The following is a 56355-nucleotide window of genomic DNA, read 5'->3' as shown; positions in this document are numbered from 1 at the left end:
GAGTTCGCGGGAGGTCCGCGCCGAGTTCCAGCTGAGGGCGCAGGCGGTGGTCGTCACCTCGGGCGGCATCGGCGGCAACCACGACCTGGTGCGCAAGGCCTGGCCGCAGCGGCTGGGAACGCCGCCGCGCACCCTGCTGTCGGGGGTGCCCGCGCATGTGGACGGCCTGATGCTGGGGGTCGCCGAGGCGGCTGGGGCGCACCTGATCAACGGTGACCGGATGTGGCACTACACCGAGGGCGTCGAGAACTGGGACCCGGTGTGGGCCGGACACGGCATCCGCATCCTGCCGGGCCCGTCGTCCCTGTGGCTGGACGCGACGGGCGAGCGGCTGCCGGTGCCGCTCTTCCCGGGCTTCGACACGCTGGGGACGCTGGAGCACATCATGCGCTCCGGCCACGAGTACACGTGGTTCGTCCTCACCCAGAAGATCATCGAGAAGGAGTTCGCGCTCTCGGGCTCCGAGCAGAACCCCGACCTGACCGGGAAGAGCGTGCGCGACGTGCTCAAGCGCGCGCTGCCGGGGGCCCCCGGCCCGGTCGAGGCGTTCAAGCGGCACGGCGCGGACTTCGTGGTGGCGGACGATCTGCCGGCCCTGGTGCGCGGCATGAACGCGCTCACCGGGGACGACCTGATCGACGGGACCGCGCTGCGCCGCGAGATCGAGGCGCGCGACCGCGAGATCACCAACACCTTCACCAAGGACCTGCAGGTGACCGCGATCCGCGGGGCCCGCAACTACATCGGCGACAAGCTGATCCGCACCGCCGCTCCGCACCGGTTGCTGGACCCGAAGGCGGGCCCGCTGATCGCCGTGCGGCTGAACATCCTGACCCGCAAGTCGCTCGGCGGGTTGGAGACCGACCTGGACGCACGGGTGCTGCGGGCCGACGGCGAACCGCTGCCGGGGCTGTACGCGGCGGGCGAGGCCGCCGGCTTCGGCGGCGGCGGGATGCACGGCTACCGCTCGCTGGAGGGAACCTTCCTCGGCGGCTGCGTCTTCTCCGGCCGTACGGCGGGCCGCGCCGCGGCGCGCGCCACCGCCTGACCGCTCCCCAGTTACCGGCGCTCCCCGCGTCCCGCCGCGCGACCCCGGTCCTGACCGGTCCCCGGCGCGAGGCACCATGGGGGGAGCAACGACGGAGGCGCATGGTGGGAGCACGGGCTGTGGTGGACGTCCAGGGAGCGGTGGCGGAAGGCTTCGAGCCGGTCAGGGACGCCTTCGTCCGGAACTTCGAGGAGCGGGGAGAGCGCGGCGCCGCCGTGGCCGTGTACCGGGACGGCCGCAAGGTCGTGGACCTGTGGGCGGGCTCCGCCGACGGGGACGCGGGCGAGGACGGCGCGCCCTGGGCCGAGGACACGGCTCAGGTGGTGCGCTCGGCGACGAAGGGTGTGGCGGCGGCCTGCCTGCTCCTGCTGCACCAGCGGGGCCAGCTCGACCTGGACGCGCCGATCGGCACGTACTGGCCCGATTTCAAGGCCGCCGGCAAGGAACGCGTCACGGTCCGCGACGCCCTGGCGCACCGCGCCGGTGTGCCGGCGCTGGACACCCCGCTCGCCCCGGCACAGGCGCTGGACGGCGGGAGCGGACCGGTCGCGCTCGCCGCGCAGGCCCCTTTCTGGACGCCGGGGGCGGATCACGGCTACCACGCGCAGACGTACAGCTGGCTGATCGGCGAGCTGGTGCGGCGCGCGAGCGGCGGCCGCACCATAGGCCGCTATGTGGCCGAGGAGATCGCCCGCCCGCTCGGCCTCGACCTGTGGATCGGGCTGCCTGCGGGTGAGGGGCACCGCGTCGGGCGGATCGCCGCGGCCGAGGCCCCGCCGGCGCCGGCCGCGGCCGGACTGCGGGCGCGCCCCAAGCGCAACGTGACCGAGGCGTACGCGGACCCGTCGTCGCTGACCCGGCGGGCGTTCGGGGCGATCGACCCGCTACCGGACGAGAACGACCCCGGGTACCACGCGGCGCAGCTGGCGGCCTCCGGCGGCATCGCCACGGCGCGCTCGCTGGCCCGCTTCTACGCCGCCCTGATCGGGGAGGTCGAGGGCCCCGGCAACCGGCTCTTCGCCCCGGCGACGCTCACCTCGGCGCGCACCCCGGAGTCGGAGGGCCCGGACCGCGTGCTCGTGGTCAACACCCGGTTCGGCCTCGGCTTCATGCTGCACGGCCCCGCCGCCCCGCTGCTGACCCCTGGTTCCTTCGGCCACCCCGGCCGCGGCGGCTCCCTCGGCTTCGCCGACCCCGGCGAAGCCGTCGCCTTCGGCTACGTCACCAACGGCATGCAGCAGAACGTCACCGCCGACCCCCGCGCCCAGGCCCTCGTCCGAGCCGTCCGCGACAGCCTCCGCTGACGGCTGCCCGAAAAGTTGCCCGGGCTCGGGGAGCCGCGAACGATGGATGGGTGAGCGACGCCGCATACCTCCGGTTTCCGCATGTTCACGGCGAGCGGCTCTGCTTCGTCGCCGAGGACGACATCTGGGTCGCGCCCCTGGACGAAGGGCGCGCGTGGCGGGTGACGGCCGACCGGATCCGGGTCGGGCACCCCCGCTTCTCGCCGGACGGCTCGGTGATCGCCTTCAACAGCTGGCGCTCCCTCGACCCCGAGGTGTACGTCACGCCGGTCGAGGGCGGCCCGGCCCGCCGCCTGACGTACTGGGGAAGCCCGGACGCCCGCGTGCGCTCCTGGACGCCGGACGGCCGGATCCTCGCGGTGTCGTCCCACGGCGAGCCGTTCTCGCACTACACCTGGGCCTACTCCGTTCCCGTCGAGGGCGGCCCGGGCAGCCGTCTGCCCTGGGGCCCGGTGTCGGACATCGCCATGGACGACGGCGAGGACGGCGAGCACCGCACACTGCTGCTGACGGCGACCGCGCCGCACGAGCCCGCCTCGTGGAAGCGGTACCGGGGCGGGGCCACCGGGCGGCTGTGGCTTCAGTGCCGGCGGCTGGTGCCGGACGTCGGCGGCCACCTGGAGTCGCCGATGTTCGTCGCGGGCCGCATCGCCTTCCTCTCCGACCACGAGGGCGTCGGCAACCTGTACTCCTGCCTGCCGGACGGCACGAACCTGCGGCGGCACACCGACCACGCCGACTTCTACGCCCGCAGCGCCGCCACCGACGGCACGCGCGTGGTCTACCAGTGCGGGGGCGAGGTCTGGCTGGTCGACGACCTCGGCCCGCAGTCGGTACCGCGCCGCCTCTCGATCGACCTCGGCGGCCCACGCGCCGGCCGCCGCCCCTACCAGGTGCCGGCAGGCGCGTACCTGGACGGGCTGGCCGTGGACCGCACCGGCCGCGCCAGCGCGGTGTGCGTACGCGGCAGCCTGTACTGGCTCACCCACCGCGACGGGCCCGCGCGCACCATCTCCGACGTACCGGGGTCGCGGGTGCGGCTGCCGGTCATGCTGGGCGACACCGGGCGGATCGCCTTCGTCACCGACGCCGACGGCGAGGACGCCATCGAGATCGCCGTGCTGCCGGGCCGCCCCGCCGCACTGGCCGCCGCCGACATCGCCGACGCCGACGACGCGGTCGGGCAGGCGCTGCGGGCCGGGGAGGAGTCCTCCGCGGGAGCGGAGGGTGAGGCCCAGGACATCGCGCAGGCCGAGGGGCAGACCGAGCCACGGCCCCCGTGCAGCAGCGGCGGGACCCGGCTGGGGTGCGGGATGCTGGGCCGCGTCCACGAACTGGTGCCCTCGCCCGACGGCCAGATCCTCGCCGTGGCCTCCCACGACGGGCGGCTGCTCATGGTCGACGCGGAGTCGGGTGTGGTCGCCGAGCTGATCCGCTCCTCCAACGGGCCGGTCCGCGACCTGTCCTTCTCGCCGGACTCCGACTGGATCGCCTGGTCCCACCCCGTCATCGGCCGTTCGCTGCGCAAGATCCGGATCGCCCGGCTCAGCCCGGACCCGGAGACCGGCAAGCACACCCTGATCGACGTCACCAACGGCCGCTTCGAGGACGAGCAGCCGGTCTTCACCCGCGACGGCCGCTATCTGGCCTTCCTGTCCTGGCGCGGCTTCGACCCGGTGTACGACGTGCACACCGGCGACCTGTCCTTCCCACTGGGCTGCCGCCCGCATCTCGTGCCGCTGCACTCGGCGACGCCCTCGCCCTTCGCGCTGCCCGTGGAGGGCCGGCCGCCCGGGGGCGGGCTGGATCCGGCCGGTTTCACCGAGGGGCCGCTCGCGGTGGAGGCGGCCGGGCTGCCGATGCGGGTGACGCCCTTCCCGGTGCCGGCCTCCAAGTACAGCTCGCTGGAGGCGGTGCGGGGCGGCCTGACCTGGCTGCGCTGGCCGATCTCCGGCGCGCTCGGCGAGACCTTCGCCAACCCCACCGACCCCTCGGCCCGTCCCACGCTGGAGTACTTCGGCCTGGCCAAGTCCAAGCGGGTCGAGCTGGTGCGGCACATGGACTGGTACCGGGTCAGCGGCGACGGCACGCACCTGGTGGTCTTCGACGAGGGCGACCTGACGGTGGTCCCGGCGTACGAGCCGGGCGACCTGGACTCCACCGTCTACATCGACATGCGGCGGGTCCTGCACGAGGCGAACCCGCCCACCGAGTGGCGGCAGGCGTTCGACGAGGCCGGGCGCATCATCCGCGACTACTTCTGGGCTCCGGACATGTGCGGCATCGACTGGCCGGCGATCCTCGACCAGTACCGTCCGCTGGTCGAACGGGTCGCCACGCCGGACGAGTTCGCCGACCTGCAGCGCGAGGTCCTCGGCGAACTGGGCACCTCGCATGCGTACGTCGCGCCGGCCCGCCGCAGCGAGGGGCCGCCGCACTACCAGCGGCCGATCGGGCTGCTCGGCGCGAACTTCGTCCGCACCCCGGACGGCCGGTGGGTGGTCAGGCGCATCCTTCCCGGCGAGTCCTCGGACCCCAAGGCGCGTTCGCCACTGGCAGGCACCGGCATCTCGGAGGGCGCCGAGCTGACCCACGTCGACGGCCGTGCCATCGACCCGGACGCCGGGCCCGGCCCGCTGCTGTCGGCCGCGGGCGGCACCACGGTGGAGCTGACCTTCGCCCCGCCCGACGGCGGGCCCGCGCGGCGGGTCGCGGTGGTCCCGCTGGTGGACGAGCGCCCGTTGCGCTACCAGGACTGGGTGGCCAAACGGCGGGCTGTCGTGAGGGCGTTGAGCGAGGGGAAGTGCGGCTATCTGCACATCCCCGACCTGGGGGGTTCGGGCTGGGCGCAGTTCAACCGCGACCTGCGCATCGAGGTCGTCCGTCCGGCCCTCATCGTCGACGTGCGCGGCAACGCGGGCGGGAACATCAGCGACCTGGTGGTGGAGAGCCTGACCCGCAAGATCCTCGGCTGGGACCACACACGCCACGCGCAGCCCGTGAGTTACGCCGGCAACGCCCCGCGCGGCCCGATCGTGGCGCTGGCGGACGAGGCGACGGCCTCCGACGGCGACATGATCACCGCCACGTTCCGGCTGCTGGGCATCGGCCCGGTGGTGGGCCACCGCACCTGGGGCGGTGTGGTCGGCATGACCGGCCGGCACCGGTTGGGCGACGGAACGGTGATCACGGTGCCGATGAACGCCGCCTGGTTCGAGGCCTACGGCTGGGGGGTGGAGAACTACGGCGTGGAGCCGGACATCCCGGTCATCCGCACCCCGTTGGAATGGGCGGAGGGCCGCCGCACCGACCTCGAGGTCGCCGTGCAGACGGCGCTGGACCTGCTGGAGAAGCACCCGGCCTCCACACCGCCCGACCTGTCCGACCGCCCCGTCCGGCGTCGGCCCCCGCTCCCACCGCGCCCGTGAGCTTCCACGAGGCCCACGGGAAGGGGCGCGCCCGCAAGCGCGCGCCCCTCCTCGTTCACGCCTGAACCACGCGGGTCAGGACCGGCCGTGCCGCTCGTCGGTCTCCGGCGACCGCTGGCGGTCGCCGCCCTTCGGCATCGACTGCGGGGCCTGCTTGGCCGGCTGGCCGTGGCCGGGCTCGCGGCCGGGCTCGCGGCCGGGCTCGCGCTGCGGCTGCTTGCCCTGCTGACGCATCGGCTCACCTGCCATGCCCTGGGCGCGCTCGCGGGTCTGGCCGATGCGCTCCTGGGCCTGGGGCTGAGCCTGCGGGCGGTGCTGCTGCCCGGCCTTGCTTCGCGTGGGGTCGTTCTTGCCCATGATCACTCCTTCGTGATGTATGGAATGGGCCTCGACCAGGCTGACACGGCTGAACACACTACGCATTTCGGACGAACGCGTACCGTGAACGGCCCTGGTCAGACAGGCCTTTCCGACCGGGCGCGTTCGTCGGCGGCACCCCCGCGGCCCACGAGACCGCGCCGGACCCCGCCCGCGGCGGCGAGCCGCGGCTGCAGGCGGCGCATCTCCCGCCGCCCCAGCGCGCCGCCGATCAGAGCGGGAAGACATCCGCGCAGGGGCTGCGTTCCGCGCAGCCATCGCTGGGCGTAGACATGCGGCGAGCGGCGCGCTATCCCGTCCGCGAGGCGCCTGACGGCCGGTTCCGGCGGATAGGTGCGGCCCGCCGGCCAGGGCAGCCGGGAACGCGCCTCGCGCAGCACCTCGTCCTCGTCGGCGCCCCGCACCATGTCGGTGTCGGTCCAGCTCAGGTAGCCCACACCGACCTTGACGCCCTTGATGCCGACCTCCGCGCGCAGGCAGTGCGCGAAGGCCTCGACGCCCGCCTTGCTCGCGCAGTACGCGGTCATCAGCGGCGCCGGTGCGATCGCGGCCAGCGAGGCGATCTGCAGCAGGTAGCCGCGCGAGGCGACGAGCGCCGGGAGGAAGGCACGCGCGGTGACCACACTGCCCAGCAGGTTCACCTCCACGACCCGGGCGAAGCGGCGGGTTCCACGTCGAGGAACGGACCGCCGGTCGCCACACCGGCGTTGGCGACGACGACGTCGACGCGGCCGTAGCGCTCCACGACCTCCCCTGCCGCCCGGTGCACCGCCTCACCGTCGGTGACGTCCACCGTCCAGCACCCGGTGTCCGGGCCGATCTGCCGGGCGACGCCCCCCAGTTCGTCCGCTTCCAGCCCCAGCAGCGCCAACCGGGAGCCCCGTGCGGCGAGTTCCTTGGCGAGCAGCGCCCCCAGGCCCCGGGCGGCCCCGGTCACCACCGCGACCTGCCCGTGCAGCGACCGGCTCATACCGGCTCCCCCTCACCCTGGGCCTCCCGCGCGACCTCCGTGCCGGGCCGCAGATGCTCCTCGACGAGGGTGCGTATGACGCCCGCCACCGCCACCGGGTCCTCCAGCGGCGTCATGTGTCCCAGGCCCGGCAGTTCGGTGAGGCCGGCGCACCGCGGGAGCCGGGCGGCCAGGCCCCGGGCGTGCACCGGCGGGGTGAGCTTGTCGGCGGCGCCCACCAGCACGGCGGTGGGCGCACGCAGCGCGGCGACGCCCGCGTCCAGGTCGAGCCCGGCCAGCACCCGGCCCCAGGCGGCGCGTTGGCGCCGACCGCAGGCATGCACGATGCGGGCGGTGGCGGCCACCAGCTCCTTGCCCGACGCCGCGCCCAGGACCCCGTACTTGAGCGCCGCCCGGGTCACCGCGGACTGCGGGCCGAGCGGCGCCGAACTGACCAGCAGGAAGCGGTGGAAGGCGTCCCGCACCCGCCTGCTGCGCACTCTCGGCGGCAGCACCATCGCCTCGGTGAGCAGCCGTCCGCTGCCGGTGCTGGCCAGCAGCACCGCGGCCGTCCGGGTCCGCACGACGGCCCGGCCGCCGGCCGCCATCGCCGTCATCCCGCCCATGGAGTGCCCGACCAGCACCACTTTCTCGTCGCCCCGGACGACGGCCTCCAGGACCGCGCAGAGGTCGTCGGCGAGCGCGCCGGTGCCGTATCCGCCGGGCCCCGGAGTCCCGCTGCCTCCGTGGCCGCGCTGGTCGTAGGCCACGACCCGGTACTCCCCGGCGAGTTCGCGGACGAGCGGGGCCCAGAAGAGGGTGCTGCAGGTCCAGCCGTGGATCAGCACCACGGCCGGCGCGGCCCCGGCCTCGGGGCCGTACTCCTCGACGTGGATCCACGTACCGTCCGCGGACCGCACACGGCGGGTGCGCCGGGCGGCCGGGAGGTCGAAGACGGACGCGGTCACGAGGCCGCCCCCGCGCGCTGCGGACGGTCCGCGGCGACGGGTACGAGCTCGTACTCCCGCAGGTCCAGCCGGCGCGTGGCACGCCGGAACTCCGCGGTCGTGCCGGGCCAGATGGTGGTGTTGCGGCCCTGGTCGTCCAGGTACCAGCTCACACAGCCCCCGGTGTTCCACACCGTGCGCGCCATCCGGCGCTGCAGCAGTTCGTTCCAGGACCGCACGGCCTGCGGACGGGCGTCGAGCGCGGCGGCCCCGGTGGCCTCCAGGGCGCGCAGATACGCGACGAGGTAGTTCAGCGAGGACTCGATCATCAAAACCATCGAGCTGTTCCCGAGGCCGGTGTTGGGCCCGATGACGAACAGCAGGTTGGGGAAGCCGTCGACGGTGCAGCCGCGCAGCGCTGCCATGCCGCCCTTCCAGTGCTCGGCCAGCGAACGGCCGTCGGCGCCGAACACCCGCTGCGCCACGGGCATGTCGGTGACGTGGAAGCCGGTGCCGAAGACGATGGCGTCGGCCTCCCTCTCGGTGCCGTCGGCCATGACGAGGGTCGAGCCGCGCACCTCCTTCAAGGCGGAGGCGACGACCTCGGTGTTGGGCCGTGTGAGCGCCGGATAGTAGTCGTTGGACAGCAGGATGCGCTTGCAGCCGATCCGGTAGTCCGGGGTCAGCCTGGCCCGCAACGCCGGGTCCTCGACGGACCGGCGCAGATGCGAGGCGGCGAGGGCCTGCGCGCCGCGCAGCAGCGCCGGATGCCTGGTGAACGCCCCGACCTGGAACTCGCGGACCAGCCAGAGCAGTCCGCGCCGCGCCCTGGCGGTGGCCGGCACCGTGTCGTGCAACCACTGCTCGGCCCGGCTGATCCCGCGGTCCGCGCGCGGCATCACCCATGGGGGCGTCCGCTGCACCACGGTCAGGCGCGCCACCTGGGGCTGGATGGCGGGGACGATCTGGATCGCGGAGGCGCCGGTGCCGACCACGGCGACCCGCTTGCCTCCGAGGTCGGCGTCATGGTCCCACCGGGAGGAGTGGAAGACCCGTCCGGGGAAGGTGTCGAGGCCCGGGACATCCGGCAGCCTGGGGTCGGACAGCGGCCCGGTGGCGCAGACCACGAGATCGGCGGTGAGGTCGCCGCGCGAGGTGGTGATGCGCCAGTGCCGCGCGCCGGCGTCCCATCGGGCCGCTTCGACCTCCGTGCCGAGGCGCAGGTGCGGGCGGAGGCCGAAGGTGTCCGCTACCTGTTCCAGGTAGGCGCGGATGTGCGGCTGGCCGGAGAAGGTGCGCGGCCACCGCGGGTTGGGCGCGAAGGAGAACGAGTAGAGGTGGGAGGGCACGTCGCAGGCGCAACCCGGGTAGCTGTTGTCCCGCCACGTCCCGCCGACGGAGCCCGCGCGCTCCAGGACGACGAAGTCGGTGATCCCCTCGCGGCGCAGCCGCACGGCGGCGCCCAGCCCGCCGAACCCCGATCCGACCACCGCCACCCGCACGTGTTCGCCCTGTCCGGCCATACCGCCGCCTCTCGGTGCCGCGCCCGTGCCGCATCGCGCCAGTGCCCACCGGCGCGTTTCGGAGCGTAGACCGTGGGGCGTTACCTGGGGTAGAGGGCGGTCGCGCGCGGCGCCGTCCCCACCGCACAGGCTGACCGGCGTGGCGACGCACCCGCCCGAGCACCGGATGGCAGAGCTCGTGGAGGCGGCCGGCGTCCCGGTCCGTGCCGTGCGCGGGTCCGCCCCGCGACCGTCCCCAGGGCGGTGCCGCGCATCCGTACCGTGGTCGTATGACGCTGGATCTCGACGCCTACCTCGCCCGCATCGGATGGACCGGGGAGCGCCGCCCGACGGCGGACGTGCTGCGGTCCGTGCACCGCGCCCACCTGCTGGGCATCCCGTTCGAGAACCTCGACCCCGTCCTGGGCTGCGCGCCCTCCCTCGCGCTGCCCGACCTGGAGGCCAAGCTCGTCCGCGGGGCGCGCGGCGGCTACTGCTACGAGCACAACACCTTGTTCGCCGCAGCACTCAGCGCCCTCGGGTTCCGGGTCACGCTGCTCACCGCGCGCGTCCTGGTCGGCGCCAGGCCCGGCGAGGTCCGTCCCCGCACCCACATGCTCATGCTCGCCGAGGCGCCCGGAGATCCGGTGCCGTGGGTGTGCGACGTCGGCTTCGGCAGCATCGGCGGCCTGCTGGAGCCGTTGCCCCTGGCGGCGGACGTAGAACTGCACGACGCGCCGCGCCGTCACCGGCTCGTCCGCGCCCCGCACGACGGCCCGCTGCCCCTGTGGCGTCTCCAGGCGCACCTGCCCGGCGCCGCGGCCGACGGCGCGAGCGGGGGCGGATGGGAGGACCAGTACGCCTTCACCGTCGAGCCCTTCCTGGCCCCCGACTACGAGGTCGTCAACTGGCACGTGGCGACCAACCCGCGCTCCCCCTTCTCCCGTGGCGTCTACGCGCAGCGCACCACCGGCGACGCCCACCTCTCCCTCACCGGACTCCGTGTGACCGAGACGGCCGCCGACGGCACGCGCAGGGAACGCGAGCTGGCGGACGCGGACGAGGTGCTGCGGGTCCTGGCGGACGACTTCGGTGTCCGGCTCCCCGAGGGGACGCGGCTGCCGCGCTGAGCGGCGCTGCGGGGCCGTACGAGGTCCCTCACCGGACTCCGTGTGACCGAGACGGCCGCCGACGGCACGCGCAGGGAACGCGAGCTGGCGGACGCGGACGAGGTGCTGCGGGTCCTGGCGGACGACTTCGGTGTCCGGCTCCCCGAGGGGACGCGGCTGCCGCGCTGAGCGGTGCTGCGGGGCCGTACGAGGCGCTTGGCCACGAGGCGCTACGAGACGTGCTGCGCTTCCGCGAGGGTGTGCGCCACCAGCGCGTTGGCGTGACCGTGCCCGAGGCCGTGCTCGGCCTTCAGCCAGCCGACGAGCTCCATGTGCCGGGTCAGCGGACTGGAGCGGATGAGCTCCTTCCACTCCGCGACCGGGCGGCCGTACTTCTTCTCGTAGCCGGAAAGTAGCTCGCGGGGCCCTTCGCGTTCTGAGTCATGCCTGGTTGACCGCGTGAGCGGTGGGTACTCGTCGGCGACCCTGGCGTGACCTGCGTCACGCCTTGTGGTTGCGGTGGCGAATGTGCCGGGTTATCACGGAATCAGGCGGAAAACCTAAGGGGGCCACCACCATGGCCGCTGATATTTCCCCTCTCATCAAGGGTTCTCGACTCAAGAGCCGCGGCGGGCTCCTCGGTGAATGCCTCGCCGAGTTCCTGGGGACCTTCGTCCTCATCGCCTTCGGCTGCGGTGTCGTCGCGACCGCCGTCGCCGCCCTTCCCGGCTCCGGACGCGCGGAGACCCCGACGACCATCTTCCTGGCCGCCGGCGACTGGCTGCTGATCACCTGGGGCTGGGGCTTCGCGGTGATGCTGGGCATCTACGTGGCCGGGGGCGTCAGCGGAGCGCACATCAACCCGGCGATCACCCTGGCCTTCGCGCTGCGCCGCAAGTTCGCCTGGAGCAAGGTGCTGCCGTACTGGTTCGCACAGCTGACGGGCGCGTTCGCCGGTGCAGCCCTGGTCTACCTCGTCTACCACGACGCGATCACGGCGTTCGACGCGGCCAGCAAGGGGCCCAAGACCAACGGGCACACCGTCGCCTCGTTCTCGATCTTCGCCACGTTCCCGGCGCCCTACTTCCACGGAGGGATCTGGGGACCGCTGATCGACCAGATCGTCGGAACGGCCTTCCTGGGGATGCTGGTCGTCGCCGTGATCGACCTGCGCAACACCGCGGTGAAGGCGAATCTCGCGCCGCTGGTGATCGGCTTCGTCGTGGCCGCCATCGGCATGTCCTACGGGGCGAACGCCGGCTACGCGATCAACCCGGCCCGCGACTTCGGCCCGCGCCTGTTCACCTGGGTCGCCGGCTGGGGAGAACTGGCGCTGCCCGGCACCTCACCGGGCGCCTTCAGCAACTTCTTCTGGATACCGATCGTGGGGCCGCTCATCGGGGCCGCGATCGGCGTGCTCGTGTACGACCTGTTCATCGGCGACGTGCTGCACGCCCGGGCGCGAAAGGGCGAGACGGCAGAGCCCGGACGGGCGCGGCCCGAGAACCCGGACGACGAGGTCTAGTCCGTCTCACTGTGGCGCAGCCGCACAAAGGCGCGGCCGTCGCAAGCCCGTCAGACGGGCGCAGACGTCACAGAGGAGCGGCCGGACTTCATGACGCAGAGGAACTCCCGGGGAGTGATCGTTCCCCGGGCGTTCATCGTGCTCTCATGTACGGGCTCCATACCCGCTCCACCTGCGCCTTAACGTCACGAGGTCCCAATTCGCCCGTGATGTAGACGAGGTGTACATGTCCCTCCGGCACGCTCTCGCAGCCCTGGCCGTCGTACCCGCACTCGTGGTGCCCACCGCCGCCCAGGCGGCCACCGCCCAGGACCACGACCCCGGTCTCGGCCACTCCCGGCAGGTCGACTTCGACCTGCAGGCCCACCGCGGCGGCATCGGCATGACCACCGAGGAGTCCCTGGAGGGCTTCGGCAAGGCCCTCCGCCTCGGGGTGAGCACCTTGGAGATGGACACCCAGATCACCAAGGACGAGAAGGTCGTCGTCAACCACGACCGCCAGATCAGTGCCCAGAAGTGCAAGGACACCGGCCCCGTGACGCCGGGCGACCCGATGTACCCGTACGTCGGCAAGTACATCAAGGACCTGACCCTGGCCCAGATCAAGACGATGGACTGCGGCTACCAGCAGCTGCCCGGCTTCCCTGAGCAGGAGCAGATCAAGGGCCACCGCATGGTGGAGCTCAAGGACGTCCTGGGTCTGGTCAAGAGCTACAAGGCCAACAAGGTCAAGCTCAACATCGAGACCAAGGTGGAGGCCGGGGCGCCCGAGCAGACGGCGCCGCGCGAGCTCTTCGTGCGCCGTGTCTTCGAGGAGATCCACCGCTCGGGCATCGAGAAGCAGGTCACCATCGAGTCCTTCGACTGGGGCGCCCTGAAGGAGATGCACAAGCTCGCGCCGAAGTACCCCCTGGTGGCGCTGACCAACTACGACTTCCTCCAGGTCGGCAAGCCCGGCGCCTCCCCGTGGCTCGGCGGCATCGACGCCGACGACTACGACGGCGACTTCGTCAAGGCCGCCTCCGCCATCCCCGGCGTCACGGCGCTCTCCCCCGTCTACGGCATGCCGCAGAACGGCACCGTCGCGGACCCGAACTTCACGTTCTACGTGAGCGAGAAGATGGTGGCCGACGCCCACGAGCGCGGCCTGAAGGTCATCCCGTGGACCTGCGACGACAACCCCACCATCGAGGCGCTGATGGACATGGGCATCGACGGCATCATCACCGACTACCCCAACCACGTCCGGCAGATCATGGCCGACCGCGGCATGCGCCTGCCCAAGGCCTACCCCGCCCCGCGCCACTGACCTCCGGCGAACCCCGCGCGGACGCCCCCGGGACCTGCCGGTCCCGGGGGCGTCCGCGTCCGCGGGCGTTCAGGTGGCGGAGGGGGCCGGTTCCCCGGCGGGACCGGTCAGGTGCTCCTCAGGATGGACGCACTTGTACAGGCACTGGGTGCGGGACATCGCGAAGACGCCGTAGCTCAGCACCGTGAACCCGATCAGAGCGGGCAGCAGCCACATGCCGGCACGCGGCTGCTCACCGTAGAGCGTGACCCCGAGGCAGAAACCGACGACCGCGTCGCCGAGCGTCAGGGCGGGCTGGGAGGCGATCAGCGGTCCGCCCTGCATCGCCGTCCCCAGCAGGAGCAGGGAGAAGGCGCCGGCCGCGGCGAACGCGTAGGTCTGCCAGGACAGCAACCAGACCGCGACCCCCTGGTGCTCCAGGATGTCCATGGACGACTTGATCAGCGCGGCCGTGAGGGCGTTGCCGACCGCGGCGCCGGCGCCCAGGCACGCGGCGCGCATCAGACCGTTCGGCCGCCGCAGCCCGGCGAGCACCAGCACCGCGCCGAGCCCGCCGACGATGAGCAGTGTCGGCACCCACCAGATGCCGGGAACCTGCTCACGCCCTCCGCTGGGAGCCATGGAGAAGAGGAACAGCGCGAGGCCGCCGGCGATGCACACCACGCATACCCACGCCTTGCGGGACAGCTCGACGTGGAAGACCATGCCTCCGATCACCAGCGCCAGCGGCAGTTCCAGGATGAAGACCGGCTGGACCGCCGCGAGCGAACCGGTGCCCAGGGCCAGCGCCTGGAAGATCGCGGCGAGGATGACGCCGAGGATGCCGGCGAGCCAGACGGGGGTGCGCAGCAGGTCCTTCATCAGACCGAGGCGCAGGGACTTCGCCGCGGGGACGGCGAGCACCGCGCGACGCTGCAGGACCGTTCCGAAGGCGTTGCTGCAGGCCGCGAGGACGGCGAAGAGGATGGAGATCATAAGGACGGCACCACTCCCGCGTCCGGTTCATTCGGTTATGCGGGTGAAAGGGAAAGTCTAACGTCGCGGACGTGCGGAGGCCGCCGCGACGGGTCGGGCCCGGGCACCGGGGCCGGGGCGGGATGGCCTCAGCCCTGGTGAGCGGCCCTAGCGGTCGGCCTTGGTGAGCGGCCCTGGCCATCGGGGGCGTGCGCACCGACGGCCGCGGTCACAGCGCGGCCCGGTCGCCGGTGTCCACCGGCTGCGTCGCGTGCGCCGCACGCTGGGCCTGGGAGCGCACTTCGTCGGCGGTCAGCGCGTAGCCCGTCGTGGGATCGGTCGTCGAGCGCGCGAAGACCATTCCGTAGACGCGTCCGGAGGTGTCCAGCAGAGGCCCTCCGGAGTTGCCGGGGCGCACCACGGACCGCACCTGGTAGATGTCGCGGGTGACCGTGCCGTCCCCGTAGATGTCCTGACCGGTGGCACGGATGCGCCCGGCCACCGTCGCCGCGCGCAGGTCCAGGCCGCCGTCCTGCGGGTAGCCCGCCACCACGGCGCCGTCGCCGCGCACCGCGTCGTCGGTGAAGCTCAGCGCGGGTGCCGTCAGCCCGGGGACGTCCAGGACGGCGATGTCCTTGCCCGGGTCGAAGAGCACCACGGTGGCCCGGTAGGCCGGCCCGGTGCCGCCGACCTGGACGGCCGGTTCGTCCACTCCGGCCACCACGTGGGCGTTGGTCATGACGTGCTCGTCGGCGTAGACGAAGCCGGTGCCCTCCTGACCCTGGCGGCGGCCGTCCACGAAGGCGACGCCCTCGATCTTGACCGTGCTGCGCGCGGCGGCGCCCGCCGCGGCAGCGGTGACGTTGTCCCCGGAAGGCTCGGGCACCCCGTTGACGGGTTCGGACTCGAAGGGGTTGAACACCCTGGGGAACCCGGCCTCGGCCAGCGCGCCGGTCGCCTTGCTGAACCAGGTCGGCGCCTGCCGGGGCATGGTGTCCTGGACGGCGCCCAGCACCCCGGACCCGCGGATCGACTGGACCAGCACGCTGGAGGACGACGTCACCAGCACGCTCGCCGCCACCCAGGAGACCAGCAGCACGGCCACGGCGTTCACCACCGCACCGCCCAGTCCGTCGAGCCAGCGCAGCGGGCCCCAGTCCAGACCGGTCCGCACCTTCCAGGCGATCCCGGAGGCGAGCGCGTGCCCGCCGGCAGCCGGCACCAGCACCGTGAGCAGGGCGACCAGGCTCGCCCGCGGGGTGCCGGGCTCGACGAACTGCAGCAGGTACGGCAGCAGCCACACGCCCACCACCGCGCCGCCGAGGAAACCCGCCAGCGAGATGCAGCCCGCGACCAGCCCCCGCCGGAAGCCGGCGACGGCGTAGGCGACGGTCAGCACCAGCAGCAGCAGGTCGAGCAGGTTCACCCGAGGGCCTTTCGACGACACCCTGTGACCGGGAAACGCACATTAACTGACCATTGGTTCCCATTTATGGCGCAGCCCACGCAGAGCCGGTCACATCCGTTCCTCACTCCCCCGGAACACCGGGGGCCTCGCAAGAGAAGGGCCCGGCGCGGATTCCGTGTCACGACACGGAATCCGGCACCGGGCCCTCCGTCGCACCGCACCCCGTCCCCACGGGTCGGCGCGTGCGGGGCCCTCCCACCGCTCAGGGGCGGCCCCGCAGCTCACTTTCCCCTTAGAGGTCGCGCGGACAGGCGGGCTGGCGTCGCGGGTCGATGGCTCTCGCCTGGCGGCGTTGTCGTCGGTCGCCGCAGCTCCGCTGCGTCTCCCTTCTCCGCCTTGCCGAACTCGGCCCTCGACCCGCTCCCTTCTCCACCCCGCCTGTCCGCGCGACCTCTTACATGTGGACGACCGGGACGGCCCCGGCATTCCCGTCTTGAGCTGTGATTCTGTTCGCCGCCGGGAATTCCCGTGCGCGGGCCGAGCCCGGCGTCCGCCCTGCCGGGCCCGCAGGGCCCCGATCGCACGGGACCGGCGGGCTGCCTAGAGTGGAGGCCGAGGACCGAGGAGGTGCGGGCCGTGGCCGAGCAGCACGCGGGCGATCGCCCGGAGAAGGCGATTCTGGACCGGATCAGCGCGATGGTCTCCGACGAGAGGACCTTGCGCGAGCTCCTCAGCGAGGGCCGGATGGACGGCGACACCGAACGTGCGCGGCTCGAAGCGCTGGAACGCGAGCTCGACCAGTGCTGGGACCTGCTCCGCCAGCGCCGCGCCAAGACGGAGGCGGGCGAGGACCCGAACGAGGCGAGGGTGCGTCCCTCGCGCACCGTGGAGGGCTACGAGTCGTGAAGAGCGACACGAAGAAGAGCGACACACAGGTGACGGACGCCGTCGGCGCGCGGCGGTACGAGGCGCGCGTCGACGGCACGCTGGCGGGCTTCGCCACCTACATCCGCACCCCCGAGATGATCGCCTTCCTGCACACCCAGGTCGACCCGCAGTTCGAGGGCCGCGGCGTGGGCTCCGCGATCGCCCGCCACGCCCTGGACGAGGCGCGTGAACACGGCCAGAGCGTACTGGCGGCCTGCCCGTTCATCTCGGGCTGGATCGCACACCACCCCGAGTACGAGGACCTGCAGTACCAGCCGCGCAGCGTGGTCAGCGACTAGCGCCGGGCCGCGCCGTCCGGCGCGGCCCGCGAGTCCGGCGGTCACGACGCGCGCTACGGCTCCCGCGCCTTCGGTCGACGTGGCCACCGGACGCGTCAGCGCGACTTCGCCCTCGCCCGGGGGGCGTGTTCACCGCTGCCGTCGCGCAGCGGCCGCGTGCGGGCCGCGTGCCGCCCTGGCGGCACGCGAGCGACAACATCCGGCCCGTCGACAGCGGCGCGGGCGGTTGCCGGGCGCCGGCCGGACGCCGGCCCACGAAGCGGCCGACACATGCGGCGCACGGGCACGAACCGCAGGGCCGACGGCAACCCGATCTCGCGCGGCAGGTCCGGGTCCCGGTGTGCCCGCGGTCTCGGCGCCTTCGCGTCCTCGCCGGGGCGCGGGTCAGGCCAGCGACGCCGTGAGCGTGATCTCGGTGCCGGCCAGCGCCTTGCTCACCGGGCAGTTCGCCTTGGCGTCCTCGGCCGCCTTGATGAACGCCGCCTCGTCGAGCCCGGGCACCTCGCCCTCGACGGTCAGGTGGATGCCGGTGATGCCGGTGCCCGGCGTGAGGGTGACGTCGGCCTGGGTGCGCAGCCGGGTCGGCGGGGTGCCCGCCTTGCCCAGACCGGCCGACAGGGCCATCGAGAAGCAGCTGGAGTGGGCGGCGGCGATGAGCTCCTCGGGGCTGGTCTTCCCGCCCGGCTCCTGCGAGCGGGCGACCCAGGTCACCGGGTACTCCCCGACGCCGGAGGAGTCGAGGGTCACGACCCCGCTGCCCTCCGTCAGGCTGCCGTCCCAGACGGTGTGCGCGATCCGCGTGGTGGAGTGCGGCGTGCTGGACATGGTGGATCCTCCCGAGTGCGAGTACGTCGTGCGGGTCCAAGTGTTCACCACCGCGCGCCGCTTCGCGAAGCGATCTCCCTCCCGTCGGCGTCCGGGTCGCCCCCTGTCAAACCGCCATCACCCACACGAGTGGCTGTACGCGGCTATTTCACCGACCCGCCTCCTGCCGCCGTTCCGCCGTCCTACTTTCGGGACCTGGGACGCGGAAGTCGAGGAGTGAGCCTGGTGGTCGAATCCGTGCGGGTACCGATCCTCGCCTCGTGGGAGCGCTGTGAGACCGCCGGCCTCGACCCCGAGCGCTTCGAGGTCCCGTACCGCGAGGACCTCGACTTCACCGGGGCCCTGGTCCGGGCCGCCGGTCCCGTCCTCGACCGGCTCGCCGGCACGCTCTCCGGCACCCGCACCGCCGTGCTGCTCGCCGACGACCGGGGGATGATCGTCGACCGCCGTGCCGCCGAGCCCCCGCTGCTGCCCGCTCTGGACCGGGTGCGGCTCGCCCCCGGCTTCAGCTACCACGAACTCGACGCCGGGACCAACGGCATGGGCACCGCCCTGGCCGCCCGGCAGCCCGTCCGCGTCTCCGGCGAGGAGCACTTCTCCGCCGCCCTGCGGGGCTTCACCTGCTTCGGCGTGCCCGTCCGCCACCCCGTCAGCGGGCGGGTGGAGGGTGTGCTCGACCTCACCAGTCTGCACGGTGACGCGCATCCCCTCATGGCCGAACTCGCCCTCGGCTGCGCCCTCGCCATCGAGCGGCGGCTCCTCGAGCAGTGCGGCGCACGCGAACGCGCCCTGCTGCACACCTACCTGACCGCCGAGCACGGCCGCGCCTCCGCGGGCGGCTGCCTGCGGCTCGACGGCACCGGGCACGTCCGGCGCGTCGGGCCTCCGGCCGGACTCACCGACGGCGACGAGTCGGCACTCGCCGGGAGCGCGGCCGATCTGATCGCCGCCGGACGGCGGGACGCGCTCGAACTCCCCCTCTCGCAGGGCCGCACGGCGCACCTTCTGTGCAGGCCGCTCGCCGCGGGCGGCGCCGTCGTGGAGGTCAGCCTGCCCGGGGGCGCCGGGTCCCCGCGTGTCCCCGACGCCTCCCACGGCGGGTCCGGGCGCCAGCCGCTGCTGGTCGGCGAGCCGGGGGTGGGCCGTCTCGCCGTCGCCGCGCGCCGCCGCCTGGAACTGCTCGGCGAGACCGCCCTGCGGATCGGCACCACCCTGGACGTCGCCCGCACCGCCCGCGAGATCGTCGAGGTCACCGTGCCCCGCTTCGCCGACGAGGCGACCGTCGACCTGTTCTGCCCCGTCCTGCACGGCTCGGCCCCCGGCGGCCCCGGGGCCGAGCTGCGCCGGGTGGCGGCGAGCGACGCTGCCCCCGGCGCCGCGTACGCCCCGAACACCAGCGGCGAACCGGTCCGCTTCGCCCCCGGCAGCCCCCAGGCCAGAGCCCTGTGCGGCAGCTCCGCCGTCCGTGACACCTCCCCGGGCCCGGACGGCGAACCGCGCGCCGTCATCGCCGTCCCGCTGCGCGCCCGCGACACGCTGCTGGGCGTCGCCACCTTCGCGCGGGCCGCGCGGGCCGAGCCCTTCGCCGACGACGACCTCACCCTCGCCGGGGACCTCGCCGCCCGCGCCGCCGTCTGCATCGACAACGCCCGGTTGTTCACCCGCGAGCACCAGCTCGCCCTCGAACTCCAGCGCAGCCTGCTGCCGAACGGCGTGCCGGAGCAGCGCGCCGTGGACGTCGCCCACCGCTACCTCCCGGCGGCGCGCGGCCGGGTGGGCGGCGACTGGTTCGACGTCATCCCGCTCTCCGGGGCGCGGGTGGCGCTGGTCGTCGGCGACGTCGTCGGGCACGGCATCCACGCCGCCGCCGCCATGGGCCGGCTGCGTACGGCCGTGCACAACTTCTCCGCCCTCGATCTGCCCCCGGACGAGCTGCTGGGCCGCCTGGACGACCTCGTCGTCCGCCTCGACGAGGAGAGCAGCACCGGTCCCGGCCTCGCGGGCGCGACGTGCCTCTACGCGGTCTACGACCCGGTCACGCGGCGCTGCCGGCTGGCCCGCGCCGGCCACCTGCCACCGGCGCTGCTCGCCCCGGACGGCGGGGTGTGCTTCCCCGACCTGCCCGCCGGACCGCCCCTGGGCCTGGGCGGACTCCCCTTCGAGGCCGCGGAGTTCCCGGTCCCCGAGGGCAGCGGCCTGGTCCTCTACACCAATGGCCTCATCGAGGGCCGCCACCTCGACCCGGACACCGGCATGCGCCGCCTGGGCCGCGCCCTCGCCGCCCTCCCGCGCGACAGCCCGCCGGAGGAGGTCTGCGCCGCGCTCGAGGCCGCGCTGCGCCCCGCGCCCTGCGCCGACGACGTCGTCCTGCTCGTCGCCCGCACCCGCTCCCTGGACGAGGCCCAGGTGGCCTGCTGGGACGTGGCCGACGACCCCGCGGCCGTCTCCGCCCTGCGCTCCGCCATCACCCACCGGCTGCGGGACTGGGGCCTGGACGAGCTCGCCTTCACCACGGAGCTGATCGCCAGCGAGCTGATCACCAACGCCATCCGGCACGGCGCCGGCCCCGTGCAGGCCAGGCTGCTGCGCGACCGGGCCCTGGTCTTCGAGGTCGCCGACGCCAGCGGCACCTCCCCCCGGTTGCGCCGCGCGGCCAACACCGACGAGGGCGGCCGGGGCATCTTCCTCGTCGCCCAGCTCTGCCGCCGCTGGGGCACCCGTTACACCGAACGGGGCAAGGTCATCTGGACGGAACAGCAGCTGCCCGCCTGAGGCCGCCCGGACGTGCCCCTCCAGGAGCACGCCCCGGGCGGGGCGGCGCCGCCCCGGGTGGGACCGGTGAGAGCGGTGGGACCGTGCGGTGACAGCGGCGGTGAGACCGGGGGCTCCGGCTGTGCGCGGACGCGGCGTTGCCTACGGTGGAACCATGACAACGGCGGCTGACAGCGGTACGAGCACGCGCACGGACACCTACGACGTCATCGTCATCGGCGCCGGCCCCACCGGGGAGAACGTCGCCGACCGGACCAGGCAGGCCGGACTGACCACCGTGGTGGTCGAGGCGGAGCTGGTCGGCGGCGAATGCTCGTACTGGGCGTGCATCCCCAGCAAGGCGCTGCTGCGCCCGCAGGCGGCGCTGGAGGCCGCGCGGGCCGTCGCGGGGGCCCGGGAGGCCGCGGGCGGGCGACTGGACGCCGCCGCGGTGCTGGCCCGGCGCGACTGGTGGACGGGGAACTGGAAGGACGACGGGGCGGTGACCTGGCTGGACTCGGTCGGCATCGACCTCGTCCGGGGGCGCGGACGGCTCGACGGCCCGCGCCGGGTCGTCGTCGAGACCCCGGACGGCGGCGAGCGCGTCCTGCTGGCCCGGCACGCCGTGGCGGTCTGCACGGGCACCCGCGCCGAGCTGCCCGGCATCGCCGACGGCCGCGTGTGGACCAGCCGCGAGGCCACCAGCTCCTCCGAGGTGCCGGGGCGGCTCGTGGTGGTCGGCGGAGGTGTCGTCGGCGTCGAGATGGCGACCGCGTGGCGGTCGCTCGGCTCCGAGGTGACGGTGCTGGTCCGCGGCTCCGCGCTGCTGCCGCGCTGGGAGCCGTTCGTGGGCGGGCTCGTCGCGGAAGGGATGCGCGCCGCCGGGACGGAGATCCGCTTCGGCGTGTCGGTGACGGAGCTGCGGCGCGCCGATGCGGCCGGGCCGGTCACCCTGCTGCTCTCCGACGACTCCGCACTCGTCGCCGACGAGGTCCTGTTCGCCACCGGACGCGCCCCGCACACCGACGACCTGGGCCTGGAGACGGTCGGCCTGACCCCCGGCTCGTGGCTGGCCGTCGACGACACCTGCCTGGTCGAGGACGTCGAGGGCGGCTGGCTGTACTGCGCGGGCGACACCAACCACCGCGCCCTCCTCACCCACCAGGGCAAGTACCAGGGCCGTATCGCCGGGGCCGCCATCGCCGCCCGCGCCAAGGGCGAGCCCCTGGACACCGCTCCCTGGGGCCGGCACACGGCCACCGCCGACCACAGCGCCGTCCCCCAGGTCGTCTTCACCGAGCCCGAGGCCGCCGCCGTCGGCCTCACCGCCGAACAGGCACGGCAGGCGGGCCGCCGCGTGAAGGTCGTGGACTACGAGATCGGCAGCGTCTCCGGCGCCGGCCTGTACGCCGACGACTACAAGGGCAAGGCCCGCGCCGTGGTCGACCTGGACCGGGGCCACCTCGTCGGCGTCACCTTCGTCGGCCCGTCGGTCGGGGAGATGCTGCACGCGGCCACGATCGCCGTCGCCGGCGAGGTGCCGCTGGAGCGGCTGTGGCACGCCGTACCGGCCTTCCCCACCATGAGCGAGGTGTGGCTGCGGCTGCTGGAGACCTACCGGGACGCACCGGACGGCGAGGGCTGAACGCGCAGGGCGGCCCCGGGCGCCTGCCGATAGGATCGCGCCCTGCTCGTGGAGTCGAGTCCAGGTCTGTCGAGGGGACATCTGAGGTGGGGATTTTCCGGCGCGGGCCGAAGCGTGACCAGCGGGACGCACCCCGCGACCCCGAGTACGCCTTCTTCTCGGTGGACGAGGGCGCGCGCTTCCGCGCGATCGTGCGGGAATCGTTCGCCGAGCTCGGGCTGGAGGTCACCGTCTTCACCGACATGGTGACCGACGACTCCGGCCGCCGCTTCGGGCTCGGCAACCTCGCCGCGCTGTGCCACAACGACCGGCGCGGCCCGCGCGTGTGGCCGCAGCTGGCGCGCGAGCACATCGGGGCGGTGCTGCGCACGCTCGACGGGCCCTCACCGCTGGAGACCATGCCCGCCGAGGAGATCCGCGAGCGGCTCTACCCGCGCCTCGTCCCCCCTGACGCGATCGACCCCGAGACCTTCCGCTACGCCCGCGTCGCCGCGCCCGGGCTGCTGGAGGTGCTCGCCCTGGACCTCCCGGAGAGCGTGATGACGCTCGCCGACCACGCCCTGGTCCCGCTCGGCGACGCCCGCGAGCTGCGCGGCCGCGCCCTGCTCAATCTGCGCGACCTTCCGGTGGAACGGCACGAGGTCGTCCGGCACGCCGACGTGCGCTTCGACGTCCTGGTCGGCGACTCCTTCTTCACCGCCGCCCGGGTGCTGGTCCTGGACGAGCTGGTGGAACGGGTCACCGGGAAACCGCTGACCGCCGACGGGGCGCTGGTCGCCATGCCGTTCCGGCACCAGCTGGCCTTCCACGCCATCCGCGACAGCGGCGTCATCCCCGCGCTCAACGGCATGGCGGGTTTCGCCGCGGCGGGCCACGAGGACGCGGTGGGTCCGATCAGCCCGTACGTCTACTGGTGGCGGGACGGCGTGCTGACCCAGCTCAGCCACAAGGACGGCGACGGGCTGCTGATCACCGTGGGCGAGGAGTTCCAGGACGTCCTCGAACGACTCGTGCCCGACCAGGCCGGCGACGACAGGTGATCCCGGCGGCCCCGCGGGTCGGCCGTCGCACCGCTGACCGCCGCCGTCCCGGAACGCCTCCGCCCCGTGACGCCGGCCTCAGCCGCTCTCAGCAGGACGAGGGCGCCCGGGCGGCGCCACGGGGTTCGGCGGCGCCGCCGCGTGCAGCTCGCCGGGGTCGGAGCCGGAGCCGGAGCCGAGGTCAGAGCCGGAGCCGGGGTCGGAGCCGGTCGCCTCGCCGGCCCGGGGCCGCAGCGGGTTCGGCAGCGGCTGGTAGCGGGCGGCTGCGCCGTCCGCCTCCGTCCAGCGCAGGAGCAGATTGGTCTTCGCGGGGATGTGCGGGGCGGCGAGCAGCTCCCGCAGCGGTGCCGGGTCGCCGTGCCCGGCCGCCCACTCCTGGAGGAAGCGCCGGGCCCGCGCCCACAGCGCCGGGGTGAGGCCGGGGTGGCGTTCGGCGGCCGCGCCCGCGATCTCCAGCAGGTTGTTGGTGACGAGGCAGTACACCAGGCGCTCCCAGCCGTGGGCGGCGTCCACACCGGGCCCGGCGGCGTCCGGCCGACGACGGCGGCGCAGCAGCTCCCGGTGCCGCTCCTCGACCAGCTTGACGCCCTCGTGGTCGCGGAAGAGCGCCTGGCCCGGCAGGCCGTCGGCGTCCACGGCGACGAGCACGTTCTGCAGGTGGCACTCCAGCACCACCCCGTGCCGCAGATACGCGTGCAGCACCGGCGGCACGACCTGCCGCAGGTACGCCTCCCACCAGGCCAGCGTGTCCCGCGCGGTGAGTCCCGGCGCGGCGAGCGGGCTGCCCTCGTACCCCTCGGCGACGGCGGCCGCGAGCAGCGGGGTCAGCCCGGGCCGCACGTGCCCGCCGAAACCCTCGCGGACCAGCACGGCCAGCGCCTCGTACGGGTCCCGGCCGCCCAGGGCGGCGGTGCGGTACCCGCGGTCGGACAGGACGTCCGCCTCCGGGACGCCGCGCAGCACCTCGTCCACCGGGCCGAGCCAGCGCAGATCGTGCCGCCACAGCCGGCGGATGTCGTTGGTGATCCGCACGTCGAGGCTGAACTTCAGGAAGAGGTCGGCCTCGGGCAGGTACACCGTCCGCAGGGACGCCGTCGGCACGGCCGGCACGGCGGTGCGGCCCAGGCGCAGCAGGCGCCCGTCGTGGAAGGCGGGGAGGTCCCCCAGCAGGGCCAGCTGCCAGGGGTGCGCGGGCAGCACCCGGTAGCCGCCGGGAACGTCCGGGTACAGCCGGTCGAGCACCGCGGTGTCGCCCTCCCCTGCCAGCAGGTCGGCGCGGACCGCGAGCAGGGTGAGCGGAAAGCTCGCGTGCGCCTCGGGCGCGTAGGGCAGCCAGCTCTCCGGCGGGCCGCCACCGCGGCTCTTGGGCGCGGGGTGGTAGCGGTGCCCGGCCACCAGGGCCTGCTCGGAGCGCAGATAGGGATCGGCGGGCGGCGGCGTGCGGTCGCGGGCTTCCAACAGGGCGGCGAGCACGTCGCGGCTGTCCGCGATCTCCGCGGGCAGCCCGGGGGCGGTCACACCTGTGCGGGCGGTGAGCTCCGCCGAGGCGACCTCGACCAGGCCCTCCAGCGGGAGCGGCCGCCAGCCGTCCCGGGTGCGCAGCTCGGGGCCGGTGGGGCGCCGCCCCGGCCGCGTCCGCAGCAGCCGGCCGGTCGCGGGCAGCCGGTGGACGAGACGGCCGCCGTCCTCACCCGCGGCCTCGGCGACCTCGCGCAGCAGGCAGTTCAGCAGGGCCGTCGCGGACAGCGCCTCGGCGCGTTCCCAGGCGTCACCCACGGCGGCTCGTCTCCACGGGCGACTGCGCTGGTCGAAGCACGGTCGGCGACCTCCTGCGTAGGGTAGGCACCCAACATGTACCCGCACTCGGCGGCTGCGACGCGGCGCCCTTTGGAGACGGCGTTCGCCGGCGACCTGGCGGCGCTCCGACCCGATTTGCGCGACGCGTACGCCGCCGCGCTCCCCGGCGCCCGCGCCGCCGTGCTCGGCCGCCTGTGGCGCGCCCTGCTCCTGGAGCCCCTGCCGGGGATCGCCTCGCGCGGTCCCGGCCGCGTACTCCTGCACGACGGCCGGGTGCTCACCGGGCCGCGGCGACTGCCGCACGACCTGGGGTCGCCGGCGGACGAGACCGTTCTCCTGTTGGACGGCCGGCCCCAGGAGCATCCGGCCGCCCTGGTGGAGGCCCTCGGCCTGCCGGGGTCGGGCCTGCTGCGCGAGGAACTCGACCACAGCGTCGCCTCGCTCGCCCTGTCCCGCGCGGGAGCCGCGGACGCCGCGCAGGCGCACGGCTCGCGGGACGGCGGCGTCCGGCCGCCGTCACTCGCCTCCTACGAGCAGGGTGTCGTCGACGGCCACCCCTACCACCCGTGCTGCCGCAGCCGCCCCGGCTTCTCCGTGGCCGAGCAACTGGCCTACGGTCCCGAGCACCGGCCCGTCGTCGCCCTCGACCTCGTCGCCGTCCCCGCCGCCGAGTGCCTGGTCGCGGGCGTCTGGCCGGACCGGTTCCGGGACGGCGACCGGCTGCTGCTGCCCGTCCATCCCTGGCAGACCCGGCACATCCTGCCAGCCCTCGGGGTGCGCCCTTATGCCGAGGCCGCGGTCCCCGCCCGGCCCCTGATGTCGGTGCGCACCCTCGCCCCGCGGGGCGGCGGGCCGCACCTGAAGACGGCGCTGAGCATGCGGATGACCTCGTCCGTCCGCGACATCTCCGCCCGCTCGGTGACCGACAGCGCCCCGTTGTCCGGGCTGCTGGACGAACTGGCCCGGCGGCTCGGCCCCGGCACGCTGCACATCACCCGCAACCTCGGGGCGGCCTGCGCCGTCGTCGGCGGTGAGGCCGTCCCCGACCTCGCCGCGATCCTGCGGGAGTCCCCGGCCGGCTTCGCGGACCCCGCGGCCGGCGAGAGCGTGCTGCCCGTCGCCGCCCTCACCGGGCGCCCCGCCGCCGGCGGACCGCCGCTGCTGCGCTCCCTGCTCGCGGCCGCGGCACCGGGCCCGCCCCCGGACGGCGCCGCGTGGCTCACCGCCTTCGCCGGGCTCGCGCTCCCGGCCCTGCTGCGGCTGCTGTCCTGGGGCGTCGCCCTGGAGGCGCACGGCCAGAACCTGCTGGTCGTCCTCGACCGGCACGCCCGGCCGCTGCGGCTGGTCTACCGCGACCTCGCCGACGTCCGGATCAGCCCGGCCCGCCTCGCCCGGCACGGCGTCCGCGTGCCCCCGATGGGCCGCGGCCTCAGCGACGACCCGGCGGTCCTGCATTCCAAGCTCTACGGCTCCCTGGTCGCCACCACGTTCGGCAGCCTCGTCTCCGCCCTCGGGGAGGGCCACCGCCCCACCGAGGCCCGGCTGTGGGACGCGGTGCGCACGGAGGCCGTCCGCGCCTTCGACGCCCACCCCACCACGGCGGACGCCCTCGCGGACCGGGCGGCCCTGCTCCGCGCCCCCGAACTCGCCGTCAAGGCCCTGACGTCGATGCGGCTGGAGACCGCCGCGCACGGCGACCAGTGGACGGGACTGCCCAACCCCCTGCTCTGACGCGGGGTTTCCCGCGGCCGGGCCGTCCCGTCGGGGCGCCCGTCAGGTGACGCTCCACAGGCGCCGGTAATAGGCTGTCCGCTCCGGGTCGGGGACTGTGCCGTACGCCTCCAGGAGCGCGTCCTCCCAGCCCGGCCCGTAGTTCCACTCGGTGCTCCATGTGGCGACGGCCAGATCGGCCCAGCGGTCGGCGACACCGAGGGCGCCCATGTCGACGTGGCCCGACCAGGAACCGTCCTCGCCCAGCAGCGTGTTGGGCGCGCAGGGGTCTCCGTGGCACACCACGAGCCGGTCGACCGGGGGCGCGGGCGGCAGGTCCCCCGGCACGCGCCTGCCGGCCCTCCGGGCGCGTTCCAGGCGGGTGCCGACGGACCAGTCGTACGGGCAGCGGTCCACGGGCAGCCGGTCGTGCAGCGCGCGCAGCCCGGCGCCCAGCGCGCGTACCGCCGTGCCGGGGTCCGCCGTCCAGCGCGGGCTGACGGCGCTTTCCCCGGGCAGCCCGCGCGTCACCAGCCAGGCGCCCGCCTCGTCCGTCCCGTACTCCAGGACGGGCGGCACGGGCGTGAAGCGGCTCGCCCACTCCAGGCGCTCGGCCTCGGCTCCCAGGTCGAGCCCCGAGCCGGCCGGCGCCCACTTGGCGAACAGCCGGTCCTCGCCCGCGCCCAGCCGGAACGTCACCCCGCCCGCCTCGTTGCGCCACACGGGCAGCGGCGCCCGCTCCCCCGCCAGCGCGCTGATCCGCGCCGGCACCTCCACCTCGCCGTCCGGCGGCCCCGACATCAGAATCTCCACCGCCGCATGCTCCTCCCCGCGCCCCGCACGGCGCCAGCCCATTTCACGCGTCCGGGACCGCGCGGCAGGGCAGGCCGCTATGCGGCGGCGACCCGTGTGCCGGGGTCCCCGGTCGCGGACGAGGAGCGGGCAGCAGGCTTGACATCCTCCCGGGCTTAAAGGCCCGGGATTCCCGCCTGCTCCCACACAAGCCGTGTGGGTCGCTTCGGGTGGGTGACGGTCGCGGCCTACCGCGAGCCGCCGCCTGCCTCGTCGCCCGCGGTGAACGCGTTCGCGATGAAGCTGACGACCATGGCGCGTCGCTCGTCGTCCTCCTTGGATCCGTACAGCATCAATGTCCCGTGCTCCTCGCCGTCGACCGCGACGAGGCGCTTGTCCGACGCCGCGGACGCCTCGTAGAGCTCGCGGATCTGCCGCTCGTGCCCTCCCTGCATGTCGTCGTGCTCGACCAAGAACATCGAAGGCGCCTTGATCTTCTTGACCGCCGCCACCGCGTCGCCGTCACACCGCGCCGGCGAGGAGAGCAGAGCCAGGCCCGCGAGGGGTATGCCGCTCGCCACGCCCTGCGTGGCCGCGGTGGTTCCGCCGCAGGAGGCCCCCGCGAGGAAGACCCGCTTCGTCCCGAGGTCCTTGAGCTTGTCGAAGGCGGCCTTCGCGTCCAGGGCGCTGGAGGAGTCGGACTTCTCAGAGGCGACGTGGTTGCGGAACTCCGGAAGCATCACCCGGTAGCCGCGTTTGGCGAACTCCTCGGCGAGGTCGAGGAAGTTGCAGATCTGGCCTCCGTACTGATGCCCGAAGTAGACGGCGTCCGGCCCCTTGCCCAGGATCAGTGTGGAGAGGTGCTTGCCGTCCTGTGTGGTCAGTGTCGTGACGTGCTCATACAGCCGTCGGGGCACGCACTTGTTGACGAGGTACCCGGACGGCGTCCGCACGGTGTCCTCGGGGTCCGCCGGCCGGTACGACACCGGCTTCTCGGTGACAGCGTCCTCGGGTTCCTGCGTTCCCTGCGTTCCCTGCGTTCCCTGCGTTCCCTGCGAGGGGTGGACGACCGCGGACTTCACAGGAGACGGGCTGTTGTCCAGCGCCTTCACCGCTACCGGGGCGGGCGCGGCGCAACCGCCGAGAACCACGGCGGCGGCGGCCAGGGACAGTGCTGCGGCGCGGTGACCGGCGCGGCGTTTCCAGGGCAAGGAGTTCCTCCTGAGAGTGCGAAGGCGCGACTGTTGGACGTGCTGTCAGAGGGATTCGACTACCTGTCCATGCCCAGAGACGTCCGAGCCGCGATGAGGTTGGAGAACGTGACGGAGGACACAGTGCGTGGCGACGTCGACAGCCCTGGCGGGCCGATCCGTTCGGCCGCGCACACAGGCGCGGGCGCATGGCGATTCCGATACCGCCGTGGCCACCGGGCGGGTCGGGAGCGCGCCGGCGCCCGCCCGAGATCAGCCGCCTGCGACCGACCGTCCGCGACATCGCACCCGTCTTCTACGCGATAGCCCCGGGGAAAACTGCGACGATGTCCCCCGATTCTCCAGCGGAGGGCATGTGTTCGTTTTCGCGTGCGCGGGATGCGGCGCCGAACTGACCGCCCCGCTGTCCCGGTCGCCCTGCCGGCACACGCTTACCAGAAGTACGGGAACGGGCTGCGGCTCCCGGTGCTCATGGAGGCAGGCACGTTCGCTGAGGATCCGGAGCCCCGGGGACCGCCATGGCGGACATGGGCGGAGGTCCATCCGGCCGAGGCAGTGGCCCGCGGCATCTACGCGTCGGTCTACGCCGTCTCCGACGGTGCCCTCGACTCGACCGTCGACGGGCGTCGGCACGTTCCTCTGGGCGGAGGACCAGGCCCTGCGACTGTGCATCGACCCCAAGTTCCAGAAGGACCGCTGGGGCGCCGACGAGCCCGACGAACTCCTCGACGTCATGCGCCGGATCGGCTCCCATCTCTGGAGCTTGCCCGCGAGCTCGTCCCGAGTGGCGCTTCCCTGCGGCGGCTGCAATCCGGTGCATTCGCGGTGACGATGGAGATCTACACGCATGTCCCGTCCGAGGCGACGCGCAAGGCTCTGCGCAGGCTCGGCAAGCATCTCGACAAGCAAGATCGACCGTAGTTGCTGTACTTCGCTGCTGTACGGCATGACAAAGCCCCTGCCGGATCTCTCCGACAGGGGCTTTGAGCTGCTGTGGACCTGAGGGGATTCGAACCCCTGACCCCCTCGATGCGAACGAGGTGCGCTACCGGACTGCGCCACAGGCCCTTGCAACGAGGAAAACTCTAGCATCCCGCCGAGGGTGCTCGGCGCGCCCCCCGCGCTGGGAGGTCACTCGTTGGCCGCTCGGGGCCGGCCGCGGTCGGCGTGCTGGTCGAACAGAGGGGTGCGGGAGCGGTCGCGGGAGCGGCGCGGGGTGACCGGGGCCGTGGAGAAGGTGGGCCGGGGGGCCGGGACCTCCCAGGTGTCCTCGGCGGGGACGCGCTGCTGGTCGACCCACTCGGCGTGGTCGGTCTGCTCCACCAGGGCGCGCCGGTCGGCCGTCGCAGGCTCCTCGGCGGGCTGTGCGGGCTCTGCCGCGTCGGGCGCGTCCAGGCCGGGCTCGCGGGTCGTACGGGCCTCACGCAGGCGTTTGGCGGCGTCGGCGGCACGGCGCTGGTCGAGCTTGACCTCGAAGCGGCGGCGTTCCTGCGTGCGCAGATAGGCGATGTAGAACGTGAGCAGCACGGCGGGCGCGGCCGGGGCCCAGAGGAAGGCGACACCGCCGACCGCGGCGACGATCATGCCGGCGGTGAAGGCGAGGAAGAGCAGCGTGATGGTGCGGCGTCGGGCGGCGAGCACCTTGGCGCGCGGATCGGGCTTCCTCACCGTCCGGGGGTGCGCCTGACCGCCCTGCTTGCCGGGCTTGCCCGGCTTCCCGCTCTGCCGGGACTTCGGCTTCACCTCTGTCGCGGGTACGGCAAGGGCCCGGACGTCGACCGCGGGCTCCGCCTCGGTCTCCGATTCCGGGTCCGCCGTCTTGGCGTACCTGCGCTCCAGCGCCGCACGTCCGGACAGCAGCCGGATGGCGGTACTGAAGCGCTCCGTCGGGCGCGCTTCGTTGAGCTCGTCCTGCCTACGGAGCCACATCGGCACCAAGTAGGCAGCCCAGGCCCCGACGATGACTGCGTAGATGAGGCCGCTGCTGCTCACGCATCACACGGTAGGGGGGTCGGCCACACGGGATACGCAATTCGGCGCGGTGTGTCGCACGATCTGGCTGATACTCCGAAATTTTTTTCTGATCGTGCCCACATCGGAGTCGAATCGGCGGCCACTTTCGAACAAAGATTTTATTTGTGAGCCGTTCCCGGTCGCGTCCGGTGCCAGCGCCGGAGCATTCCCTCCGGCACCTCCTCCGCCGTCAGCGCGAAGACCAGGTGGTCGCGCCACGCCCCGTCGATGTGGAGATAGCGGGGGCGCAGTCCTTCCTCACGGAAGCCGAGTTTCTCCACCACCCGGCGGCTCGGGGTGTTCTCCGGCCGGATGCAGACCTCGATGCGGTGCAGTCCCACCGCACGGAAGCTGTGGTCCACGGCGAGCGCGACCGCGGTGGGCATGACCCCGCGCCCGGCGACGGCCTCGTCGACCCAGTAGCCGATGTGGGCGCTGCACATGGAGCCCCACGTGATCCCGGCGACCGTGAGCTGACCGGCGAGCCGCCCCTGGTACTCGACGACGAACGGCATCATGCGGCCCGCGGCGGCCTCGTGGCGCAGATGCCGGACCATCTGGCGGTAGGTGGGCCGCTGGGTGAGGTGGCCCGGCGGCGCCGGCGGCACCGTGGCCTCCCAGGGCCGCAGCCACTGCCGGTTGCGCCGGTTCACCTCGCGCCAGGCCCGCTGGTCGCGCATCCTTATCGGGCGGAGGAGGACGTCCCCGTCCGCCAGTTCGGCCGGCCAGGACCCGTTCAGCTCGGTCTCCCAGACGTAGGGTGGTCGCCGCCGTGGATCTGCTCGACGGCATGGACGAGGATCGGGGCCAGGACGGCCAGGCCGTCCTTGACGCCGCCGGTCGATCCGGGGAGGTTCACCACCAGGGTGCGCCCGGCGACACCGCAGACGCCACGCGACAGCGCGGCCGTCGGCACCTTCTCGCGGCCCGCGGCCCTGATCGCCTCCGCGACTCCGGGGACCTCGTAGTCGAGGACCCCGCGGGTGACCTCCGGGGTGCGGTCGGTGGGCGAGATGCCGGTGCCGCCGGTGGTGACCACGACGTCGTACCCCCCGGCCACGGCCTCCCGCAGCGCGTCGCCGACGGGCTCGCCGTCGGGGACGACACGCGGGCCGTCGACGGTGAAGCCCATCTCGCGCAGTCCGGCGACGATCAGCGGGCCGCCCCGGTCCTCGTAGACGCCGGCGGCGGCGCGGTTGGACGCGGTGATCGCCAGTGCCCTCATCGGGTGCGGCTCCAGTCGCCGGACTTGCCGCCGGTCTTCTCCTCCACCCGCACGTCCGTGATGACGGCGGCCTTGTCGACGGCCTTGACCATGTCGACGACGGTGAGCGCGGCGACGCTCACCGCCGTGAGGGCCTCCATCTCCACGCCCGTGCGGTCGGTGGTCTTCACGGTGGCGGTGATGTCCACGGACGAGTCGCCCACCGAGAGGTCGACCTTCACCCCGGAGACGGCCAGCGGGTGGCACAGCGGGATGAGGTCGGGGGTGCGCTTGGCGCCCATGATCCCGGCGATGCGCGCGGTGGCGAGGGCGTCGCCCTTCGGCACGCCCTCACCCCGCAGCAGTTCGATGACACGCGGCGACACCAGGACCCGGCCGGTCGCCCGGGCGACGCGGGTGGTGACGTCCTTCTCCGAGACGTCCACCATGCGGGCCGCCCCCGCGTCGTCGATGTGCGTCAGATGCTGCTGTTCTGTCATCGGTCCGGCACTCCCACTGCTCGCCGCGTGCTCGCGTGGGCAGTAACGGTACCCGCTCAGTCGAGCAGCACGACGTCGACCTCCGAGCCCGCCGCGACCTGCGTCGTGTCCTCGGGCACCACGATCAGCGCGTTCGCGTGGGCGAGTGCTTTGACCAGGTGCGAGCCGGCGCCGCCCACAGGGGTGACCCGGCCGGTGGCGGGGTCGTGGCGGCCGCGCAGGAACTGCCGCCGGCCCTTGGGCGAGGAGGTCAGATCGCTGTCGCACACGGCCCGCACCGTCGTGCGGAACACCGGCTCCACGCCCATGAGGGTGCGGATGGCGGGCCGGACGAACAGCTCGAAGGAGACGTAGGCGCTGACCGGGTTGCCGGGCAGCGCGAGCAGCGGGGTGCGCTCCGGCTCCGGCGGCGCGGCCTGCGCGTCCTCCCCGTCGCCCCCCGCCTCGGCGCGTGCTCCGGCGTCGATGAAGCCGAAGCCCTGCGGCTTGCCGGGCTGCATCGCCAGCTTGCGGAACTCGATCTCCTCGCCGAGCGCCTCCTTCACCACGTCGTACGCGCCGACGCTGACGCCGCCCGTGGTGACCACGAGGTCCGCCCGGATCAACTGGTCCTCGACGGTGGCCCGGAAGGTCTCGGCGTCGTCCACGACCGCGCCCACCCGGTAGGACTGGGCGCCGGCCTCGCGGGCTGCGGCGGTGAGCATGTAGCTGTTGGAGTCGTGGATGCGGCCGGGGCCCAGCTCCTCGCCGGGCGGGACGAGTTCGCTGCCGGTGGAGACCACGACCACCCTCGGCCGGGGCCGCACCCGTACGGTGGCGCGGCCGACGGCGGCGAGCAGGGCGATCTGCGGCGGGCCCAGCACCGTGCCGGCGCTGAGCGCCAGCTCGCCCGCCGCGACGTCGCTGCCGCGCGCCCGGACGTGGTCGCCCCGCTCCACGGGTCGGTAGACGCGGACCTCGCCGCCCACGGCGTCGGGGCTCCGGCTCGCGGCCGGCATGCCGATGACCGGGTCGCCGCCCGTGCCGCCGTCGGTCCACTCGACGGGCACCACGGCCTCGGCGCCGGGCGGCAGCGGGGCGCCGGTCATGATGCGGGCCGTCTGACCCGGTCCCACGGTGGGCAGTTCGCCGCTGCCGGCCGCCACGTCACCGACGACGGTGAGCACGGCCGGATGTGAGGCGTCGGCGCCCAGGGTGTCGGTGGTGCGGACCGCGTAGCCGTCCATCGAGCTGTTCTCGAAGGGCGGCAGCGGAACGGGCACCATGACGTCCTCCACGAGGACGCACCCCTGGGCGTCGAGCAGTTGGAGCTCGATGGGCTCCAGCGGCTTCAGTTGCCGAAGGATGTTGTCGAGGTGCTCCGAGACGGACCAGACGCGGTCGGCCGTGCCACTGCTCAATCTTGCATCTCCTCGCTGACAAACGTGCGCAGCCAGGACCGGAAGTCCGGCCCCAGGTCATCACGTTCGCACGCCAGTCGGACAATCGCACGCAGGTAGTCGCCCCGGTCTCCGGTGTCGTAGCGCCGGCCGGTGAAGATGACGCCGTGCACCGGACCGTCCGGGCCGCCCTCCTGGGCCAGTTCGCGCAACGCGTCGGTCAACTGGATCTCGCCGCCGCGGCCGGGCCGGGTCTTGCTGAGCACCGCGAAGATCGACGGGTCCAGCACATAGCGCCCGATGACCGCGTACGCGGAGGGCGCCTCCTCCCGCGCGGGCTTCTCGACGAGGTCGGTCACGCGGACCACGTCGTCGTCGCCGGTGGGGACTATGGCGGCGCAGCCGTAGAGGTGGATCTGGCTCGGGTCGACCTCCATCAGCGCCACGACGCTGCCGCCGTGTCGCTCCTGCACCTCGATCATGCGGCCGAGCAGCGGGTCGCGGGGATCGATCAGGTCGTCGCCGAGCAGCACAGCGAAGGGCTGGTCCCCGACGTGCGGCTCGGCGCAGAGAACGGCGTGGCCGAGGCCGCGCGGGTCGCCCTGGCGCACGTAGTGCATGGTGGCGAGGTCACTGGACTCCTGGACCCGCGCCAGGCGCGCCTCGTCGCCCTTGGCGGTCAGCGCCGACTCGAGCTCGTAGTTGCGGTCGAAGTGGTCCTCGAGCGGCCGCTTGTTCCGGCCTGTGATCATGAGGACGTCGGAAAGGTGCGCGGCGACGGCCTCCTCGACGACGTACTGGATTGCGGGCTTGTCGACCACCGGCAGCATTTCCTTGGGCGTCGCCTTTGTGGCGGGCAGGAAACGGGTGCCAAGCCCGGCGGCAGGGATGACCGCCTTGCTGATCCGGGTACGCGCGTGAGTCATGGGGCAACGATAACCGCTGGCTATGAGGTGAAGATGAAGTTCCGGTTGCTTGATGACGAAAGGCGGCGCTTGCACGTCAAATGAGTGATGGCGAGATTATCAAAAGGGAATTGCGAGAACGCCTCCTCCAGGTGAGACGCGGGTTGACTGCCGATGACCGGGCGGAGGCCGAACGGGCGATCGCGCAACACGCCCTGGCCCTGTCCGCGTTCTCGCGGGCCCGGACCGTGGCGGCGTACGTGTCGGTGGGCGCCGAACCCGGCACCCGCGCACTGCTCGAGGTGCTGCGCGAACGCGGGGAACGGGTGCTTCTGCCCGTCCTGCTGCCCGACAACGACCTGGACTGGGCGCTCTACGAGGGGCCCGGCACCCTGCGGCCGGCCGCCCGGGGCCTGTACGAGCCCACCGGCCCCCGTCTCGGCCCGGACGCGGTCACCGAGGCGGACGCGGTGCTGCTCCCCGGACTGGCCGTCGACGGCCGGGGCCGGCGGCTGGGCCGCGGCGGCGGCTCGTACGACCGGGTCCTGGCCCGGCTGGACGCGGCGGGCGCGACGCCGGCGCTGGTGGTGCTGCTGTACGCGCACGAGGTGCTGGACCGGGTGCCCTGCGAGCCGCACGACCGGCCGGTCGACGCGGTGGTGACGCCGCAGGGCGTACGGCGCTTCGGCGGCCCCTGAGGGCGGGGGCTCGAGGGGCGGGCGGCACCAGAGGCGAGGGGGGCGGAGGCGAGGGGGACGGAGGCGAGGGGGACGGAGAACGCCCAGCAGCGGGTCAGCGCCTCGGGGACGAACGAAGGGGGCGGGCCTGACGGCCCGCCCCTTCGTGTCACGTTCCGCCCGTCACGGTCACGGCGTCAGCTCGAGGGTTTCCTGCGTCGCCGTGTCGACCCGCGGCTTGCTGAACATCCACGGCAGCAGCTCGCCCGCGGCCCACTTGGCGGTCTGGTCGGTGTAGTGGGCGCTGTAGGCGTGGCCGGAGGCGCCCGTCAGGTTGATCCACCGGGACTTGTCGAAGTCGGCGAGCGAGACGACCATCCGCATCGACGGCACCCAGACGACCTCGTAGCCGCCGGCCGCGTTCCAGCCGGTCGCGTTGACCGCGGCCTCGCCGCCGCCGAGCTGCCACGGGCCGCGGTTGAGCAGCCAGCGGACGACGGCCGGGCCACCGGTGCCCAGGGTCTGGTTGCGCAGCTCCAGGGTGTGGAGGCGGCCCCAGCTCCAGGTGTCGATGTTCTTGCCGAGCTTCGCGGTCAGCTCGTAGCGGGCGTCCTTCATGGCCCGGGCGAACAGCTCGTCGCGGGTGGTGTGCGCCCGGTCGCTGTCCTTGTCGTAGAAGGCCGAGGGGGAGTCCGTCCACCACGGGTTGTCCTCGTCCTTCACGATCGAGCGGACGACCTCGAACCAGCGGTCGCCGCCGTCGGGCTGCGCCTGGTCGGCGGCGCGCAGGCCGCACTCGCGCACCAGCTCGGGCTTGCCGTCGAGGTCGTCGACCGGGCCGGACCTGTCGGCGGCCGGGACGGTCAGGCACTGGCCCACCGGGCGCAGCTCCTTGGGCAGCTTGTTGCCGAAGGCCAGCTTGAGGATGTTGCGCCAGACGGCGTTGAAGTAGGCCGCCGGCGCCGAGTCGGCGTCCTGGTTGTAGTCCCAGCCCTCCAGGAGCTTCTGGGCGTTGCGGACGTAGTCGTCCTTATCGTTCCTTATGTCGATCTTCAGCAGGTACGGCACCAGGAGTTTGGCGATCTCGCTGCTGTTGTCGCCCTGCATCTCCTGCATGTCGTCCATGGAGACCAGGCCGCCGTCCTTGATCTTGGACTGGATCAGGTCGCTGATCCGCTGGCTGCGGGTGCCGTAGCCCCAGTCCTGGGTGAGCAGGTAGGGGTACTTGTCCTGGTCGACCACGGCCTGGTTGGCGGTGACGATGTAGCCGCGCTGCGGGTCGAAGTCGTACGGCATCTCGGAGAAGGGGATGTACCCCTTCCACTGGTACCGCGAGTCCCAGCCGGGGGCCGGGTAGGTGCCGTCGTAACCGCCGGCGCGGATCGGGATCCGGCCGGGCGCCTGGTAGCCGATGTGGCCCTTCGGCCCCTTGTTGTCGGCGTAGATCAGGTTCTGGGACGGGACGGCGAAGTCGCGGGCGGCTGCCCGGAACTCCTCCCAGCCGGTCGCGGAATCGAGCTTGAAGACCGCGTCCATGGTGTTGGACGGGGTCAGCGCAGTCCAGCGCAGGGAGACCGCGTAGCCCTCGGCACGGTCGGGCGCGGAGTTGGGCACCGGTGCGCGGTCGCCGACGGTGCGCAGTTCGGCGCTGCGATCGGAGATCACCGGGCCGTTTCCGGTGCTGCGCACCGTGATCGTGCGGTCGGCGCCGCCGGCGACCTTGATGGTCTCCTTGCGGGTCTCGAAGGCCTTCTGCTTGCCGTCGTAGAGGTACGTGTCGGTGGTGACCTTCTCCAGGTAGAGGTCGGTCACGTCGGCACCGAGGTTCGTCATGCCCCAGGCGATCGACGAGTTGTGCCCGATTATCACACCTGGCATGCCCGAGAAGGTGTAACCCGCCACGTCGAAGGGGCAGTCCTTGCCGACGGTGTTGCAGTGCAGGCCCATCTGGTACCAGAGCGAGGGCATCTGCGGAGCCAGATGCGGGTCGTTGGCCAGCAGCGGCTTGCCGGTGGTGGTGTGGTCGCCCGAGACCACCCACGAGTTGGAGCCGATGCCGTTGCCGTTGGGGCCGAGCAGCGCCGGGATCTGGTCGAGGGTGTCGGAGAGCGAGGCCAGCTGCGACTGGACGTTCTGCGCCGCGCCGGAGGTGTCGGTGGCGGCGCCCGGGCCGGCGCCGGTGGCGGTGGCCGTACCGGTGCCGGTTGCCGTGAGGGATGCCGCGTCGGTCGCCGTGCCGAGTTCCGTGCCGGTTTCCGCGTCGGCGCCGAGTCCCGTGCCGGTCTCCGTGCCGCCGCCCTCGTTCACACCGACTGCGGGATCTATGCCCGCTTCCGTGCCGCTTCCTGCCGGTTCGTACTCATCGGTGAGGTCGTCCACCCTGCCGCCCTCGACGATCGGCTTGTTCCGGGCGTACGGGTAGGCGGGGTAGAGCTGGGCGATCTGCGCGCGGCTCAGCCGGCTCGACAGCAGGGCGCGGTCGATCTCGTCCTGCATGTTGCCGCGCAGGTCCCAGGCCATCGCCTTGAGCCAGGCGACCGAGTCGACCGGGGTCCACTTCTCCGGCACATAGTCGTTGCTGAACTTCAGCGCCGCGTACTCGACGGACAGATCGGCGCCCGAGTGGCCGTCCAAGTAGGCGTTGACCCCGTCGGAGTAGGCCTGGAGGTACTTCTTCGTGGTGGCCGACAGCTTGGTGTCGTACTCCTGCTGGGCGACCCGGCGCCAGCCGAGCGTCCGCAGGAAGGCGTCGGTCTCGACCTGGCCGCTGCCGAACATCTCCGACAGCCGGCCGGCGGTCAGGTGCCGGCGCACGTCCATCTCGTAGAAGCGGTCCTGGGCCTGGACGTAGCCCTGCGCGCGGAACAGGTCCTCGGGGGTGTCGGCGTAGATCTGCGGGATGCCGTTGCCGTCGCGCTTCACTTGGACGGCCCCGGTCAGGCCCTTGAGCTGCAGGGTTCCGGTGGTCTGCGGGAGGGAGGCGCGAACGGTGGCGACACTCCAGTACGACCCGTAGACGATGCCCGCCACGAGCACGAGCACGACCCCGATCACGATGAGGCGCGTGCGGCGGGACTTCTTCTTGGCGGGCATCGATGTCCTTCGAGGGGCAGGGTGGACCGATTGCTAGGGGCCACCTTAGGCGTACCGAGACGTAGCTCCCCAAGCGGTGTCGGACCTGTGGACAGAGATCGCGCAACCTCAAGCACCGGTAAAATCTTAGGCAGAGCAACGAACTTCGCTGGAAGGACCGGCTCCTGACCGTCGAACGCCTCAATGAACTCCTGCTCGTGTGCGCCCTCGTGCTGCTCATGGCGGTGGTCGCCGTGCGCCTCTCCTCACGCAGCGGCCTGCCGAGCCTGCTCCTCTACCTGGGCATCGGCGTCGCCATGGGACAGGACGGGCTGGGAATCGCCTTCGACAATGCCGAATTGACACAAGTGTTGGGATATGCCGCACTTGTGGTGATTCTGGCCGAGGGTGGACTTGGCACCCAGTGGCGGGAGATCAAACCGGCGGTCCCGGCGGCGGCGGTCCTCGCGACCCTGGGCGTCGCGGTCAGCGTCGGCGTCACCGCCGCGGCCGGACACTTCCTCGTCGGTCTGGACTGGCGGGTGGCGCTGCTGATCGGCGCAGTGGTCTCCTCCACCGACGCGGCGGCCGTCTTCTCCGTGCTGCGCAGGGTGCCGCTGCCGAGCCGGCTGACCGGTGTGCTCGAGGCGGAGTCCGGATTCAACGACGCCCCGGTCGTCATCCTGGTCGTCGCCTTCTCCGAGCACTGGCCGGTGCACAGCTGGGGCGTGCTGCTGGGCGAGATCCTGCTGGAGCTGTCCATCGGCGCCGTGGTCGGCCTGGCCATCGGCATGATCGGCGCGTTCGCGATGCGCCGTGTCGCGCTGCCCGCCTCGGGCCTCTATCCGATCGCGGTGCTGGCGATCGCCGTCCTCGCGTACGCGGGCGGGGCGCTCGCCCACGGCTCGGGATTCCTCGCCGTGTACGTCGCGTCCGTCGTCCTGGGCAACGCCCGGCTCCCGCACCGCCCGGCGACCCGGGGCTTCGCCGAGGGCCTGGCCTGGCTGGCGCAGATCGGCCTGTTCGTGCTGCTGGGTCTGCAGGTGACCCCGCATGAACTCGGCGACGACATCGTGCCCGCGCTCCTGGTCGGCCTGGTGCTGACGATGGTGGCGCGGCCGCTTTCGGTGATGGCGAGCCTGCTGCCGTTCCGCAGGCCGTTCCGCGACCAGGCGCTGCTGTCCTGGGCCGGGCTCCGCGGGGCGGTGCCCATCGTGCTCGCCACGATCCCGATGGTGGCGGGCGTCCCGCAGAGCGAGCGCATCTTCAACATCGTCTTCGTCCTGGTGATCGTCTACACCCTGGTGCAGGGTCCGACGCTGCCCTGGGTCGCCCGCAGACTGCGCCTCGCGGACCTCGGGGGCGCGGAGGACCTGGGGATCGAGTCGGCGCCCCTGGAACGGCTGCGGGGGCACCTGCTGTCGGTGCGGATCCCACCCCGCTCGCGCATGCACGGTGTGGAGGTCGGCGAACTGCGGCTGCCGCCGGGTGCCGCAGTCACCCTGGTCGTCCGCGAGGGCAAGAGCTTCGTCCCGCTGCCGACGACGGTGCTGCGGCACGGTGACGAACTTCTCGTCGTGGCCACCGACCCGGTGCGGGACAAGGCCGAGGCCCGGCTGCGGGCGGTGGGACGCGGCGGCAAGTTGGCCGGATGGCTGGAATCGGGCGGTGCGGCCGGCCGTTAGCATGGCTGACGACAGTCATCACCAACTCTGCCTGATGCAGGGCTGGCGCGACCGCCCGGCGGCCGGACAGACCCGGTATCTACCTCGGTCATGCGCGAGAGGACAGCTCTCGGCGCACAGGAACGCGACCAGGCGTCCAGGGTGCGCTACCAGGCGGCGGAAAGGCCCGGCCGTGGGATCCACGGTCAGTCGTACATCTCGTAGGTCCATGCCGCGTACGCCGACGTCACATACGTCCACGTCGCGTGCGCCCGTGTCCGGTGGGGGTTCCCGTACGCCGGCGCGGCCGGGGTACGGGCAACTGCTGCGCACGCCGGGAGCGTGGGCCTTCCTGCTGCCCGGGTTCGCCGCGCGCCAGCCGTTCGCGATGCTGACGATCGGCATCGTCCTGCTGGTGCAGCACACCACCGGCTCCTACGGCACCGCCGGCGCCGTCTCGGCCGTCACCGGCGTCTCCATGGCGCTGTTCGCCCCGCAGAGCGGCAAGCTCTCCGACCGCTTCGGCCAGAGTGCCGTGCTGCTGCCGGGGGTGATCGTCCACTCGGCTTCCGGGGTGCTGCTGGCGCTGCTCGCGCTGGCGCACGCGCCTTTGTGGGCGCTGCTGGCGGTGGCGGTGCCCACCGGCGCCTCGGTGCCGCAGGTCGGGCCCATGGTGCGGGCCCGCTGGGCGGCCACGCTGCCGACCGGGTCGCCGCTGCTGCAGACGGCGGCGGCGTTCGAGTCCGTCACCGACGAGTTCACCTTCGTCATCGGGCCGGTGCTGGCCACGGCGCTGGCCACGGGGGTGCACCCGGCGGCGGGGTTGCTGTCCGAGGCCGTGCTGACGCTGGCCGGCGGGCTGCTCTTCGCCGCGCAGCGGCGGACCGCGCCCGCCTCGTCCCGGACCGTCCCGGGGGGCCGCGAGCGGGGAGCCTCGGCGCTGCGCGTGCCGGGGGTGCGGGTGCTGGCGGTGGCCTTCCTCGGGATCGGCACGGTCTTCGGCGGCATGCAGGTGTCCATGACGGCCTTCACGGAGGAGATCGGGCGGCCGGGCACCAACGGCCTGCTCTACGGGGTCTTCGCGGCCGGCAACATGCTCGCGGGCATCGCGTGCGGCGCCGTCGCGTGGAAGTCGGGGCCCAAGCGGCGCCTGGTCGTCGGCTACACGGCGCTGACCCTGGCCACCTCCATGCTGTGGGCGGCACACGCAGTGCCGCTGCTGGGCGGGCTCGGGCTCCTGGTCGGGCTCACCATCGCGCCCGCCCTGATCACCGGCTACACCCTGGTCGAGTCGCTCGTTCCCGCCGGGGTCCGCACGGAGGCGTTCACCTGGCTGACCGGCGCGGTGGCGTTGGGCCAGGCGGCGGCCGCCACGGCGGCGGGACGACTGGCCGACGGGCTCGGGGCGAGCGCGGGGTTCACCGTACCGCTGGTGGGCACCGGACTGGCGCTCGTCACGCTGCTGGCACTGCGCGGACGGCTGGTGCCGAGGCCGGGGGACGTGGTCGCGGCGCGCGGCGGCGGGACCGGCCACAGCAGTGGCATCGGTCACCGAGAGCCGGTCGCGGTGGACTGATGCCGCGGAATGCTGCACTATTGACCGTCGTTAGCACTCACTGAGTCAGAGTGCCAGGAGGAGCAAGTGCCGACCTACCAGTACCAGTGCACCACCTGCGGCGAGGGCCTCGAGGCGGTGCAGAAGTTCACAGACGACCCGCTGACCGAGTGCCCGGCCTGCAACGGCCGGCTTCGCAAGGTCTTTTCCGCGGTCGGCGTCGTCTTCAAGGGATCCGGCTTCTACCGGACGGACAGCCGCGGCTCGTCGTCCAGCAGCACGCCGGCCTCCAAGAGCGGCAGCTCGGAGTCGAAGGCCTCTTCGGACTCCAAGAGCAGCGGCTCCGCCGGCTCCTCCAGCAGCACCACCAGCGGCTCCACCAGCTCGGCGAGCACGTCGGCCGCCTGAGCGGAGCCCACGGCGCCCTGCCCTGGCGAAGGCCCCCGTCCCGTGCGACGGGGGTCTTCGCCATGCCCGCGTGACGGGCTTCGGGCTGCAGCGCCGAGGCCTCCGGTCGCAGACTGGAGACATGCTGAGCGGTTGGGTCGTCGATCGGCCCGGACCCATGATCACGGAGCCACTGGTACGCGTCGGACGCCCCAAGCCTGTGCCAGGACCGCGGGAACTGCTGCTGCGCGTGGAGGCGTGCGGCGTGTGCCGTACCGACCTGCACCTGGCGGAGGGCGACCTGCCACCCCACCGCCGCGAGACCATCCCCGGGCATGAGGTGGTGGGGCGCGTCGTCGGCACGGGTGAGCTCGTCAGCCGCTTCACCGAGGGCGACCGGGTGGGGGTCGCCTGGCTACGCGGCACGTGCGGGAACTGCATCTACTGTCTGAGCGGCCGCGAGAACCTGTGCCCGTACTCGCTCTACACCGGCTGGGACGCAGACGGCGGCTTCGCCGACTTCACCTCCGTGCCCGAGGACTACGCCTACGCCCTGCCCGAAGACGCCGACGGCCGTGACGCCATGCACCTGGCGCCCCTGCTGTGCGCGGGCATCATCGGCTTCCGCGCGCTGCGCCGCAGCGACCTGCCGCCCGGCGGGCGGCTCGGCATCTACGGCTTCGGCGCCTCCGCGCATATCGCTGCCCAGGTCGCCCTGGCCGAGGGGGCCACCGTGCATGTACTGACGCGGTCGGAACGAGCGCGGGAACTCGCGCGGGAACTCGGCGCCGCCTCTGCCGGGGCGGCGGCGGACCGCCCGCCGGAACCGTTGGACGCGGCCATCCTCTTCGCCCCGGTCGGCGACCTGGTGCCGCCGGCCCTGGAAGCCCTGGACCGGGGCGGAACCCTGGCAATCGCCGGGATCCACCTCACCGACATCCCGGCACTGAACTACCAGCGCCATCTGTTCCAGGAACGCAATCTGCGCAGCGTCACCTCCAACACACGACAGGACGGAAAGGAATTCCTGGCCTTGGCCGCCCGAATCGGCATCCGGGTGACTGTCACCCCCTATTCCTTGGACCACGCGGACCGGGCGCTGTCCGACCTGGCCGCCGACGGTGTCAACGGCGCCGCGGTGCTGCTGCCGCGCTGAGATGTGGACGAGGGGACGGGGGACGAGGCGGGCAAGGGCTGTCCGGGCAGCTGCAGTGCGGCGTGGGCATCGCCGAGACGGGACGAGGGCGGGACGGAACGCAGGGGGGACGAGTCCGAGCGGAGCGACAGCGACAAGGAGACACCGCCATGGACACCAGCCACGGATCGGTCGTGGTCGGCACGGACGGCTCGCCCCGCGCCATCGCCGCGGTGATGTGGGCCGCAGGCGAGGCCGTGCTACGCGATCGCCCGCTGCACATCCTCCACGCTGCCGGCCTGGAGACCCGTTCGGGCCGCAACCTGACGCCCGAGACCGCACAACTCGTCATCGACAACGGCCACGCGGTGCTGGACGAGGCGGCGGCCGCCGCCACAACCCGCTACGCGGACCTGACGATCACCACCTCTCTCGGTAAAGGGAAGCCCGCCGACACCTTGGTGGACCACTCCGGGCCCGAGAGCCTCGTCGTGGTCGGCAGCCGTGGGCTGGGTGGCTTCCAAGCGCTGTTGCTGGGCTCGGTCGGGCTGCGTGTGGCGGCCCACGCGTGCGGGCCCGTGGTCATCGTGCGAGGCAGCGAGCATCCGTCCACCGGTGTCGTCCTGGCCGGGCTCCGCGACGAGACCGACCTGGCCACCGTGCGCTTCGCCGCCGACGAGGCCCGGCTACGGAAGGCCACCTTGCGCCTCCTGACGGCATGGAGCCTGCTCGGGGCTGTGGGCGAGATGGTGCCCGGGCTGGACGACGCCAGGTCGGTCGGTGACCGGGAGGCGGCCGCGCAACAGCAGGTCGCCGACAGGATTCGCGAGGAGTACCCGGACCTCACCGTGACTGTGGACCTGGTCAACGCCTCCTCAGCGAGCGGCGCCCTGGTGGATGCCTCGGCCCATGCCGACCTACTCGTCGCAGGCGCCCAACGGCATCGACGTTCCCGCGGCCGACTGCCACATGTGACCCATGCCCTGCTACACCACGCTCACTGCCCCGTGGCGGTGTTTCGCCACGCCTGACCGGCCGGCCGAACCGAATGCGTCCGATCGGACGCGCGATCACATCCGACTGTGCCCGTCTCTCTCCTTCGCGGCTCTTGCCTGCTACACGCTGCGTATGAGGCTGCCGGAGATACGGGAGGGGACGATGCGTATCCACAGGTCGTCCTCACCTCCGGACCAAGGGCCAGGATGGGCCTCCAGCACCCGAGAGTCCTCGGGATCGACGACGCGCTCGGCGGCCCCGAGAACCAGCACACTCCATCCCGCGCTGAGACAGGCGTCGAGTTGGTCGACCTCGAAGGCGACCTCATTGCCCTTGGCCAGGGACGGAGGCGCGTCCGCAGCCGTGCGGTAGATGATGGTGCCGTCGACGACCGCGTAGTTCACAGGAACGACCGCGGGGTGGCCCCCGCCGGTTGTCAGCGCGATCCTGCCGACGTCCTGGCCGGACAGCCGGTTCCAGCACTCCTCCGGCCGCATCTCCTCCATCACCGGTGGACCGACGGCCTCCTCACCGGGCACGTGCTCGGCATCACCGCCCAGCAGATGGCTCGCAGTGGTGCGCAAGGCGCCTGCAAGCCGGAGCAGGGCGTTGGTGCCGATGGTGTGGTGGCACTGCTCCTCCACATACCGCACGTAGCTGGACGTCATTCCGGCCCTGGCGGCCACTTCCTCGCGGCTGAGCCCCAACTGTTCCCGCCGCTGCGCGACGCGACGGCTGACGTCCCCCGGATGAGCTCTGGACCTTTCGGACGGGCCGTCGCGCAATGGCTGACTGGTCATGTCGACCACCTCCCGCTCTCGAGCTCCGCGCTTCGGTTCGTTACCAGCAAGCACACCACCACCGGCGCCGCACCGCCAGGCCCGTCAAGCTCATCCCCTCGAACGGGTGGCCGAGTTATCCACAACCGGCCAGTACTCCACAGGGCGCCGAGGCGCCGCGGCGCGATGCGTCATGGTGGTCGTGCCCGGCCGGAAGCACCGGCGGGCAAGGCCCGATGACGGGGGTGGTCGAGATGGTGGACAGCGGTGGCGCCACATGGTGGGCAGGCGGCGGCCCGGTACCGCCGGCGGGTATGGGCACGGACGCGCCCACACCTGGCGTGGTCCCGATGTTCGCGCCGATCAGGGCGGGCGGCGGGAGGCATCGCCTGCGCCGTGCGCTGCGCCGACGGCGGCGGATGATGGCCGCGGGCCTGGCGATGACCGCTGCCGCACTGGCCGCGGCGGCGCCCCGGACGGATCAGCAGCCCCGCCGACCGGGACGGGACGCCCCGGCTGCCGCTGCCGCCGCACAGGACATGGTCCGGGCGCCGGTGCGCATCGCGGACGCGGCTGCCGCCTCGCTGGTCCGGCCCGGCGACCGGGTGGACGTCCTCGCCGCGGCGCGCGTGGTGGCCCGCGGAGCGCCTGTGGTGGCGGTCCCCTCTCCCCCCGCCGGCGCCCAGGGCCTCGCCGCGGCAGGCGTGGACGGGGGCGGATTCGGCGGCGGAGCACTGATCGTGCTGTCGGTACCACGGGGGACGGCTGCCGCGTTGTCCGGCGCCGCGGCCTCCTCGCCCCTGGCGGTCGCCCTGCGTTAGCCGTATTCCATGAGAAGGGCAGCAACCAGTGGGTGAGCCCCCGCGCGCACCCCCTACCCTCAAAGGCCGAACCGCTCACCTACCTCCGTGACCGCCGGCCCTCGCTCCGGCGGCGCCCCGCGGGACACCACTGGGTACCCACGGCTCCCCGGGCCGCACTGCACGGTCGTTCCTCGAAAGGAATTCGTCCCTTGAAGGGCTTCAAAGCCTTCCTGCTGCGTGGCAACGTCGTCGAGCTCGCTGTCGCGGTCGTGGTCGGCGCCGCGTTCAGCAAGATCGTCGACGCGTTCGTGAAGGGCCTCATCAATCCGGTGATCGGTGCCATCGGCACCAAGAACCTCGACGGCTACACCCTGTGCATCGAGGCGCCCTGCACCGTCGTCAACGGCGAGCTCACCAAGGGTGTGGGCCTGCTGTGGGGCGCCGTCGCCGGCGCGGCGCTGACCTTCCTCATCACGGCCGCCGTCGTGTACTTCCTGCTGATCCTGCCGATGAACAAACTCAACGAGCGGCGCAGGGCGGGCAAGGAGGAGGCAGTGGCCGCTCCCACGGAGCTGGAACTGCTGACCGAGATACGCGACCTGCTCGCCCGCCAGCAGCAGGGCCACGGCGACGCCCCCACCATTCCCTCTCCCTACAGCCACGGCAGCAGCAACCGGACGCGTCCGTAAGACGGGCCGCCTCAGATGTGGTGCGGGGGCTTCTCGTCGAGAAAGCGCGCGAGATCCCCCGCACCGCCCTGGCCGGGGCGCTCGCCCCATCCGGTGTCGGTGTCGTCGGACGACTGTCGGTCCAGCGGGTCGTCGAAGACCAGCGCCGCCGCGGGGTCGTCGCGCGGTGCTCGCGGAACAGGGGCCTCGGTGTGGTTCGTGGCGGAGTAGGGGGTACTGCTCATGCCACCCAGGGTACGGGGCGGCTCGACGGCTCCCGCTCGACCAGACGGCCCGACCACAACGACCAGGCCGCACGCACCGGGCCGACCCAGGTCCGGGCCGACCCAAGTCCGGGCCGACACCGGGCCAAGCCGACACCGGGCCAAGCCGACACCGGGCCGACACGGGGACCGGTCCGGCGGCGCCAAGGGTCGAGCCCCGGCACAGGGGGGTGGCACCGGGGCTCGAGTCTGTGGAGTCAGCGCGGGCACCGCGCGCGGTGGCCGCCCAGGGTCAGGCCGCTTCGATGGACAGCCCGGTCGCGCGCGCCATGCGCTTGAGGTCCGCCAGCGCGTGCTTCTCGATCTGCCGGATCCGCTCACGCGTCAGCCCGTGCTGCTTGCCGACCTCGGTCAGCGTGCGCTCGCGGCCGTCCACGATGCCGTAGCGCGCCCGGATGATGGACGCTGTCCGGTCGTCGAGCCGGTCGATCAGGTCCTCCAGTTCCTCACGCCGCAGCATGACGAGTACGGAGTCCTCCGGCGAGGTCGCGGAGGTGTCCTCGACGAGATCGCCGAACTGCGTCTCGCCCTCGTCGTCCACCGACATGTTCAGGCTCACAGGGTCGCGCGCCCAGTCCAGTACGTCGGAGACCCTTTCCGGGGTGGAGCCGAGCTCGTCCGCGATCTCCGCGGGCTCAGGGTCGCGCCCGTGCTCGCGGTTGAACTCGCGCTGCACCCGGCGCACCCGCCCCAGCTCCTCCACCAGGTGGACGGGAAGCCGGATGGTGCGCGACTGGTCCGCGATGGACCGGGTGATCGCCTGACGGATCCACCACGTCGCGTACGTGGAGAACTTGAAGCCCTTGGTGTAGTCGAACTTCTCGACGGCGCGCACCAGGCCTGCGTTGCCTTCCTGGATCAGGTCGAGCAGCGGCAGGCCGCTGCGCGGATAGCGTCGCGCGACGGCGACGACCAGGCGCAGGTTGGAACGGATGAAGACGTCCTTGGCCCGCGCTCCCGCGGCGGCTATCGCCTCCAGTTCCTCTCGGCCTGCGCCCGCTCCCTGACCCAGCTCCTCGCCCGCGAGGAGCTGCTCGGCGTAGACGCCGGCCTCGATCGCCCTGGAAAGCTCGACTTCCTGCGCGGCGTCGAGCAGCGGCGTGCGCGCGATCTCGTCGAGGTACATGCCGACGAGGTCACGGTCGGCCATCTCACCGTGGCCTGCGCGAGCGCTGCTGTTCCCGCCTGTGGTGCTGCGGGCGACGGCACGGGTTGCCATGCGTGCTCCCTTGCGAAGGTTCGGTCGGGTGTCTGGTCGAATGAGCTGCCCCTCCAGCAGCTTCGCGCGTGCCTTTCGGCTGCCCACTCGAAAAGAGATAACGACTGGAATCCGGACACAATTCCCAAGCGCGACCCCGTTTTTTACGATCTTGCAGTACCCTGTAGGGCCCAAAGCCGGAGGTGGATCATTGTCAGAGTCCACAGAAGTGCAGGTCAGGACGGGGGTGGAGGGGGATTTGCAGGCCCTCACCGACCTGTGCAACCACTACATCCGGGAGACGGCGACCACCTTCGATCTCGAGCCGTTGTCACCGGAACAGCGCCGTCCTTGGCTCCTGTCCCACCCGGAAGACGGGCCGCATCGCCTTTTGGTTGCCTGCGGAAAAAAACCGGACGGCTCGAACGGACTGCTCGGATACGCCACAAGCAGCCCGTTCCGCCCGAAGGCCGCGTACTCCACCTCCGTGGAGACCTCCGTGTATTGCGCCCCGGACGCAGGCGGCCGCGGCGTCGGCACTCTTCTCTACGCCGCGCTCTTCGAAGCCCTGCGAGGCGAGGACCTGCACCGCGCGTACGCCGGCATCACGCAACCCAACGAGGCGTCCGTCCGCCTGCACACCCGTTTCGGATTCCGCCCGCTGGGCGTCCACCGGGAGGTCGGCCGGAAGTTCGGCCGCTACTGGGACGTCGCCTGGTACGAGAAGGAGCTGGCCTGAACCGAAGGGCTCAGCGCAGCCAGGGGAGGTCTTCCGCCCCGCCGTCGCGCGGCTGGAGCCCCTCGGCGATGGCCCGGCAGATCTCGCCGAGTTGGCGCACCTGCTCTGCCGAGAGCGGGTCGAAGATCGCCCCGCGCACTGCCTCGACATGGCCGGGGGCGGCCGCGGCGAGCGCGGCGAACCCCTCGTCGGTGAGCACCGCCAGCTGCCCGCGCCGGTCGGAGGGACAGTTCTCGCGCCGGACCCAGCCGTTCCCCTCCAGACGGGATATGGCGTGGGAGAGCCGGCTGCGCGTAATCTTCGAGCGTTCGGCCAGTTCCGTCATGCGCATCCGGCGGTCGGGGGTCTCCGAGAGCCACACCAGCAACGAGTAGTACGCGTGTGGCATCCGTGCGTCACGCTGGAGCTGCCGGTCGAGCGCGTCCGAGACCAACTGTGTGGACGCCAGGTAAGCACGCCAGGTGCGCTGCTCCTCCTGGCTCAACCAGCGGGGTTCGGTGGCTCTCGTGCTCATGGCTCCACTCTACGAACTCGACCTTGAAGTTTCAAGCAATCGCGAACCCAACCCCTCCCTTCCGCTTGAAACTTCAAGAGACCGCCAACCTTCCCCGAGAGTGCCGCCCCGGCCGTACCGCTGGACTTCGAGCACACATCCCCCCGCCGGACGGCTCACCCATCCGCGGAGCACTTCGCCGCGCTCTACCTGACACGGGCGCCGCGAGGACGCGCTCGGCGAGCAGCGCAAGCGTCATCGACAGCTTCTGGACCGGTCCGGCCAAGCGCTCCGTGCAGTTCGGCAGGTAGTCTCCGCGACGCGACAGGAAGGGCCCCGCTTCCTCCCATGAAGCGGGGCCCTTCCGTGTGCTCGCCGTTCGTCCGGCGTGCCGTCGTCGTCGACGCGTGCGTCAGTGAGCGATCACCGGGACGGCGACGTCTTCCGCGCCATCGGCGTCCTTGCCGCCGGAGCCGGCCACCACTCCACCGCCACCGCCGGTGTTGATGAAGGTGAAGGCGATGATCGCGGACAGGGCCAGGATCCCGACCGCCCACCAGATCGCCGTGGAGTAGCCGTGCACGGCCGCGGCGTTGGTGAAGCCCTGCTTGCCGAGGGTGCGGGCCTCGGCCGCGTGCGCCGCGACCCACGAGGTGGTCGCGCTGGCCGCGATGGTGTTCAGCAGCGCCGTACCGATGGCGCCGCCGACCTGCTGCGAGGTGTTGACCATGGCGGAGGCGACACCCGCGTCACGCGGCTGAACCCCGTACGTGGCCAGACTCATGGCCGGCATGAAGGCCGTACCCATGCCGAGGCCGAGCAGGATCTCGGCCGGCAGCACCAGGCCCGCGTACGAGCTGTCGACCGACAGCTGGGTCAGCACGAGCATGCCCAGGCCCGCCACCAGGAAGCCGGGGGTCATCAGCAGGCGCGGAGGGACGCGGGTCATCAGGCGCGCGCCGATCTGCGTCGAGCCGGTGATCATACCCGCGATCATCGGGAGGAAGGCGAAGCCGGTCTTCAGCGCGGAGTAGCCCTGGACGACCTGCAGGTAGTAGGTGAGGAAGAGGAACAGGCCGAACATGGCGATGATGGCCAGGCCCAACGAGAGGTAGACACCGCCGCGGTTGCGGTCGGTCACCACGCGCAGCGGCAGCAGCGGGGCCTTCACGCGGGCCTCCACGGCCACGAACGCGACGAGCAGCACCACCGAGGCCACGAACAGGCCGATCGTCGTCCCCTCGCTCCAGCCGTGGGTCTCGGCGCGGGTGAAGCCGTAGACCAGGGAGACCAGGCCCGCGGTGGCCAGCACGACGCCGGGGATGTCCAGAGCGCTGCTGTTGCGGCTGCCGGCCGGCTCGCGGACGAAGCGCATGGCGCCGAAGGCGGCGACGGCGGCGAAGGGGATGTTGACGAAGAAGGTCCAGCGCCAGTCCAGGTACTCGGTGAGCACACCGCCGAGGATCAGACCGACGGCACCGCCACCACCGGCGATGGCGCCGTAGATGCCGAACGCCTTGGCGCGTTCCTTGGCCTCGGTGAACATCACCGCGAGGAGCGACAGCGCGGCCGGCGCGAGGAGCGCACCGAAGGCGCCCTGCAGCGCACGGGCTCCGAAGAGCACCGCCTCGTTGGCAGCCGCGCCGCCGATGGCGGAGGCGGCGGCGAAACCGATCAGGCCCGTGACGAAGGTACGGCGGCGGCCCCAGAGGTCGGCGATGCGTCCGCCGAAGAGCAGCAGCCCACCGAAGACGAGCGCGTAGGCCGTGATGACCCACTGCTTGTTGGCGTCGGAGATGCCCAGGTCGGTCTGGGCGGACGGAAGGGCGATGTTCACGATGGTGCCGTCGAGGACGACCATCAGCTGAGCTATCGCGATGAAGGCCAACGCCTTCCAGCGTTGGGAATGTGCCGTATCAGGCATGGGTGAACTCACTAACGGTACGAGGAGATGACGACATTGAAGACGAAGAGGACTTACGGTATGTAACGCAGATGTTGTGGGCGAATGAATTACGCGGGGGCACCCGCTCGGCAGGCGGACCTCAGCGACATTGCCGCAGATCGTCGAAAGTGACGGACTGGCCGGGGAGTTCGGAGCTCGCCGACGCCTGCAGGCCGTCGACGAACAACTGCAGATGACGACGGACGAAGCGATCCATGCTGCCGCAGTGCATACCGGGCAGTGGCCGCGTCAGCTGGCTGACGGCCACCATCACGTCGCCGACGTCGATGTCGGAACGGAGCCGTCCGATCCGCCGCCCGGCGGCCAGCAGCTCCTCGATCGCGTGCTCCAAGCGTATGCGGCTCTCCTCGAGCCGCGGATCCCCCTTGCCGAATCCGGTGGAGAGCATCGGGCACAGCGCGCCCACGCGCTCGTCGGCCGCCTCGTGCACGAAGCGGCGCAGTGCGTCGAAGGCGTCCGGCTCCTGCGCCAGCGCCTCCTCGGCCCGACGGGTGAGCCGGTCCATCACCGACAGGGCCACCTGGAGCGCGAGCTCCTGGCGGTCGGCGAAGTGACGGTAGACAGTGGCGTTGCCCACTCCGGCTCGCTTGGCGATCTCGTCGAGCGGGGCGTCGACACCGTGCTCGAGGAGCGCCTCACGGGCGGCGACGATGATCCGCTCGCGGTTGCGCGTGGCGTCCGCGCGAAGCTTCACAGCGGCGTTCGCCGTCATGACGGGGCACTCCTCTCGTTCCGTTCGGTTCCGGGGAGCGAGTCCCCGTTTGTGCGGCGTAGGGATAAACGGGGAACCGTTCCCCGGATATTTCGGCGTCCTTCGTGAACTGGGTCACACGCACGCGGCCGAGCGGGGTGGCGCCCGGGAGGCAGGGCGTCGCGGCCCCCGCGCACAGCGGAAGGGCCCCGGACGCTGCCGCGCCCGGGGCCCTTCCGCACATCCTTGCTCCGCTCACTCCACGACGAGCTCGACCGGGATGTTGCCCCGCGTCGCCTTGGAGTACGGGCACACCTGGTGGGCCTGCTCAAGCAGGCTGCGGCCGGTCTCGTTCTCCAGTTCCGCCGGAAGTTCGGCACGGAGCACGACGGCCAGGGCGAAGCTCGTCTCGTCCTTGCCGATGGTCACCTCGGCGGTCACGGAGATCTCACTGGTGTCCACCTTCGCCTGCCGCCCGACCAGGGCGAGGGCGCTGGCGAAGCACGCGGCGTAACCGGCGGCGAAAAGCTGCTCGGGGTTGGTGCCCTGACCGTTGCCACCGAGCGCCGGCGGCATGGCGAGCGCCAGGTCGAGCTGACCATCGGAGCTGACGGCGCGGCCGTCACGGCCGTTGGCGGTGGCGACGGCGGTGTACAGCGGGTCCATGGAACGTCCTCTTTCGATCGGTTGCGATCTCGACGACGACAAGTAAAGCACACAATTCAGTTGTGCACAACTAAAATGTGGACGGTCGAGTTACCATCGACCCATGACCGCCACCGCGCCCGCCCGCGCCGAGGACCATCTCCGGCTCGGGAACCAGATCTGCTTCTCCCTGCACGCGGCATCGCGCGCCTTCGGCAGCGTCTACCGCGTCGTCCTCAAGGACCTCGGCCTCACCTACCCCCAGTACCTGGTGATGCTCGTGCTCTGGGAGCACGGCGCCCTGCCGGTCAAGAAGATCGGCGAGCACCTGCGCCTGGACTCCGGCACCCTCTCCCCACTCCTCAAGCGCCTCGAGGCCGCCGGCCTCGTCCGTCGCGAGCGCTCCACGGACGACGAGCGCTCCGTCACGGTCCACCTCACCGACGCCGGCACGGCGCTCCACGAGAAGGCCCTGCGGATACCGCCCCGCATCTCCGCGGCCACCGGCCTCGACCTGGACGAGATCAACGACCTGCGCGCCCGCGTCGACCGCCTCACCGCTGCCCTCACCGCGGCCGGCCTCGACGACGGGCAGCCCCGCACCTGACGCGCCCGATGCTGCTCTGCGTCCTTACCGGGACACGCCGGCGGGACCGTTCCCCGCACTGCGAGACGGCGCGCCGCGAAGCACGGGGGAACGGCCGCCGCCCCGGCGCTCCCGCCGACGCGCCCGCGGGGAGGCGTCGACCGTGTCGTCCTGCTGTCGCCGGGTTCTTCGGGCCGCTGCGCCCGTACGGCGCAGCGGCCCGAACGCGACAGCGATCCCGCGGGGACAGCCGATCGTCAGCCGGCCGCTGACGGGGGCCGCTTCAGGCCGCGGAAGGCTGGTCCACAAAGACGGTGCGCGGCGGGGACGCCAGGGTCGCACTCACCAGGCCGCGTATGGACTGTTCGTCGAGCCTGACGCCGTAGAACAGGCTGCGGAACAGCATCAGCCGGGCCCACATGTCCAGCACCGTGGAAACGTCGGCGTCCTGGGGGAGGGCCCCGCGTTCGACCGCCCGGTCGAGAACCGCGACCGACTGCTTCTTGCGCTGCTCTATGAGTTCCTCGCGCAGACGCTGGCCGAGTTCGGGGTCCGCGGCGGCGTCCGAGACGAGCGCGGGCAACACCATTCGCGATCTTGTTCACGCATCCCCCTGGGTTCACACAGGGGAAGTCGAGCCGGCGGGCGAAGGGACCCGTGTCACCGAGTACTGGCACGACCTGCGGAGCGGACCCGGCGCCCGCGTGACGGAGCTGCTCGGCCTGGTGTTCACCGGCCCAGGACCGCGTACGCCGGCCTGCTCAATCCCTGCCCCGACGTTCCGCACCGACGTGACCTCGCGGGCCGGGCCGTCCGTCCACCGGCGACCGGGCGCTCGGCCATGAACGGCACGGCGCCCCACTCACTGCGCGCAGTGCTCCGCTGTACCGGGGCGGCCACCACCGCGCCAGGCTGCTTCCTGACCGGACGGACCGCGCGGCCACCGAACGCTCCCCGGCACACCGGCGCCCGCAAGCCCCTCGGCGGGGGAGACGCGAGACGGGGTCCCGCCACGGCCCGGCGCCCCCGGAAGACGACCGGCGACGGGGGGCGCGCGGCATGACCGAGCCCACCTCGCGCGTGTTCGGCGGCGACAGGACAGACTCCGCTGTGGTGATGTTGCACGGCATCCGCGTTTCCTCGTCCATGTGGCTCCCCCATGCCCGGCGGCTCGCACCCGCCTTCCGGGTAAGCACCCCCGACCTGCCCGGCCACGGCGCATTGCGCGGTCGGACGTTCACCCTCGCGGCGGCCGTCGAGGCACTCGACCCGGTCGTCGCAGAGGCGCATGCGGTGACCGGCCGACGGCCGCTGGTCGTGGGCATGTCCCTGGGCGGCTTCGTGGCCATGGCCCACGCGGCGCTCTGTCCCGAGCACGTGCACGGGCTGCTGGTGTGCGGGTCGACCGCGCGGCCGCGCGGCTGGAAGGCGCTCGCCTACACCGCTGCCGCGCGCATCGACGAGCTCCGGAGCGAGGAGCGCAGCACCGAGGTGAACGCCCGCCTCTTCCGGCGCCACGCCACGCCCGAGTGCGCCGAGGCGGTCATCGCCGGCGGCTTCGCCCGGCACGCCTTCGGTGAGGCCGTCCGGGAGCTGCGCCGCGTGGACTTCCTGGACCTGGCCGCCCGGCTGCGGACTCCGACCCGGTTCGTCAACGGGCGCCGTGACCTCCTCTTCCGCCTGGAGGAGCAGACGTACGTCAGGGCCGTGCGCGGCGGCGGTACAACCGCCCACCTCTCGCACGCCCCCGGCGACCACCTCTTCCCACTCCAGGATCCGGATGCCTTCGCCGACCTGGTCCGGCACACCCACGCGCGGCTGCCCGGCGACTGACGCCCCTGCCGTGGAACCGCCCGTCCCGGTACCCGGCCGGGCGGGTCGGCCGTCCGATCCGCAGCTCGCCCGCGCGGGCGCACATCGGCTGGAGGGCCGCAGGGCTGAACAACGGGGCGGGCACGACGCCGAGCCGGTGGTGACTGCGCTCAACACGGCAGCTGGCCCCCTCCGGTGCGGCACCGTACGCGGCGCGCCGACGCCGCACACCGGCAGGTCGTCGGATGCAGCCGTCAGAAGTTCAAGGGCCCCGCAGGCGCCGCGTCGAGCAGGCATGGGCTCGGCTCGACCCCATGACCTCGCCCGTCGAGCCGTTCACCAAGGCACCGCCTCCGGTACCCCCCGATACCCGACCGCGCTGTCACCGACCCACCGCATGGCAGCGCCTGCCCGAGCAACGATCCGGTACCCTGTGGATCGAGCGCCCCGGCGGGCGCTGCCGTGCGGTGTCCGGATCATGTCCCCCACTCGCTTGGCAGCCGTCAGCCTGGGAACGCTCAGAGCTTGACAGAGGACCTCGCAAGGTGCGGCCCCACCGCATGACGAGGTAACGATCAAGCCTCGCCTCAGTAGCTCAGGGGATAGAGCACCGCTCTCCTAAAGCGGGTGTCGCAGGTTCGAATCCTGCCTGGGGCACATAGTGAAGGGCCAGTTCAGGGGCTTGATGCCCTCGAACTGGCCCTTTCTCGTGACCACGGCCGTGCCACTTCCGTGCCACTTGAGTCCACGTCGCCTCGCGCCCCACGGATCATCGAGCCGAGTCGATCAGCGATCCCGATCACGACCGTTGACCATCGAGGGTGTTCAAATCCCGAGGCCAGGCCGGTAGGCCCCTCCTCGTCGAAGAGACCGCTTGGCTCGACTCGGGCAACGGGGCCCCATCGCCCCGGAGTGATCGCTACGGTGGACGTCTCGACGAGCAGGGGGTCTCTCGTGGCTGACTATGCCACGCATGCGCACAAGGCTCAGGAGTTGCTTGAAGCAGCTGAGCGAGAGAGGGGGCGGCTCTCCGTCGAGACTCGCGTACGGATGGCCCAGGTTGAGGCGCTCCTTGCACTTGCCGCCGCGATAGACAAGCAGGAGAGAGCGGCATCCCGTTGAGGGACGGCCCCGTCAGTTGTACAGCCGTGCCGCCCCCGTCAGTTGAGGAAGATCAGAGGCCTCCCCGTCCCACATCCGTGCCAGATCCAGCGGGGAACCGCGGGGAACGGCGGGACCGGCAGGTGTCTGATATCCCTTTCCGCCCACCTGCCTGCTTCGCAGGTCAGAGCCACAGTCGCCCCACCTCGCTCCTGAGGCGGTGGTCACATGTCGGGTGGGCCGAT

At 72.6% G+C, this 56355-nt stretch carries 49 protein-coding genes, 2 tRNA genes and 3 pseudogenes (1 of these 54 only partly in view); 27 read left to right on the top strand and 27 right to left on the bottom strand.

From position 1 onward, the window contains the following. The 3 genes from AC3ET4_RS03205 to AC3ET4_RS03195 all read left to right on the top strand — a co-directional run. Positions 1-1048 carry the 3' portion of an FAD-binding dehydrogenase gene (locus tag AC3ET4_RS03205; protein ID WP_431945606.1) on the top strand. Its footprint begins 608 nt before the window's first position, so the window shows 1048 of its 1656 coding nt (coding positions 609-1656); the start codon falls outside the window, past its left edge; it ends in the stop codon at positions 1046-1048. A 101-nt stretch (positions 1049-1149) separates the two neighbouring features. Further along, positions 1150-2352, top strand: coding sequence for a serine hydrolase domain-containing protein (locus tag AC3ET4_RS03200; RefSeq protein ID WP_431945604.1), 1203 nt, complete (start codon positions 1150-1152; stop codon positions 2350-2352). A 50-nt stretch (positions 2353-2402) separates the two neighbouring features. Continuing rightward, positions 2403-5780: a S41 family peptidase gene (locus AC3ET4_RS03195; RefSeq protein WP_431945602.1), complete on the top strand. Its 3378-nt coding sequence runs from the start codon at positions 2403-2405 to the stop codon at positions 5778-5780. 75 nt (positions 5781-5855) lie between these two features. Here the strand turns inward: AC3ET4_RS03195 and AC3ET4_RS03190 are convergent, their stop codons facing one another. The 4 genes and pseudogenes from AC3ET4_RS03190 to AC3ET4_RS03175 all read right to left on the bottom strand — a co-directional run bounded on the left by AC3ET4_RS03190 (position 5856) and on the right by AC3ET4_RS03175 (position 9577). Then, positions 5856-6137, bottom strand: a complete 282-nt coding sequence (locus tag AC3ET4_RS03190) for a hypothetical protein (protein ID WP_431945600.1) — start codon at positions 6135-6137, stop codon at positions 5856-5858. A gap of 98 nt (positions 6138-6235) precedes the next feature. Further along, positions 6236-7128: pseudogene (locus tag AC3ET4_RS03185) on the bottom strand (SDR family oxidoreductase). Then, a complete protein-coding gene (locus AC3ET4_RS03180; RefSeq protein ID WP_431945598.1) occupies positions 7125-8075 on the bottom strand; it encodes an alpha/beta fold hydrolase in 951 nt (316 codons plus the stop codon). The pseudogene AC3ET4_RS03185 and the gene AC3ET4_RS03180 overlap by 4 nt, the downstream one beginning before the upstream one ends. Further along, the gene (locus AC3ET4_RS03175) at positions 8072-9577 is read right to left on the bottom strand and encodes a flavin-containing monooxygenase (RefSeq protein WP_431945596.1); all 1506 of its coding nucleotides are present in this window, start codon (positions 9575-9577) and stop codon (positions 8072-8074) included. Before AC3ET4_RS03175 ends, AC3ET4_RS03180 begins: the two co-directional genes overlap by 4 nt. A 269-nt stretch (positions 9578-9846) precedes the next feature. Here AC3ET4_RS03175 and AC3ET4_RS03170 point away from each other — a divergent pair, with 269 nt between their 5' ends. Together AC3ET4_RS03170 and AC3ET4_RS03165 are read left to right on the top strand one after the other, a co-directional pair. Beyond that, positions 9847-10686 (top strand): arylamine N-acetyltransferase family protein, encoded by an 840-nt coding sequence (locus AC3ET4_RS03170; RefSeq protein WP_431945594.1) that lies wholly within the window; start codon positions 9847-9849, stop codon positions 10684-10686. 42 nt (positions 10687-10728) lie between these two features. After that, positions 10729-10854, top strand: coding sequence for a hypothetical protein (locus AC3ET4_RS03165; protein ID WP_431945592.1), 126 nt, complete (start codon positions 10729-10731; stop codon positions 10852-10854). Positions 10855-10895: 41 nt separating this feature from the next. Here the strand turns inward: AC3ET4_RS03165 and AC3ET4_RS03160 are convergent. Beyond that, a pseudogene (locus AC3ET4_RS03160) lies at positions 10896-11110 on the bottom strand (DUF4287 domain-containing protein). 132 nt (positions 11111-11242) lie between these two features. Here AC3ET4_RS03160 and AC3ET4_RS03155 point away from each other — a divergent pair. Together AC3ET4_RS03155 and AC3ET4_RS03150 are read left to right on the top strand one after the other, a co-directional pair. Beyond that, a complete protein-coding gene (locus AC3ET4_RS03155) occupies positions 11243-12190 on the top strand; it encodes an MIP/aquaporin family protein (RefSeq protein WP_431945590.1) in 948 nt (315 codons plus the stop codon). A 226-nt stretch (positions 12191-12416) separates the two neighbouring features. Continuing rightward, positions 12417-13499 carry a glycerophosphodiester phosphodiesterase family protein gene (locus AC3ET4_RS03150; RefSeq protein WP_431945588.1) on the top strand — a complete coding sequence of 361 codons (1083 nt, stop codon included), beginning with the start codon at positions 12417-12419 and terminating at the stop codon, positions 13497-13499. Positions 13500-13568: 69 nt separating this feature from the next. On the opposite strand, the gene AC3ET4_RS03145 is transcribed toward AC3ET4_RS03150, so the two are convergent. Both AC3ET4_RS03145 and AC3ET4_RS03140 read right to left on the bottom strand, forming a co-directional pair. Then, positions 13569-14474, bottom strand: a complete 906-nt coding sequence (locus AC3ET4_RS03145; RefSeq protein WP_431945586.1) for a DMT family transporter — start codon at positions 14472-14474, stop codon at positions 13569-13571. 208 nt (positions 14475-14682) lie between these two features. Continuing rightward, positions 14683-15879 (bottom strand): MarP family serine protease, encoded by a 1197-nt coding sequence (locus AC3ET4_RS03140; RefSeq protein ID WP_431945584.1) that lies wholly within the window; start codon positions 15877-15879, stop codon positions 14683-14685. 618 nt (positions 15880-16497) lie between these two features. On the opposite strand from AC3ET4_RS03140, the gene AC3ET4_RS03135 reads away from it, so the two are divergent. Both AC3ET4_RS03135 and AC3ET4_RS03130 read left to right on the top strand, forming a co-directional pair. Beyond that, on the top strand, positions 16498-16767 hold the full coding sequence (locus AC3ET4_RS03135) for a DUF2630 family protein (protein WP_431945582.1): 270 nt from the start codon (positions 16498-16500) through the stop codon (positions 16765-16767). Further along, entirely contained in the window at positions 16764-17087 is a 324-nt protein-coding gene (locus tag AC3ET4_RS03130) for a GNAT family N-acetyltransferase (protein WP_431945580.1), read from the top strand. The genes AC3ET4_RS03135 and AC3ET4_RS03130 overlap by 4 nt, the downstream gene beginning before the upstream one ends. 384 nt (positions 17088-17471) lie before the next feature. Here AC3ET4_RS03130 and AC3ET4_RS03125 read toward each other — a convergent pair whose 3' ends face one another. After that, positions 17472-17912 (bottom strand): OsmC family protein, encoded by a 441-nt coding sequence (locus AC3ET4_RS03125; RefSeq protein ID WP_431945578.1) that lies wholly within the window; start codon positions 17910-17912, stop codon positions 17472-17474. Positions 17913-18137: 225 nt separating this feature from the next. Here AC3ET4_RS03125 and AC3ET4_RS03120 point away from each other — a divergent pair, with 225 nt between their 5' ends. The 3 genes from AC3ET4_RS03120 (at position 18138) to AC3ET4_RS03110 (ending at position 23348) form a co-directional block, all read left to right on the top strand. Beyond that, positions 18138-20684: a SpoIIE family protein phosphatase gene (locus AC3ET4_RS03120; RefSeq protein WP_431945576.1), complete on the top strand. Its 2547-nt coding sequence runs from the start codon at positions 18138-18140 to the stop codon at positions 20682-20684. Positions 20685-20838: 154 nt separating this feature from the next. Then, on the top strand, positions 20839-22308 hold the full coding sequence (locus AC3ET4_RS03115) for a dihydrolipoyl dehydrogenase family protein (protein WP_431945574.1): 1470 nt from the start codon (positions 20839-20841) through the stop codon (positions 22306-22308). Positions 22309-22394: 86 nt separating this feature from the next. Next, positions 22395-23348 carry a hypothetical protein gene (locus AC3ET4_RS03110; protein WP_431945572.1) on the top strand — a complete coding sequence of 318 codons (954 nt, stop codon included), beginning with the start codon at positions 22395-22397 and terminating at the stop codon, positions 23346-23348. A gap of 78 nt (positions 23349-23426) precedes the next feature. Here the strand turns inward: AC3ET4_RS03110 and AC3ET4_RS03105 are convergent, their stop codons facing one another. Beyond that, a complete protein-coding gene (locus tag AC3ET4_RS03105) occupies positions 23427-25124 on the bottom strand; it encodes an IucA/IucC family protein (RefSeq protein ID WP_431945570.1) in 1698 nt (565 codons plus the stop codon). A 75-nt stretch (positions 25125-25199) separates the two neighbouring features. Here AC3ET4_RS03105 and AC3ET4_RS03100 point away from each other — a divergent pair, with 75 nt between their 5' ends. Further along, complete coding sequence (locus AC3ET4_RS03100; protein ID WP_431945568.1) at positions 25200-26876, top strand: IucA/IucC family protein; 1677 nt, start codon at positions 25200-25202, stop codon at positions 26874-26876. 42 nt (positions 26877-26918) lie between these two features. Here the strand turns inward: AC3ET4_RS03100 and AC3ET4_RS03095 are convergent, their stop codons facing one another. Next, positions 26919-27668 carry an aminoglycoside 3'-phosphotransferase gene (locus AC3ET4_RS03095; protein ID WP_431945566.1) on the bottom strand — a complete coding sequence of 250 codons (750 nt, stop codon included), beginning with the start codon at positions 27666-27668 and terminating at the stop codon, positions 26919-26921. A 227-nt stretch (positions 27669-27895) separates the two neighbouring features. Next, positions 27896-28858, bottom strand: coding sequence for an alpha/beta hydrolase family protein (locus AC3ET4_RS03090; protein WP_431945564.1), 963 nt, complete (start codon positions 28856-28858; stop codon positions 27896-27898). Positions 28859-29213: 355 nt separating this feature from the next. Between AC3ET4_RS03090 and AC3ET4_RS03085 the strand changes: the two are divergent. Further along, positions 29214-29461: pseudogene (locus AC3ET4_RS03085) on the top strand (hypothetical protein); the annotation flags it as partial. Continuing rightward, positions 29457-29687, top strand: a complete 231-nt coding sequence (locus AC3ET4_RS03080) for a DUF6461 domain-containing protein (RefSeq protein ID WP_431945562.1) — start codon at positions 29457-29459, stop codon at positions 29685-29687. The pseudogene AC3ET4_RS03085 and the gene AC3ET4_RS03080, both read left to right, overlap by 5 nt. A 165-nt stretch (positions 29688-29852) precedes the next feature. Here AC3ET4_RS03080 and AC3ET4_RS03075 read toward each other — a convergent pair. The 7 genes from AC3ET4_RS03075 to galU form a co-directional block, all read right to left on the bottom strand. Then, positions 29853-29926, bottom strand: a tRNA-Ala gene (locus AC3ET4_RS03075). 63 nt (positions 29927-29989) lie between these two features. Continuing rightward, entirely contained in the window at positions 29990-30850 is an 861-nt protein-coding gene (gene sepX, locus AC3ET4_RS03070) for a divisome protein SepX/GlpR (protein ID WP_431945560.1), read from the bottom strand. Positions 30851-30990: 140 nt separating this feature from the next. After that, complete coding sequence (locus AC3ET4_RS03065; protein WP_431945743.1) at positions 30991-31611, bottom strand: GNAT family N-acetyltransferase; 621 nt, start codon at positions 31609-31611, stop codon at positions 30991-30993. After that, entirely contained in the window at positions 31608-32096 is a 489-nt protein-coding gene (locus AC3ET4_RS03060) for a MogA/MoaB family molybdenum cofactor biosynthesis protein (RefSeq protein ID WP_431945558.1), read from the bottom strand. Before AC3ET4_RS03060 ends, AC3ET4_RS03065 begins: the two co-directional genes overlap by 4 nt. Beyond that, on the bottom strand, positions 32093-32575 hold the full coding sequence (gene moaC, locus AC3ET4_RS03055; protein WP_431945556.1) for a cyclic pyranopterin monophosphate synthase MoaC: 483 nt from the start codon (positions 32573-32575) through the stop codon (positions 32093-32095). The genes AC3ET4_RS03060 and moaC overlap by 4 nt, the downstream gene beginning before the upstream one ends. A gap of 56 nt (positions 32576-32631) precedes the next feature. After that, positions 32632-33975 (bottom strand): molybdopterin molybdotransferase MoeA, encoded by a 1344-nt coding sequence (locus AC3ET4_RS03050; protein ID WP_431945554.1) that lies wholly within the window; start codon positions 33973-33975, stop codon positions 32632-32634. Next, the gene (galU, locus tag AC3ET4_RS03045) at positions 33972-34880 is read right to left on the bottom strand and encodes a UTP--glucose-1-phosphate uridylyltransferase GalU (RefSeq protein WP_431945552.1); all 909 of its coding nucleotides are present in this window, start codon (positions 34878-34880) and stop codon (positions 33972-33974) included. Before galU ends, AC3ET4_RS03050 begins: the two co-directional genes overlap by 4 nt. Positions 34881-34960: 80 nt before the next feature. On the opposite strand from galU, the gene AC3ET4_RS03040 reads away from it, so the two are divergent. Then, on the top strand, positions 34961-35557 hold the full coding sequence (locus AC3ET4_RS03040) for a 5-formyltetrahydrofolate cyclo-ligase (RefSeq protein WP_431945550.1): 597 nt from the start codon (positions 34961-34963) through the stop codon (positions 35555-35557). A 168-nt stretch (positions 35558-35725) separates the two neighbouring features. On the opposite strand, the gene AC3ET4_RS03035 is transcribed toward AC3ET4_RS03040, so the two are convergent. After that, positions 35726-38629: a penicillin acylase family protein gene (locus AC3ET4_RS03035; RefSeq protein ID WP_431945548.1), complete on the bottom strand. Its 2904-nt coding sequence runs from the start codon at positions 38627-38629 to the stop codon at positions 35726-35728. Between the two features lie 164 nt (positions 38630-38793). On the opposite strand from AC3ET4_RS03035, the gene AC3ET4_RS03030 reads away from it, so the two are divergent. From AC3ET4_RS03030 to AC3ET4_RS03010, 5 genes are all read left to right on the top strand, one after another. Then, positions 38794-40293: a potassium/proton antiporter gene (locus AC3ET4_RS03030; protein ID WP_431945741.1), complete on the top strand. Its 1500-nt coding sequence runs from the start codon at positions 38794-38796 to the stop codon at positions 40291-40293. Positions 40294-40501: 208 nt separating this feature from the next. Then, on the top strand, positions 40502-41848 hold the full coding sequence (locus AC3ET4_RS03025) for an MFS transporter (protein WP_431945546.1): 1347 nt from the start codon (positions 40502-40504) through the stop codon (positions 41846-41848). A 66-nt stretch (positions 41849-41914) separates the two neighbouring features. Further along, a complete protein-coding gene (locus AC3ET4_RS03020) occupies positions 41915-42235 on the top strand; it encodes an FmdB family zinc ribbon protein (protein ID WP_431945544.1) in 321 nt (106 codons plus the stop codon). Between the two features lie 124 nt (positions 42236-42359). Further along, positions 42360-43370, top strand: a complete 1011-nt coding sequence (locus AC3ET4_RS03015) for a zinc-dependent alcohol dehydrogenase family protein (protein WP_431945739.1) — start codon at positions 42360-42362, stop codon at positions 43368-43370. Between the two features lie 149 nt (positions 43371-43519). Further along, the gene (locus AC3ET4_RS03010) at positions 43520-44380 is read left to right on the top strand and encodes a universal stress protein (RefSeq protein ID WP_431945542.1); all 861 of its coding nucleotides are present in this window, start codon (positions 43520-43522) and stop codon (positions 44378-44380) included. 84 nt (positions 44381-44464) lie between these two features. Here AC3ET4_RS03010 and AC3ET4_RS03005 read toward each other — a convergent pair whose 3' ends face one another. Beyond that, positions 44465-45145 carry a helix-turn-helix domain-containing protein gene (locus tag AC3ET4_RS03005; protein ID WP_431945540.1) on the bottom strand — a complete coding sequence of 227 codons (681 nt, stop codon included), beginning with the start codon at positions 45143-45145 and terminating at the stop codon, positions 44465-44467. Positions 45146-45474: 329 nt separating this feature from the next. Between AC3ET4_RS03005 and AC3ET4_RS03000 the strand changes: the two genes are divergently transcribed. Continuing rightward, the gene (locus AC3ET4_RS03000) at positions 45475-45945 is read left to right on the top strand and encodes a hypothetical protein (protein WP_431945538.1); all 471 of its coding nucleotides are present in this window, start codon (positions 45475-45477) and stop codon (positions 45943-45945) included. A gap of 191 nt (positions 45946-46136) precedes the next feature. Next, positions 46137-46616, top strand: a complete 480-nt coding sequence (mscL, locus tag AC3ET4_RS02995; protein WP_431945536.1) for a large conductance mechanosensitive channel protein MscL — start codon at positions 46137-46139, stop codon at positions 46614-46616. Between the two features lie 11 nt (positions 46617-46627). On the opposite strand, the gene AC3ET4_RS02990 is transcribed toward mscL, so the two are convergent. Together AC3ET4_RS02990 and AC3ET4_RS02985 are read right to left on the bottom strand one after the other, a co-directional pair. Beyond that, positions 46628-46840, bottom strand: coding sequence for a hypothetical protein (locus AC3ET4_RS02990; protein ID WP_431945534.1), 213 nt, complete (start codon positions 46838-46840; stop codon positions 46628-46630). A 271-nt stretch (positions 46841-47111) separates the two neighbouring features. Then, a complete protein-coding gene (locus AC3ET4_RS02985) occupies positions 47112-48098 on the bottom strand; it encodes a sigma-70 family RNA polymerase sigma factor (RefSeq protein WP_431945532.1) in 987 nt (328 codons plus the stop codon). 190 nt (positions 48099-48288) lie between these two features. Between AC3ET4_RS02985 and AC3ET4_RS02980 the strand changes: the two genes are divergently transcribed. After that, entirely contained in the window at positions 48289-48816 is a 528-nt protein-coding gene (locus AC3ET4_RS02980) for a GNAT family N-acetyltransferase (protein WP_431945530.1), read from the top strand. A gap of 10 nt (positions 48817-48826) precedes the next feature. Here the strand turns inward: AC3ET4_RS02980 and AC3ET4_RS02975 are convergent, their stop codons facing one another. The 4 genes from AC3ET4_RS02975 to AC3ET4_RS02960 form a co-directional block, all read right to left on the bottom strand. Beyond that, positions 48827-49330 (bottom strand): MarR family winged helix-turn-helix transcriptional regulator, encoded by a 504-nt coding sequence (locus AC3ET4_RS02975; RefSeq protein ID WP_431945528.1) that lies wholly within the window; start codon positions 49328-49330, stop codon positions 48827-48829. A gap of 391 nt (positions 49331-49721) precedes the next feature. After that, a complete protein-coding gene (locus AC3ET4_RS02970; RefSeq protein ID WP_431945526.1) occupies positions 49722-51233 on the bottom strand; it encodes an MFS transporter in 1512 nt (503 codons plus the stop codon). 121 nt (positions 51234-51354) lie between these two features. After that, positions 51355-51987, bottom strand: a complete 633-nt coding sequence (locus AC3ET4_RS02965; protein ID WP_431945524.1) for a TetR/AcrR family transcriptional regulator — start codon at positions 51985-51987, stop codon at positions 51355-51357. Positions 51988-52221: 234 nt separating this feature from the next. Beyond that, complete coding sequence (locus AC3ET4_RS02960) at positions 52222-52632, bottom strand: organic hydroperoxide resistance protein (protein ID WP_431945522.1); 411 nt, start codon at positions 52630-52632, stop codon at positions 52222-52224. A gap of 103 nt (positions 52633-52735) precedes the next feature. Here AC3ET4_RS02960 and AC3ET4_RS02955 point away from each other — a divergent pair, with 103 nt between their 5' ends. Beyond that, positions 52736-53218 carry a MarR family winged helix-turn-helix transcriptional regulator gene (locus AC3ET4_RS02955; RefSeq protein WP_431945520.1) on the top strand — a complete coding sequence of 161 codons (483 nt, stop codon included), beginning with the start codon at positions 52736-52738 and terminating at the stop codon, positions 53216-53218. A gap of 262 nt (positions 53219-53480) precedes the next feature. Here AC3ET4_RS02955 and AC3ET4_RS02950 read toward each other — a convergent pair whose 3' ends face one another. Next, complete coding sequence (locus AC3ET4_RS02950) at positions 53481-53786, bottom strand: TetR-like C-terminal domain-containing protein (RefSeq protein WP_431945518.1); 306 nt, start codon at positions 53784-53786, stop codon at positions 53481-53483. Between the two features lie 470 nt (positions 53787-54256). On the opposite strand from AC3ET4_RS02950, the gene AC3ET4_RS02945 reads away from it, so the two are divergent. Continuing rightward, positions 54257-55030 carry an alpha/beta fold hydrolase gene (locus AC3ET4_RS02945; RefSeq protein ID WP_431945516.1) on the top strand — a complete coding sequence of 258 codons (774 nt, stop codon included), beginning with the start codon at positions 54257-54259 and terminating at the stop codon, positions 55028-55030. A 563-nt stretch (positions 55031-55593) separates the two neighbouring features. Next, positions 55594-55666, top strand: a tRNA-Arg gene (locus tag AC3ET4_RS02940). Positions 55667-56355: the final 689 nt, after the last annotated feature.

The organism is Actinacidiphila sp. bgisy167 (assembly GCF_057707665.1).
Note: the sequence above shows the minus strand (reverse complement) of the source record. Positions and strands in the feature narration are given on the sequence as shown.

Bases quoted from the DNA above. Each gene is read 5' to 3' on its own strand.
- AC3ET4_RS03200 (WP_431945604.1), top strand. From the start codon at position 1,150: ATGGTGGGAGCACGGGCTGTGGTGGACGTCCAGGGAGCGGTGGCGGAA.
- AC3ET4_RS03190 (WP_431945600.1), bottom strand. From the start codon at position 6,137: ATGGGCAAGAACGACCCCACGCGAAGCAAGGCCGGGCAGCAGCACCGC.
- AC3ET4_RS03175 (WP_431945596.1), bottom strand. From the start codon at position 9,577: ATGGCCGGACAGGGCGAACACGTGCGGGTGGCGGTGGTCGGATCGGGG.
- AC3ET4_RS03170 (WP_431945594.1), top strand. From the start codon at position 9,847: ATGACGCTGGATCTCGACGCCTACCTCGCCCGCATCGGATGGACCGGG.
- AC3ET4_RS03155 (WP_431945590.1), top strand. From the start codon at position 11,243: ATGGCCGCTGATATTTCCCCTCTCATCAAGGGTTCTCGACTCAAGAGC.
- AC3ET4_RS03150 (WP_431945588.1), top strand. From the start codon at position 12,417: ATGTCCCTCCGGCACGCTCTCGCAGCCCTGGCCGTCGTACCCGCACTC.
- AC3ET4_RS03145 (WP_431945586.1), bottom strand. From the start codon at position 14,474: ATGATCTCCATCCTCTTCGCCGTCCTCGCGGCCTGCAGCAACGCCTTC.
- AC3ET4_RS03125 (WP_431945578.1), bottom strand. From the start codon at position 17,912: ATGTCCAGCACGCCGCACTCCACCACGCGGATCGCGCACACCGTCTGG.
- AC3ET4_RS03115 (WP_431945574.1), top strand. From the start codon at position 20,839: ATGACAACGGCGGCTGACAGCGGTACGAGCACGCGCACGGACACCTAC.
- AC3ET4_RS03100 (WP_431945568.1), top strand. From the start codon at position 25,200: ATGTACCCGCACTCGGCGGCTGCGACGCGGCGCCCTTTGGAGACGGCG.
- AC3ET4_RS03060 (WP_431945558.1), bottom strand. From the start codon at position 32,096: ATGAGGGCACTGGCGATCACCGCGTCCAACCGCGCCGCCGCCGGCGTC.
- moaC (WP_431945556.1), bottom strand. From the start codon at position 32,575: ATGACAGAACAGCAGCATCTGACGCACATCGACGACGCGGGGGCGGCC.
- galU (WP_431945552.1), bottom strand. From the start codon at position 34,880: ATGACTCACGCGCGTACCCGGATCAGCAAGGCGGTCATCCCTGCCGCC.
- AC3ET4_RS03040 (WP_431945550.1), top strand. From the start codon at position 34,961: ATGAGTGATGGCGAGATTATCAAAAGGGAATTGCGAGAACGCCTCCTC.
- AC3ET4_RS03035 (WP_431945548.1), bottom strand. From the start codon at position 38,629: ATGCCCGCCAAGAAGAAGTCCCGCCGCACGCGCCTCATCGTGATCGGG.
- AC3ET4_RS03025 (WP_431945546.1), top strand. From the start codon at position 40,502: ATGCCGCGTACGCCGACGTCACATACGTCCACGTCGCGTGCGCCCGTG.
- AC3ET4_RS03010 (WP_431945542.1), top strand. From the start codon at position 43,520: ATGGACACCAGCCACGGATCGGTCGTGGTCGGCACGGACGGCTCGCCC.
- AC3ET4_RS03005 (WP_431945540.1), bottom strand. From the start codon at position 45,145: ATGACCAGTCAGCCATTGCGCGACGGCCCGTCCGAAAGGTCCAGAGCT.
- AC3ET4_RS03000 (WP_431945538.1), top strand. From the start codon at position 45,475: ATGTTCGCGCCGATCAGGGCGGGCGGCGGGAGGCATCGCCTGCGCCGT.
- AC3ET4_RS02990 (WP_431945534.1), bottom strand. From the start codon at position 46,840: ATGAGCAGTACCCCCTACTCCGCCACGAACCACACCGAGGCCCCTGTT.
- AC3ET4_RS02985 (WP_431945532.1), bottom strand. From the start codon at position 48,098: ATGGCAACCCGTGCCGTCGCCCGCAGCACCACAGGCGGGAACAGCAGC.
- AC3ET4_RS02975 (WP_431945528.1), bottom strand. From the start codon at position 49,330: ATGAGCACGAGAGCCACCGAACCCCGCTGGTTGAGCCAGGAGGAGCAG.
- AC3ET4_RS02970 (WP_431945526.1), bottom strand. From the start codon at position 51,233: ATGCCTGATACGGCACATTCCCAACGCTGGAAGGCGTTGGCCTTCATC.
- AC3ET4_RS02965 (WP_431945524.1), bottom strand. From the start codon at position 51,987: ATGACGGCGAACGCCGCTGTGAAGCTTCGCGCGGACGCCACGCGCAAC.
- AC3ET4_RS02960 (WP_431945522.1), bottom strand. From the start codon at position 52,632: ATGGACCCGCTGTACACCGCCGTCGCCACCGCCAACGGCCGTGACGGC.
- AC3ET4_RS02955 (WP_431945520.1), top strand. From the start codon at position 52,736: ATGACCGCCACCGCGCCCGCCCGCGCCGAGGACCATCTCCGGCTCGGG.
- AC3ET4_RS02950 (WP_431945518.1), bottom strand. From the start codon at position 53,786: ATGGTGTTGCCCGCGCTCGTCTCGGACGCCGCCGCGGACCCCGAACTC.
- AC3ET4_RS02945 (WP_431945516.1), top strand. From the start codon at position 54,257: ATGACCGAGCCCACCTCGCGCGTGTTCGGCGGCGACAGGACAGACTCC.